The organism is Bradyrhizobium sp. SZCCHNS3016 (genome assembly GCF_032484535.1).
Taxonomy (GTDB): Bacteria; Pseudomonadota; Alphaproteobacteria; order Rhizobiales; family Xanthobacteraceae; genus Bradyrhizobium.
Map to the genome: position 1 here is coordinate 1 of NZ_JAUETE010000029.1, position 46597 is coordinate 46597.

Here is a 46597-nt window from a genome sequence, read left to right on the forward strand (position 1 = left end):
AACTCCCAGCCGCCTATCAGCAGACTCGGTTTAACCGAGGACAACCTCCTGAGGCTCCACAGTTAGCCACCGTCGCCGCCCGGGATCATCACCCGTCGACTTGACGCCAGCATCGGGGCGCCAGGACCACGCGCTTTCACGTCCGCATCGCCATCGTTCGTCGGCGCGATCACTCACGCTGCGATCCGATGCGTCCATCGCGTCGCCGGCCCACGTTTCGTAACGATCGCGAAGCCTCCCTCTTGCGGGCCGTGACGGCGGGGAATGTGCGGCTGATTTGCCCGACGAGACAACGCCCGTCGGGTTGCGGCAAAATGGCACGACGGGCAATGCGGATGCGCCCGCAAAGTAATTAGTCCCGCAGATCCAGGGCTCTCGCGCGATCTGCCCTGGAGGTTCGGGGAGCCGCTCACGAGTTCGTGAACTCATCCTCAAATCCATCCAATCGCAGCGATCGTAACGAGCCTGACCAATCCGGTCGGGTGATGCGCCCCTGCACAACAGGGAGAACAAGGGGTACCGAAATCCTTTTGCGCATCAGCCAACTCATCAGTTCAGTTCACAGGGAAAAACTCGAATGACGCTGGGAATCCGTTCGTTCATGGCCGGCGCGCTGATGCTGGGCGCGCTCTCCATGTCAGCAGCCGCGGCACGTGCCGCCGATATCGTCGACACCGCCGTCGGCGCCGGTCAGTTCAAGACGCTCGTCGCCGCCGCCAAGGCCGCAGGTGTCGTGCCGGTGCTGAAGAGCAAGGGTCCCTTCACCGTATTCGCACCGACCGACGCGGAGTTCGCCGCGCTGCCGCCGGGCACCGTCGAGGATCTGCTCAAGCCGAAGAACAAGGGCAAGCTCGCCGCGATCCTGAAGTATCACGTGATCCCCGGCGCGGTGAAGGCCGGCGACGTCGCCGGCAAGAAGCTGAGCGTGAAGACGGCGCAAGGCCAGCCGGTGGCCGTCAACGGCACCTTCTTCGGCGTGCAGGTCAACGACGCGCATGTGGTGCAGGCCGACGTCATGGCCTCGAACGGCATCATCCACGTCATCGACAAGGTGCTGCTGCCACCGGCCAAGACCGCGATGCATCATTGATCGAATGAGAGCGCGCCATCGGTGATGGCGCGCTCTTTTTTTTGCGAACTCTGCTGTTGTCGTCGATAGTTACTGTCGTACCCCGCGAAGGCGGGGTACCCAGTACGCTGCGGCTTGTCGGTCAATCACACCTCTCTCGGCGTACTGGATCGTCCACCTTCGCGGACGATGACAGCTGAGCGTGTGGAGTCGGCGGGGTGCCGACAAGCGGCCTTGTTTAGTACCCCCTGAGCTGAGCCAGCTGCGCTGCGTGATAGTTCGCATCGCCCAGCATCTCCTCGCAGACCCGGGCGCGCTTCATGAAGAAGCCGATGTCGAACTGGTCGGTCATGCCCATGCCGCCATGCATCTGCACGCCCTCCTGCACCGCGCGGGTCGCGGTCGCGCCCGCGCGGGCCTTGGCGACGGCCACGGCAGCCGTCGCGCCGGCGGAATCGGCGTCGAGCGTCTGCAGCGCTTTGAGCACCGCGGCGCGGGTGATCTCGATCTCGATGTAGAGCTGCGCGGCACGGTGCTGCAGCGCCTGGAATTCGCCGATCGCCTTGCCGAACTGCTTGCGCTCCTTGAGGTACGCGACGGTGCGTCCGAACACCTCCTCGCTGAGACCCACCATCTCGGAGGCGACCACGCCGCGGCCGAGATCGAGCACGCCACTCAGCACGGCCGCGCCACCATCGACCTCGCCGAGCACATGATCCGCGGTGACCTCGACATCATCGAAGCCGATGCGCGCCGCGTTGTGCGCGTCGACCATGATGGTGCGCTCGATGGCAACGCCCTTGGCCTTGGGATCGACCAGGAACAAGGTCAGGCCCTCGCGCTCGCCCGGCGCGCCCGCGCTGCGAGCGACGACAAGCAGGAGATCAGCGACGTGGCCGTCGACCACCATCGCCTTGGCGCCGTTCAGTTCGAAGCCATTGCCTGAGCGCACGGCCTGCAGGGCGGTGTGCAGAGGACGATGCTTGGCGCCTTCGTCGAGCGCGAGCGCAGCCAGCAGCGCACCGCTGGCGATCTTCGGCAGATACTCCGACTTCTGCGCCGCCGAGCCGGCGCGCGTGAGCGCCGAGGCTGACAGCACCGCGGTCGCCAGGAACGGCGACGGCATCAAGGTGCGGCCGATCTCCTCCATCACGACACCGGCCTCGACCGCACCGAGGGCGGAGCCGCCATGCTCCTCCGGCACCAGCAGGCCGGCGAAGCCCATCTCGGCGAAGGTGGCCCACAGCTCGCGCGAGAAGCCAGTCTCGTCGCGCGTGTCGCGCAGTTCGCGCAGGTGAGACACCGGCGCGTGATCTGAGATCAGGCCGCGCGCGCTGTCGCGCAGCATCGATTGTTCTTCGGTGAGGAGGAGAGGCATGGCGGCTGTCCAGTGTCGGTGTTGCTTGGAAGCGGAGCTCTATCAGCTCGCCATGGCCGGGATGTCCCGGCCATCCACGTCTCTCCTCGTGCGGATGGACGTGGATGCCCGGGTCAAGCCCGGGCATGACGGAGTTTGGGGTGACTACGCCCCCGGCAGATCGAGGATACGCTTGGCGACGATGCCGAGCATGACCTCGGAGGTGCCGCCTTCGATCGAGTTGGCCTTGGTGCGCAGCCAGGCGCGGGGCCGCGCGCCTTCCTGGGAGCGCTCGCTCTCCCATTCCAGCGCGTCGATGCCGCCTGATGACATCAGCAACTCGTGGCGGCGCTTGTTGAGCTCGGTGCCGTAGTACTTCATCGCCGACGAGAACGCCGGATGGCCCTGCCCCGCCTTGGCGAGATCGACCATGCGCTCCGCGGCCGCGGCAAGCGCGGCCTCGTCGACGTCGAACGTGGCGATGTCGGCACGCAAGAGCGCGTCGTCGAGCCGCCCCTGCGCATCGCTGCCGACAGAATCCGCCGCGACCTGGCCGAGCGGCCGGCTGCCGCCGCGCTCGCCCATGCCGGAAATCATCGCGCGCTCGTGCTGCAGCAGGTACTTCGCAACGTCCCAACCACGGTTGACGGTGCCCAGCACGTTCGCCTTGGGCACGCGGACATTGTCGAAGAAGGTCTCGCAGAATGGCGAGCGGCCGGAGATCAGGAGAATCGGCTTGGTCGACACGCCCTTCGACGTCATGTCGAACAGGATGAAGCTGATGCCGTCATGCTTCTTGGCCGCGGGATCGGTGCGCACCAGGCAGAAGATCCAGTCGGCGTAGTTGGCATACGACGTCCAGATCTTCTGGCCGTTGATGATGTAGTCGTCGCCGTCGCTTTCGGCCCGCGTCTGCAAGGAGGCGAGATCGGAGCCGGCATTCGGCTCGGAATAGCCCTGGCACCAGCGAATGAGGCCGGCGGTGATTTTGGGCAGGTGCTCGCGCTTCTGTTCGTCGGTGCCGTATTTCAGGAGCGCCGGCCCGAGCATCGAGATGCCGAACGAGGTGATCGGGGCGCGAGCGCCGATCGCCGCCATCTCCTGGCGCACGATCTTGGCCTCCTCGCCGTCGAGACCGCCGCCGCCATATTCCTTCGGCCAGTGCGGTACCGTCCAGCCCTTGTCGCGCATGCGCTCGAACCAGACGCGCTGCGGCTCGGAGGAGAATTTAGCGTTGCGGCCGCCCCAGAAGGTGTCCTCCTCGGAGGTCATCGGGCGGCGCATCTCTGGCGGACAATTGGCCTCCAGCCAGGAGCGCGTTTCGCGGCGGAATGTGTCGAGATCGGCCATGTCTGGTCCTCGCGCGTTTCCATGATTGCTGTCGTTGGGGAGACCTAACCTCAGCCATCCCCGGAATTCAACATCGATGTCGCCGCACGGTGCAGCGGCATCGCCTCCGACCTCGCCTTGCCAAGCGTTCTATGGTCATGATGCCGCCGCGTGAAATACGAGGAAACGAACATGCGCCTGAAACTTCTTTCGCCTGGCGAAATGAGCGCCGACCAGCGCCAGACCTATGACGAGTCGATCGCCAGCAAGCGCGGCTCGCCACCGCCGCCGATGATGGCCTGGCTGAACAGCCCGGAGATGGCGCGGCACGCGACGCGGCTCGGCGCCTTCCTGCGCTACGACACGGTGTTTCCGGCAGCATTGTCGGAGATCGCGATCCTGGTGACGGCGCGACACTGGACCGCGCATTACGAATGGTACGCGCACAAGCGCCTCGCATTGGCGGGCGGCCTCGACATCAAGATCATCGACGCCATCCGCGACCGCCGCACGCCGGCGTTTTCCGATCCCAAGGCGAAGATGATCTACGACGTCGCCAAGTCATTGCATGAGGGCCATGGGCTGACCGATGCGCTCTACAAGGACGCGATCGCGCTGCTCGGCGAGCGCGGCCTGGTCGAGATCATCGGCCTGTGCGGCTACTACACGATGGTCTCGATGACGCTGAACACATTCGAGTTCGACCTGCCGGAGGGCGAGGTGTGGGAGCTGAAGTGAGGCCTGAATGTGCTGAAGAGCGGTGCTGATAAGTGCGCCTCTCCTTGTAGGAGAGCGACTTTTGAGTACACATTTTCGCTCATTGGAGTCGCCATTTTGCCGCGACCGCGGTGAACTCCCCTCCCCCTTTGCGGGGAGGGGTTGGGGGTGGGGGTCCACGCGCGCTGAACGTCGTTGAGCACGCCTTTTGATATGTCCAGGGCCTCAGTGCTTCAGAAGCGTAGGAGGCCTTCCAGCCACCATGATCCTACGCGCGCAGGGACAACAGAGGCGCTCGACACAAAATGATCGCTGATGTCGGCGATGGGGGTCGATCTCTCACGGAGAGAGCACGACTCCTGGACCCCCACCCCCAACCCCTCCCCGCAAGGGGGAGGGGAGCATACTGTGTACGCCGTGCGAGCTCGCACCGCCTCTACCCCCGCTCCGCCGCATCCGCCGCCGCGAGCCGCGCATCGCGGCGCTTCGACGACCACACCAGTGCCAGCACGCACAAGCCCAGCAGCACCGGTGGGAAGACCACGAGGTTCACCGCCGACCAGCCGAAATTCGCGAGCAGTTGGCCCGACGAGAACGAGCCCAGCGCCATCAGGCCGAAGATCAGGAAATCGTTGAACGCCTGCACCTTGTTGCGCTCGGCTTGCGTATGCGTCTCCAGCACCAGCGCGGAGGCGCCGACGAAGCTGAAATTCCACCCCACCCCGAGCGCCACCAGCGTGGCCCAGAAATGCATCGCGGTGAGGCCGGACAGACCGATCACCGCTGCGACCGCTTCCAGCGCGAGGCCGACCGCGACGATGACGGGCGCGCCGAAGCGCGCGATCAGCGATCCCGTGAAGAAGCTCGGGCCGTACATCGCGACGATGTGCCATTGCAGGCCGAAATTGGAATCCGACACCGTCAGCCCGCACATCTGCATCGCCAGCGGCGCCGAAGTCATCACCAGGTTCATCACCGGATAGGCGATGGTGCCGCACAGGGCGGCTGCGATGAAGCGCGGCTGGCGCACGATCGCCGAGAGGGGCCGGCCGCCATGGAGATCGGCAGCTTCAGGCTTCGGCAGATCGACGCCGGCGACGATCCCCATCGCGACCAGCGCGACCGCCGCCTGGACCAGATAGCTGAACGCGAACAGATAGGGTTGCCAGACGTCCATGGTCCATTGCACGAGCTGCGGACCGAGCAGACCGGCGAAGATGCCGCCCGCCATCACCCACGACACCGCCTTGGGCCGGAACGTCGCGCTGGCGCCATCGGCCGCCGCGAAGCGATAGGATTGCGCGACGGCGCCATAGAGGCCGCCGAGGAACGTCGCCAGGCAGAACAGTGCGAACGAGCCGCGCAGAATCGCGAGGCAGCCGAGCACGCCGGTGACGGCGCCGCAACCGGTGCCGATCAGGAAGGCCGCCCGGCGGCCATAGCGGCGCGAAATCGTGCCGGTCGGCAGGGTGCCGGCGGCGAGGCCGACGACATACATCGAGATCGGCACGGTCGCGAGGCCGATGCTGGGCGCGATGGTGACGCCGACGATCGCGCCGGTGGCGAAGATCACGGCCGAGTTGGCGCCGGTCAGCGCCTGGGCGGCCGCGAGCCGCGCCACGTTACGGCGAGCGCGGGCATCATCGGAGGTGTCTTCGCTCACGGTCAGATCGATCATCTCAGGTATCCGGAGGCGTGGGGCGCACGCTCCCGCCTTGCTGGTTCAGCCGCACTATTGCGGGAAGCGCGCGCCCGAGGCAACGGGCGCGAACGGAGACAAGCCATGCGGCAGCGAACGCGCCACGGAGCGTGATTCGACACTCCCGACCTGCCCGGCTAATCAAGCCGGCGGTATTCTCGCGTCAACGGCGCCCGCGGAGCTTGAGCCATGTCAATCGACGATCGTCCGACCATCGCGGCGCCTGATGACGATCCGTATCTGTGGCTCGAGGAGATCGACGGCGAGCGCGCGCTCGCCTTCGTCGCTGCGCAGAACCAGCGCACGCTCGCCGCGTTCGGCGATGCGGCCTTCGAACGCGACCGCGACACGCTGGCCGCCATCCTGGATCGGCCGGACAACATCCCGTTCGTCAGCCGCCGCGGCGGGCTGCTGTACAATCAATGGAAGGACGCGGCGCATCCGCGCGGCTTGTGGCGGCGCACGACGATGGCGGAGTTCCGCAAGGCGCAACCGCAATGGGAGGACCTGCTCGACATCGACCGACTCGCTGCCGACGAAGGCGAGGACTGGGCGCTGAACGGGGTCTCGAGCCTGCCGCCGGCGCATGAGCGCGCCATCCTGAGCCTGTCGCGCGGCGGCAGCGACGCCGTGGTGCTGCGCGAGTTCGACCTCGCGACGAAGCGCTTCGTGACGGGCGGCTTCACGCTCTCGGAGGCCAAGGGCGGCGCCGCCTGGCTCGATGCCGACACCCTGCTGCTGGCGAGCGCGTTCGGCGCGGGCATGGCGACGCCGTCGGGCTACGCGCGGACGGTGCGGCGCTGGCAGCGCGGCCAGCCGGTCGAGCAGGCGGAGGTGATCTTCGCCGCCGAAGGCAGTCAGTCGACATGGGTGCATGTCGGTGTCGATCGCAGCGTCGCGCCGGCGCGGGTGTGGTTTGCCGAGGGCATCGACTTCTTCAACCAATATCTATGGCTCGGTGACGGCGGCGGGGCGCGGACCAGGCTCGACCTGCCGACCGACTGCTGGATGTCAGCGCATGGCGACTGGATGGCCATCAAGCTGCGCCAGCCCTGGACCGTCGGCGAGGTCACCCATCCCGCAGATGTGGTACTCGGTCTCCGGCTGTCGGCATTCCTTGCCGGGCGCCGCGATTTCACCCGCGTGTTCGAGCCCGCGCCGCGACGCGCGCTGCAGGGTCTGTCCTGGGCCGGCGACCGGCTGGTGCTGTCGATCCTCGACGAGCTCAGGGCAAGGTTCGAGGTGTGGACGCCGTCACCGGGGGAGTGGCGCTGCGAGCGGCTTCCCGGCCTGCCGGAGATCGCGACGGTGGACGTCTGGCGTCTCGACACCGACGAGGCCGAAAGCAACGGCGACCTGCTCGCCAACATCCAGGATCCGCTGACGCCGCCGTCGCTGCTACTGATCGAGGGCTTGGCCGCGCCGATCGTGCTGAAGCAGGCGCCTCGCACCTTCAGCGCCGAGGGGCACGTCGTCACGCGACACGAGGCGATCTCGGTGGATGGCGAGCGTATTCCCTACACCCAGACCGGGCCGGCCGAGCTCACAGGCGACGCGCCGGTGCACATGAGCGCCTATGGCGGCTTCGGTCACACGCTCCGTCCGGCCTACAATGCGGCGCTGGGCAAGCTGTGGCTCGAGCGTGGCGGCACGCTCGTGGAGGCCAACATCCGCGGCGGCGGCGAGTTCGGAACCGCCTGGCACGACGCCGGCCGCTATGCCGGCAAGCGGCTCGCGCATGATGATTTCGCCGCCGTTGCGGCCGACCTCGTCCGCCGCGGCGTCACGGTGCCGAAGCGCATCGCGGCGCAAGGCGGCTCCAATGGCGGCATCCTGATCACCAACATGCTGGTGCGCTACCCCAAGCGCTTTGGCGCATTGTTCTGCACGATCCCGCTGATCGACATGCGCCGCTACAGCAAGCTGCTCGCCGGCGCGAGCTGGATCGCCGAATATGGCGATCCCGACAGCGACGAGGATTGGAGCTGGTTGTCGACCTACTCGGCCTATCACACCGCAATGCCCGGCCAGCCCTATCCGCCGATCCTGATCGCGACCACGCGGCGCGACGACCGCGTCCATCCGGGCCACGCGCGCAAGATGACCGCCAAGCTGCAGGCCATGGGCTACGATGCCTGGTTCTACGAACCCGCCGCCGGCGGCCATGGCTACGGCACCGACAACCGCGAGCGCGCCGGCTTCATCACGTTGGGCACGCGGTTTCTGGCGCGACATGTCGGGCTGGAGATGGAGTGAGCGGCTCCCTCCGTCGTCATTGCGAGGAACCGAAGACGACGACGCAATCAGGGCCGCGACGGAAGGCTGGATTGCTTCGCTCCGCCGCGCCGCTCGCAATGACGGAGAACGCGTCACGCACCTCGCGCGAACACCAGGATCATGTTGTTGGCCGGCAACTCCACCGCTTCGCGCAAGGCGAGCCCGTGGCGCGCGGCAAGCGCTTCGAGGTCGGTGATGTCGCGCACCCCCCAGTCCGGATCGTGCTCGCGCAGGGAGGTATCGAACACGGCATTGCTGACCGCGGTGTGCTTGCCGGCGCGCTTGAACGGGCCGTAGAGCACGAGCACGCCGTCCGCCGACAGCGCCTGCCCGGCGCCGGCGAACAATCCCTCCGCCACCGACCACGGCGCGATGTGAATCACATTGGCGCAAAAGATCGCGGTGAGCTGCGAAGGCCCGCCCGCGGCGCGGAACGTCGCAGGCCAGCCGGGATCTGACAGGTCGATGCGCTGGGCATCACGGATGTTCGACAGCCCGGCATGCCTTCGCCACGCCGCGATGCTGGCGAGGTGATTGGCGTTGAGATCGCTCGGCCACCACGTCAGATCCGGCCGCTGGGAGGCGAAATGCACGACATGCTGGCCGGTGCCACTGCCGGCCTCCAGCACGTCGCCGGTCTTGCCCGCGAGCAGCCGTCCCAACACCGCCCAGATCGGCTGGTGGTTGCGGTGGAAGGCGGCCGCGTCCAGCCGTCCGTCCGGTTCCACCGGCCGGCCGTCCCGGCCGAACTCCACGACATACTCCGCCATGCCCATTCTCCCGGCCGCCCCATGAACGGCCTCGTTAACCGCGTTGCGGCGGCCACCATAGCTGCATTGTCAGCCGATGGTCTTTATGCTTTGCAGCGCCTATATTGCCGAGATCACCGAGACGTCGGAACTCCACCTTGATCACACCTGTCCTGCGTACCGCCCTGGCGATGGGGCTCTCGCTCGCCATGTCCATGGCCGCTCACGCCCAGTCCGGTGCCGTCGACGGCCAGAAGCTCGCCTTCGACCGCGGCAAGGGCAACTGCCTGACCTGCCACGAGATCAAGGGCGGCGACCTGCCGGGCTCGATCGGCCCGAAGCTGGAGAACCTCAAGGCAAGATACGACCGCGCCGAGCTGATCGCGATTCTCAACGACGAGACCAGGCGCAATCCGCTGACGGTGATGCCGCCGTTCGGCCGCAACCGCATCCTGACCGAGCAGGAAATCAGCGCCATCGTCGACTTCCTGCAGACCCTCTGATTCCGTTTGGAGACCGCCATGACTGCCTCGTTCGGCCCGTTGGCCCACCGCCGCCTGTTTCTGAAGGGCGCCGGCCTCGTCGCGCTGATCGGCCTCGGCAACGCCGTGCTGCACGCCGCGCCCGCCTTCGCCGCGACCAACGACAACAAATATCCGGAAGACGCCTTCAAGCAGAAGAATGCGCCTGACGCGGTCAAGGCGCTGTATGGCCGCGACCACGAAGCGTCCGACAAGATCAAGCTGGACGCGCCGGAGATCGCCGAGAACGGCGGCGTGGTGCCGATCGCGGTGAGCACGAGCCTGCCGAACGTCACCTCGATCGCCTTCATCGTCAGCGAGAATCCGTTCGCGCTGGCAGCGTCGTACCACATTCCCGACGGCACCGTGCCCGCCGTGGCGAACCGGCTCAAGATGGCCAAGACCTCCAACGTGATCGCGCTCGTCGAATCCGGCGGCAAGCTCTACAGCGCGACCAAGGAGGTCAAGGTCACCGTCGGCGGCTGCGGCGGCTAAGGTCAGGAGATCATCATGGCATCGAGCATCCGCGTCCGCGCCGTCCTGAACGGCGACATCGCCGAGGTCCAGACCCTGATCCAGCACCCGATGGATACGGGCCTGGTCAAGGACGCCAAGGGCGAGTTGATCCCGGCGCACTACATCCAGCAACTCACCTTCGTGCACAAGGACAAGACGGTGTTCCTGGCCGATTGGGGCACCGCGGTGTCGAAGGACCCCTATGTCAAGTTCGCCTTCAAGGGCGCGGCCAAGGGCGACGAGCTCAAGGTGAGCTGGGTCGACAGCAAGGGCGCGACCGACAGCCTGACGGCGACGATCCAATGAGGGCGCTGCGCCTCGCGCTGACTGTCGCGGCCGCGCTCGCTCTCGGCGCCTCCGGCGCTGCGGCCGCGGACAAGCCGAACCCGGCTGCCGACGCCAAGGCGTTCCAGGATTACTTCGTCAAGAAGTTTCCGAAGGTGGCGTTCGACGATTTCGTCAACGGGCCGTATTCAATGAACGCCGACATGCGCAAGCAATGGGAGGAGAAGGAGCAGTTTCCGCCTTACGAGTTCGCGCTCGATGCCGGCAAGGAGATGTTCGCCAAGCCGTTCAAGAACGGCAAGACCTATGCCGACTGCTTCCCGAACGGCGGCATCGGCATCCGCCAGAATTATCCCTATTTCGACGACAAGGAAGGCAAGGTCATCACCCTCGAGCTGGCGCTGAATCGCTGCCGCGAGGCCAATGGCGAGCAGCCCTACTCCTACGTCAAGGACGAGATGGCATCGCTGACCGCCTACATGGCGTACACGTCGCGCGGCAAGCGCTTCGACATCAAGATCCCCGACGATCCGCGTGCGCTCGAGGCGTTCGAGAAGGGCAAGGAATATTTCTACACCCGCCGCGGCCAGTTGAACTTCTCCTGCGCGAGCTGCCATGTGCAGAGCCCGGGCGAGCGGATCCGCGCAGAGATCCTGGCGCCGGCGCTCGGCATCCTCAACGCGATGCCGATCTACCGCTCGGAATGGAGCGGCATGGGCACGATCAGCCGGCGCTTCGTCACCTGCAACAGCCAGACGCGCGCCGTGCCGCTGGAGCCGCAATCGGACGAATACCGCAACCTCGAATACTATCTGTCCTACGTGTCGAACGGCCTGCCGGTTTCAGGACCGGGAGCGCGGCCATGACAAATGTCAAGACAGCAAGCGTCATGAAAAAGATCGTGTTCGCCATGATGGTATCAGCGGTCAGCGCCGGCTCCGCGCGGGCCGCGTCGGAGGCCGACTATCTCGCGGCTGTCGCGGCGGCCGAGAGCGCCAACAAGGAAGCCGGACGTCTGCGCAACCAATGGACCGTGACCCAGGCCGCACTCAATGCCGCGAAGAAGGCAGCCGATTCCGGAAATTTCGATTCTGCGCTGAAATCGGCGCAGGAGGCCGAGGCGCTCGCCAAGGCCTCGATCGTCCAGGCCACCAGCGAGAAGCAGCGCTGGAAGGACATGGAGATCCGGTAGAGCATGATCCGGAAAAGTGGAAACCGGCTTTCCCTCGCACAAACGCCGAAGGCGTTTGTGCGGAGATCATGCTCAAACAAAGGGATAGATCACGACGCGATTCCATGGAATCGCATCGTGATCTAGGACGCGAGCCATGATTCGGCGCCGGGACTTTCTGCAAGCATCGGTTGCCGCCGCGCTCGCCGCGCCGGCGCTGCTGCGCAACGCCCGCGCCGCCGACACCGTCAGCCTCTACGACATCGAGAAGTTCGGCAACGCCCGCATCCTGCACATCACGGACACGCATGCGCAGCTTCGACCGCTGTTGTTCCGCGAGCCCAGCGTCAATCTCGGCATTGGCGAGATGTGGGGACGGCCGCCGCATCTGGTCGAGCGCGCCTTCCTCGACCGCTACGGCATCCGGCCCGACAGCGCGGAGGCTTACGCGTTCACCTCGTTCGAGTTCGAGAAGTACGCCGGGCGCTTCGGCCGGATGGGCGGCTTCGCGCATCTGAAAACCCTGGTCGACAAGCTGCGCGCCGATGCCGGCGACCATCGCTCGGTGCTGCTCGATGGCGGCGATCTCTGGCAGGGCACCGGACTTGCCAATGCGATGCGCGGCGCCGACATGGTGAGCGCCGCCAACCTGCTCGGCATCGACGCCATGACCGGGCACTGGGAGTTCACCTATGGCGAGGAGGCGCTGCGCGCCAACCTCGCCCGCTTCAAGGGCGAGTTCCTGGCGCAGAACGTGTTCCTGACCGAGGAGGCCGCGTTCAACGACGCCAAGGCGTTCGATCACGGCTCCGGCCGCGTGTTCAAGCCGGCCACCATCAAGGAGATCGGCGGCGCGCGCATTGCGGTGATCGGCCAGGCCTTCCCCTACGTGCCAATCGCCCATCCGCGCCGCTTCACGCCGGACTGGACGTTCGGCATCCGCGAGGAAGAGCTGCAGAAGCTGGTCGATGGCCTGCGCGGCGCCGACAAGGTCGATGCCGTGATCCTGCTGTCGCATAACGGCATGGATGTCGACCTCAAGCTCGCGAGCCGCGTCACCGGCATCGACGTCATCCTCGGCGGCCATACCCATGACGCGGTTCCGCAACCGGTCGCGGTCAGCAATGCCAAGGGCGCGACGCTCGTCACCAATGCCGGCTCCAACGGCAAATTCCTCGCCGTGCTCGATCTCGACGTCGGCAAGGGCCGCGTCGCCGACGCGCGCTACCGGCTGCTGCCCGTCTACTCGGAGCTGCTGAAGCCGGACCCGGCGATGCAGGCGCTGATCGATCAGACGCAGCAGCCGCAGGTCGCGGCCTGGAGCGAGAAGCTCGCGACGTCGGACCGGCTGCTGTACCGGCGCGGCAATTTCGAAGGCGCGACCGACGACCTGATCTGCGCGGCGCTGCGCCGCGAGCTCGATGCCGAGATCGCGCTGTCGCCCGGATTCCGCTGGGGTCCGACGCTGCTCGCGAACCAATCCATCCTGCTGGAGGACGTGCTGGCGCAGACCGCGATCACCTATCCCGAGACCTATGTGCAGCGAATGACCGGCGCAGAGATCAAGGCCGTGCTCGAGGACGTCTGCGACAACCTGTTCAACGCCGATCCCTATCTGCAGCAGGGCGGCGACATGGTGCGCACGGGCGGGCTGTCCTACCGTTGCGCGCCCGCCGAGCCGATCGGCCGCCGCATCTCCGATCTCACGCTCGACGATGGCCGTCCGCTGGACGCCCGCAAGAGCTACAAGGTCGCCGGCTGGGCCTCGATGAACGCACAGGACGGCAAGCCGGTTTGGGATGTGGTCGCGAGCCACCTGCGCAACGGTCAGCTGGTGCTGGTCGGAACGAACAAGGTCACGCTCTCGGGCGTCGACGGCAATCCGGGCTTTGCATCGCAATCGTGACCGCGGATTGCGCGATGCAATCCGACCTGCCGAGCGTTCGCCGCATTGGTGACATCGGGCCGGTCGTGCTAATGCCACGATCATCCAGATCGGAAGGAGGCGCTGATGATCTTCCGCCAATTGTTCGACAGCGTCTCCGGCACCTACAGCTACATCCTCGCCAGCCGCAGCGGCGGCGAGGCTGTCATCATCGATCCCGTGCTGGAGAAGGTCGAGCGCTACTGCCAGCTTTTGCGCGAGCTCGACCTGCGCCTGGTGAAGGCAGTCGACACCCACCTGCATGCGGATCACGTCACCGGCCTCGGCGCTTTGCGCGACCGAACCCATTGCGTCACCATCATGGGCGAGCAGACCAAGGCCGACGTGGTGGCGATGCGCGTCAGCGAGGGCGACCGGATCGCCATCGAGGGCATCAGCCTGGACGTGATGTACACGCCCGGGCACACCGACGATTCCTATAGTTTCGTGTTGGGCGACCGCGTCTTCACCGGCGACACGCTGCTGATCCGAGGGACCGGCCGCACCGATTTCCAGAACGGCGATGCGCGGCAGCAGTACGACTCCATCTTCAACAAGCTGCTGCGGCTGCCCGACGACACGCTGGTCTATCCCGCACACGACTACAAGGGCGACACCGTCTCCACGATCGACGAGGAGCGCCGCTACAATCCGCGCCTGCAGGTCAAGTCGGTCGACGACTACGTCGCGCTGATGGCGAATCTGAAGTTGCCGAACCCGAAGATGATGGATGTCGCGGTGCCCGCCAACATGCGCGTCGGGCTGCATCAGGACGAGTTGGCGAAGCGGGGCCTGTCGCTGTCGGCACGCGAGGCGATCGAGTGTCTGGGACGCCCCGACGTGCTGCTGGTCGATTTGCGCGAGGCCGCGGAGCGCGCCAAGCACGGCACGCTGTCCGGCGCACTGCACGCGCCCTATCCTGCGATCGAGGACAATCTCAAGCCGGGCGGTATGCTGCGCGAGGTCGCCGCCGCCACGGGCCGCCGCATTGTGTTCTTCTGCGCCTATGGCGAGCGCTCGGCGATGGCCGTGCAGACGGCACAGGCGGCGGGGCTGGCGAATACGGCGCATATTGAGGGCGGGTTGGACGCGTGGAAGAAGGCCGGCGGACCGGTGGCGCCGTAGGAGATAACGCTCTCCCACCTTTCGGCAGCCCTTGACGGCGCCCTCACGCTCCGCTGTCGTCCCGGGCAAGCCCGCTGACGCGAAGCGTCGGCGGGCGCCGACCCGGGACCCAAACCGCGTGATCTGTCTTGAGGCAGGCTGCACGTTGAACCTGCATCGCAACAAACATCCGCCGGTGGTTATGGATCCCCGCGTGCGCGGGGATGACACCGAGGTTGGCGATGCGGAGTGGCTCCCTCAGCGCGGATGCATGCAAAGCCGACACCCTACCGTGTTTCCTCTACCCCAGCCCGCAAACGCCGGCCGCGGCGCGCAGGTGCCATGCGCGGGCGTTCATGGACAATGAACCGCATTCCGATAGTGTGGCGTTGTGTCGCGCGCGCCCCTGATTTCGGGAGCATCGGCGGTTTGCCGGCAACGCGCCCTCCTTTCCATCGCTGACGCCGGGGGCCAACGGATCGACCATGGCTGACGTTCTCGCCGCACCGCAACATGCTCCGGTCCGGGCCGCCTCGCCGCTGCGCACATTGGCGCTGATCTCGCTGGCGCACTGGGTCAGCCACCTGCACATGCTGGTGCTGCCGATGCTGTTTCCCTACCTGAAGGAGAAGCTCGGCGTCGGCTACATCGAGCTCGGCTTTCCGCTCACCGTGTTCGCGGTCGTCTCGGCCCTGACCCAGGCGCCCGTCGGCTATCTGGTCGACCGCGCCGGTGCCCGCCGCATCCTGCTGATCGGCCTGACGCTCGGTGGCCTGTCGCTGGCGATGCTCGGCGTCTATCTGAGCTATGCCAGCCTTGTCCTCTCGGCGGTGCTGCTGGGCCTCGCGAACGCGGTCTATCATCCTTCCGACTACGCGCTGCTGGCCGCGCACATGGAAGAGAAGCGCATGGGCCGCGCGTTCGGTGTGCATACCTTCGCCGGCTATCTCGGCGGCGCCGTCGCGCCCGCCGTGATGGCGGCGCTGGTCACCACCGTCGGCGGCTCCGGCGCGCTGATCGCGGCCGGCCTGGTCGGACCGCTCGCCGCGCTGCTGCTGCTCGTCGGCAACGTGCCCGAGGTGCCGCCGCATCCGCATCACACCAGCGCCGACGGCAGCAAGGTGAAACAGCCCAGCCTGCTGACGCCGATGCTGATGCTGCTGACCGTGTTCTTCATGCTGCTCAGCCTGTCCAACGCCGGCATCGCCAGCTTCGGCGTTGTCGCGCTCATGAACGGCTACGGCATCTCGTTCTCGACCGCCAACATCGCACTGACCGCGTTCCTTGGCGCCAGCGCCGTCGGCGTGCTCGCCGGCGGCCAGCTCGCCGACCGCATCCGCCATCACAACCTGGTCGCGGCCGTCGCCTATGCGATCAACGCCGTGCTGGTGCTGATGATCACTTTCATCAACCTGCCGACCGTGCTGCTCACGGCGATCATGCTGGTCGCGGGCTTCATGAGCGGCGTGATCGCGCCGTCGCGCGACATGCTGGTGCGCAACGCCGCCCCTCCGGGTGCCGCCGGCCGCGCCTTCGGCATCGTCTCCACCGGCTTCAACTTCGCCGGCGTGGTCAGTCCGCTGCTGTTCGGCTGGATCATGGACATGAACGCGCCGCGCTGGGTTTTCGGCGCCTCCGTCGTGTTCATGCTGCTGACCATCGTGCTCGCGTTCTTCACCGAGCCGAGGAAGGCGAAGGCGTAGCCGCCGTCGAAGGGTGGTGGGCTGTTAGTTTGTCGGCGCTGCCCAACATAGCGCCCTCTTCCCTTGTGGGGAGAGGTCGCAGCAATGGGCACGGCTCGGTCTCCGCGATCTCGGACCTACTCGCGGCGCCCGCGTGTGCTTCGCTGCGCAATGCAGCCGTCTTTTCCCGCGTGTTGACATCATCGCGCGCCCGCCGATGATGTCCCGATAACGACAATATCGGGGAAGACACGCCATGACGCAGCCAGATCTCGTGATCCGCGGCGGAACCGTTGCCGATGGCTCCGGCGGCGAGCTCTATGAGGCTGATGTGGCGATTGCGGATGGCCGCATCGTTGCCGTCGGCAAGGTCAATGCGACCGGCCGAGAGGAGATCGACGCACGCGGCAAACTTGTGACCCCAGGCTTCGTCGACGTTCACACCCATTACGACGGCCAAGTGACCTGGAGCCACGACATCTCGCCGTCGTCGCAGAACGGCGTCACCACCGCGATCATGGGCAATTGCGGTGTCGGCTTCGCGCCGTGCCGGCCAGCCGATCATCAGCGGCTGATCCAGCTGATGGAGGGCGTCGAGGACATTCCCGAGCCGGTGCTCGAAGCCGGCATTCCCTGGGAATGGGAGAGCTTTCCGGACTACATGGAGTGGCTCGGCAAGCGCGCGTTCGATCTCGACATCGGCGCGCAGCTGCCGCATGCGGCGCTGCGTGTCTATGTGATGGGCGAGCGCGGCGCGCGCCGTGATCCTGCCACCGTCGACGACAATCGCGCCATGGCGGCGCTGGCGCGCGATGCGGTCAAGGCCGGCGCGCTCGGCTTCTCGACCTCGCGCACGCTCAATCATCGGACCTCGACCGGCGACTACACACCGACCCTGAAGGCCGGCGAGGACGAGCTGACGACGATCGCGCAGGCCATGCACAGCGCCGGCCGCAGCGTGCTGCAATTCGTGCTCGACATCTCCACGATCCACGAAGACCTGCCGATGATGCTGCGCATCGCCGACGCGACGAAATGTCCGATCTCGTTCTCGGTGACCCAGAACGACCGCGCGCCGCAGCGCTGGCGGCAGACGCTGGCCGAGATCAACGCCGCCGCCGCGCGCGGCCTGTCGGTGACGGCGCAGATCGCGGCGCGCCCGGTCGGGCTGCTGCTTGGGCTGGAGCTGTCGCGCAACCCGCTGCAGACGCATCCGAGCTACCAGGCGATCGCGCATCTGCCGCTGGCGGAGCGCGTCGCGCGGATGCGCGATTCGGAGCTGCGCGCGGCCATCCTGGGCGAGCAGGCCAGCGCGACCGACGACCCGCTGTTCTTCAAGCCGAACTACGACAAGATGTACCTGCTCGGCGATCCGCCGGACTATGAGCAGCCGCCGGAGCGGTCGCTTGGCGCCCAGGCCCGCGCGCGCGGCTGTCGCCCCGAGGAGCTGGCCTATGACGCGATGCTGACGGACAACGGACGGGGCATGCTCTACGTGCCGTTCCTGAACTATTCCGACGGCAATCTCGATGCCACTTATGAGATGCTGCGCGATCCGCGCAGCGTGCCGGGCCTGAGCGATGGCGGCGCGCATTGCGGCATCATCTGCGATGCCAGCTTCCCGACCTATCTGCTGACGCACTGGACCCGCGACCGCAAGCGCGGCGACAGACTGTCGATTCCCTTCGTCGTCGCCGCGCAGTCGCGCAAGACCGCGCTCTCGGTCGGCCTCGACGATCGCGGCCTGCTCGCGCCAGGCTACAAGGCGGATATCAACGTCATCGACTACGACCGGCTGCACCTGCATCCGCCGAAGGTGCACTACGACCTGCCGGTCGGCGGTCGCCGCCTGATGCAGGATGTCGACGGCTATGAGGCGACGATCGTGTCGGGCGTGGTGACGCGCCGCCACGGCGAGGCGACGGGCGCGCGGCCGGGTCGACTGGTCAGGGGTGCGCGAAGCGGGGTGCAATAAGGCTCTCGGCTGTCACGCTCCTGGCCGCCCGCGAAATCCTCGGTGTCGTCATGCCCCGCGCAGGCGCGGGCATCCGTTATACGGCGGCTTGTCGGCCCATGCACAACCGCCTCTGGAATACTGGGTCCCCCGGTCAAGCCGGGGGACGACGGTCGTGATCATGGCAACCTGCGTTGCCCAAGGCCGAGCTCTAAACCAGCGCTCACGCAAATTCCGGCGCGACAGCCTGATGCGCCTGCAGGCGGGTGCGTTCGCTGTTCGGCCAGAGCAGGGCCAGGCCGAGGAGGCCGGAGATCACCATGATCACCGCGTTGATGGTGAAGCCGGACATGTAGCCTTCGAGCAGGCTGCCGGAGGCCTGGATCATCTTGCCCATCACGAGGGGCGCAACGATGCCGGCGAGCGTATAGAGCGCGCCGTAGATCGCCATGGCGGCGCCGCGCTGCGCGACCGGGGTGAACTCGCCGATCATCGGCGGGCAGACGACGTAGATCGAGCCGCACAATCCCGATCCGACCACGAGCAGTGCGATCTTTGCCGAAGCGGCGTCGACATGCGGCATCATCGCCATCAGCCCGCCGCCGATCACGAGCGGCGTCGCGCCGAGCACGCCACGGGCCATGCGCGTGGAGACGCCACGCGCCATCAGCGTCTGCGACACAAAGCCCGTGGTCAGCACCACGCACGCGCCGAAGATCCAGGGCAGGATCGAGATGAAGCCGGCCTGCTGCTGCGAGAAGCCGAGGCCTTTCACCAGGAACGGCGTGAACCAAGTCAGCCCGAGCGACAGCGCCCAATAGGCGCCGAAGGTCGCGGCGACGCAGCCGACGAAGGTCCGCGACGTCAGCAGTGGCAGATAGGGAACGCGCCGCTCGCGCAATCCGGCGAGCTCGACCTCCGCCAGCGGCCCTTCCTTGCCCAGCCACAGCCACGCCACGCTCCACATCAGCCCGACCACGCCGAGTGCGCCGAAGGCATAGTGCCAGCCGTGATTCACGATGATCCAGTTCAGCGCCGGCACCGCGAGAATGACGCCGAAGGCCGAGCCTTGCGACAGGATCGCCGTGGGCATCGCACGTTTCTCGTCGGGGAACCATTTGTAGACCGCGTGCACGGCGACCGACGCCGCGGGACCTTCGCCGGCGCCGAGAATGATGCGGCAGATCAGCAGCGTGGTGAAGCCGACGGTGCCGACCATCGGGAATTGTGCCACCGCCCAGATCAGCGCCAGCACCAGCAGCACCCAGCGCGTCGGAACCCGGTTGACGACGAAGCCGACGACGATGGCCGAGATCGAGAACAGGAAGAAGAAGGACGAGCCCAGCAGGCCGAACTGCTCGGCGTTCAGATTGAGCTCGGTCATGATCGGCACGCCGGCGAGCCCGACCACGATCTTGTCGGCGAAGTTCACCAGCATGAACAGGAACAGCAGGAAGGTGATCTTCCAGGCGCCTTTCGGCGTCGCGCTTGCGCGGGATGTGCCCTTCAGCGTCGTTGGCGCGGCCATGGTCCTTCCCCATTCTGTCATGATCCGCCCCTGTCGTCCGGGCGTTTTGACGATGCTACCCACGAAGCGGCTTTGCAGGCAACCGGCTGGCGAGCTAAGTTATTGCTGCAACGCGGGAATCCGCCCCCCTTGGGCTGCATCGCGATACCCTCGCAACCTGATTGCACGCGGCCGGCATCACATCAGGGGCGTCATGAAGAACGAGCGCGTGATGTTCGCGTTGGCCCTTGTTATGTTGTGACGCAACAACCCCGATCATGCTCGTGCTCAGCGTCCGTCATCTCACCAAGTCCTATCGATCCGGCGGCGAGCCGATCCACGTCCTGCGTGGCGTCGACCTCGACGTCTCCTCCGGCGAGCGCGTCGCGCTGACCGGTGAATCCGGCTCCGGCAAGAGCACGCTGCTGCATCTCATCGCCGGGCTCGATGCCGCCGACGGCGGCGACATCCTGCTCGACGGCGCTTCGGTCGGGGCGCTCGACGATGCCGGACGCGCGGCGGTCCGGCGCGAGCGGCTCGGCCTCGTGTTCCAGCAGTTCAATCTGGTGCCGAGCCTGTCGGTTCAGGACAATCTCAGTTTCCAGGCGCGGCTGGCCGGTCGACATGACCCGGCGTGGCACATCGAGCTTGTCGAGCGGCTCGGGCTGAAGTCGCTGCTCAAGCGCTATCCGGAGCAATTGTCGGGCGGACAACAGCAGCGCGTCGCGATCGGCCGCGCGCTGGCGATCAAGCCGGTCCTGCTGCTCGCGGACGAGCCGACCGGCAATCTCGACGAGGATACCGCCGACGAGGTGATGGCGCTGACGCGCGACCTCGTCGCGCGCACCGGCTGCGGCTTCCTGATGGTAACGCACAGCAGCAGGCTCGCCGCGATGCTCGACCGCCATGTGCATCTGCATGCCGGACGCGTCGCATGAGACGCGCGCTCTGGATTCTGGCGGTGCTGCTCAGCCACTGGCGGCGGCATCCGATGCAGCTCGCGACCCTGCTGATCGGGCTGATCTCGGCGACAGCGCTGTGGAGCGGCGTGCAGGCGCTGAACCAGCAGGCGCGCAGCTCCTATGACCGCGCCGCCGCGATCTTCGGCGGCGCGCGCACGCCGATGCTGGTCGCGACCGACGGCAAGGTGCTGCCGCAGAGCGTGTTCGCGGAATTGCGCCGCGCCGGCTGGCCGGTGTCGCCGGTGCTCGAAGGCCGCGTGCAGATCGACGGCCGCTCGATCAGACTGCTCGGCATCGAGCCGTTCAGCATTCCCAGGGAGGTCGGCGAAGCGCCGATGGTCGGCCGCAGCGAGCTCGAGGCGTTTCTGACACCGCCGCATCGCACGCTGATCTCGCCGGAGACACTGGCCGATCTCGGACTCAAAGACGGCGTGATGCCGCGGCTCAGCAACGACGCCATGCTGCCGCCTTTGATGGCGCAGCAGCAGCTCGCACCCGGCGTGCTCGTGGTCGATATCAGCGACGCGCAGCGGCTGCTCGGCAAGCCCGGCCAGATTTCGCGGCTGCTGGTCGGCAAGACGCAAGGCCAGCGACAGCCATTGCAGTCGTTGGCGGACGGCCGGCTGCAGCTCGTGCAGCCGGAGGCCGAGACCGACCTGGAGCGGCTGACCGACAGCTTCCACCTCAACCTCACCGCCTTCGGCCTGCTGTCCTTCGTCGTCGGCCTCTTCATCGTCAACTCCGCGATCGGGCTTGCCTTCGAGCAGCGGCTGCCGGTGCTGCGGACCTTGCGCGCCTGCGGCGTGTCGGCGCGCCAGCTCAATGGCGTGCTGATCGGCGAGCTCATCGCCTTCGCATTGGCGGCCGGCCTGGTCGGGCTGGTGTGCGGCTATTTCATCGCTGCGGCGCTGTTGCCGAACGTGGCAGCGTCGCTGCGCGGGCTGTATGGCGCGCAGGTGCCGGGCGAGCTCAGCCTGCAGCCGGAATGGTGGTTTGCGGGTCTCATCATCAGCATCGCCGGCGCGCTCGCTGCCGCGACGACCAGCCTGATCAAATCGATGCGGCTGCCGATCCTCTCCACCGCGCAGCCCTATGCGTGGCAGGAGGCGCAGCGGCGCTGGCTGCGATTGCAGAGCGCGGTCGCGCTCGCCTTCTTCGTTGCCGCCGGCCTGCTGCTGTGGCTCGGGCAGTCGCTGCTGGCTGGCTTCGGCGTGCTCGCGGCGATGATGCTCGGCGCGGCGCTGCTGCTGCCCGCGATCCTGGAGCTGGTGCTGCGGCTCGGCGAGCGCGGCGCGCGCGCGGCGCTGGCGCAGTGGTTCTGGGCCGACAGCCGCCAGCAGATCTCGGGCCTGTCGCTGGCGCTGATGGCGCTGCTGCTCGCGCTCGCCGTCAATGTCGGCGTCGCCACGATGGTCGAGACCTTCAGCCGCACCTTCCTGGTCTGGCTCGACGGCCGGCTCGCCGCCGACGTCTACATCAGCGCCGCGGATGAAGCCCAGGCGCGCGACATCCAGACCTGGCTGCGCGCGCGGCCCGATGTCCAGGCCGTGCTGCCGGGCGGACGCGCCGAAACGCAGTTGGCGGGCGCGCCGATCGACATTCTCGGCCTGCCCGATCACGACACCTATCGCGACCACTGGCCGCTGCTGCAGGCCGTCGACAACGCGTGGAAGCAGTTGGTGCGTGGCGACGCCGGCTTCGTCAGCGAGCAGCTGGCGCGGCGGCTCAATCTATCCGTTGGCGACAGCCTGGACCTTCCCGCGCCCGGCGGCGATTGGCGCATCACCGTCGCCGGCATCTATGCCGACTACGGCAATCCCAAGGGGCAGGTCACGGTCAACGTCGCCGCGCTGACACGCCGCTTCCCGGCGACGCCCATGACGCGCATGGCCGTGCGCGCGGCGGCTGCCGACGTGCCGGGGCTGATCACGGGGCTCACCAACAAGTTCGGCCTCGATGGTCGCAACGTCGTCGACCAGGCCACCGTGAAGCAGGAATCGAAACAGATCTTCAACCGCACCTTTGCGGTGACCGGCGCGCTCAACACCTTCACGCTCGGCGTCGCCGCGATCGCGCTGCTGACCAGCCTGCTGACCTTGGCGAACTCGCGGCTGCCGCAGCTCGCACCCTTATGGGCAATCGGGCTGACGCGGCGGCGGCTCGCCGAGGTCGAGCTGTTGAAGACGCTGTCGCTTGCCGGCCTCACCGCGCTGCTGGCGCTGCCGCTCGGGCTTGTGGTGGCGTGGTGCCTGATTGCGATCGTCAACGTCAAGGCATTCGGCTGGCGGCTGCCGTTCGACGTGTTTCCGCTGCAGCTCATTCGGCTCTTGCTCGTCACGCTCATCGCGGCGCTGATCGCCTCGCTGCTGCCGGTGCTGCGGCTGGCGCGGATGCAGCCGGCCGATCTCGTCAGGACCTTCACCATTGAGCGCTAGAGCGACCATTTCGCGACGCATGCTGATCGGCGGGCTCGGCCTGCTGGCGCTGCCCCGCCTCGCGCGCGCGCAGGGCTTTGCGGGACTGAGCGATAGCGCCGACGGCTTTGCGCCGGTGACGCCCGGACGAGAGTTCAGCTTCCCTGCGGATCACGGGCCGCACGACGATTTCCGAATCGAATGGTGGTACGTCACCGCCAACCTCGTCGATTCCAGCGGCAAGGCCTATGGCCTGCAATGGACCCTGTTCCGCTCGGCGGCCCGGCCGGGACCGCAGGGCGAAGGTTTCGACAATCAGCAGCTCTGGATGGCGCATGCCGCGGTGACGCGTACCGACAGTCACCGCTCGTCCGAGAAATTCGCGCGCGGCGGCGTCGGCCAGTCCGGCGTCGAGGCCAAGCCGTTCCAGGCGTGGATCGACGACTGGCAATTGCGCGGCACCGCGACGACCGACGATCGAGTGCTGGCGCCCCTGGACATGAGCGCCGTCGGGCCGGACTTCTCCTACGCACTGCATCTGGAGGCGGACCGGCCGGTGGTGCTGCAGGGCATCGGCGGCTACAGCCGCAAATCGGAGCGCGGCCAGGCGTCGTACTACTACAGCCAGCCGTTCTACCGCGCCCGAGGCCGCATCAGCTTCGACGATCAACCAGTCGAGGTCTCAGGGCTGGCCTGGCTCGACCGCGAATGGAGCAGCCAGCCGCTGGCTTCCGACCAGAGCGGCTGGGACTGGTTCGCGCTGCATTTCTCCGGCGGCGAGAAGCTGATGCTGTACCGGATGCGGCAGGGCAATGGCGACTACACGTCGGGAACCTGGATCACGGCTGACGGCGCCTCGCATGCGCTCGGCCCCGGGGGCATCGTCATGACGCCGACAGAGACGGTTGCGATCGGCGAGCGCAGGCTGCCGGTCGGCTGGCGTGTCGAGATATCAGCGCTCGGCATCGCCATCGACACCGCAGCGCTCAATCCAAACGCCTGGATGGGCACGCGCGTGCCCTATTGGGAAGGGCCGATCAGCTTCAAGGGCAGCCACACCGGGGTGGGCTATCTCGAACTGACCGGATATTAACAAGCCGTCATCAGGGGGAACCGCGCATGTATCACTTCACCGCACTCGTCACCGCGCTCGCGCTCATGCTCTACTTCTACATGGCCGTCCGCGTCGCGCAGGCGCGCGCCAGGTTCGGCGTGAAGGCGCCCGCGACCACCGGCAATGCCGATTTCGAGCGCACCTTCCGCGTGCAGATGAATACGCTGGAATGGCTGCCGATCTTCCTGCCGGCACTGTGGCTGTTCGCGATCTATGTCAGCGATGTCATCGCCGCACTGATCGGCCTAGTCTGGATCGCCGGGCGCGGGATGTACATGGTGTCCTACGCCAGGGCCGCCGAGAAGCGCGGCCCCGGTTTTGGCGTGCAGGCCCTGGCAGGCTCGGTCCTGCTGGTCGGTTCGCTCATCGCCATCCTCTGGCGCATGCTGCACGGCTGACCGCCCAGTCCGCCGCTGTCGTCCCTGCGAACGCAGGGACCCATAGCCACCGACGGATGTTTGTTGCGCGACGGGTCGACGTGCAGCCCTGCCTCGTTGAGAGATCACGCGGTATGGGCCCCGGCTTTCGCCGGGGCGGCACCAATGTTCTGGCGCGCGATCACTTCGTCAGCGGGCAGCCGCTCTCCTTGGCGGTGAAGAACGCCTTGTCGCCGGGCACCGTGGCGAGCTGCTTGTAGTAGTCCCACGGCTTCTTCGACTCCGACGGCTTCTTGACCTCGAACAGGTACATGTCGTGGACCATGCGGCCGTTGGCGAGCACCTTGCCTTGCGCGAAGGCGTCGTCGACCGGCAGCTCCTTCAGCTTGGCCGCGACCGCATCGGAGTCCTTGGTTCCGGCGGCCTTGACGGCCTTCAGATAGGACAATGTCGCGGAATAGGTGCCGGCGTGGATCATGCTCGGCATCCGGCCGGTCCGCTTCATGAAGCGCTCGCTGAAGGCGCGAGACTTGTCGTCGCGATCCCAGTAGAAGCCTTCGGTGAGGATCAGGCCCTGCGCCGCCTCCAGCCCGAGGCCGTGCACCTCCGACAAGGTCATCAGCAGGCCGGCGAGCTTCTGGCCGCCCTTGACGATGCCGAACTCGGCCGCCTGCTTGATCGAGTTGGTGGTGTCGAGGCCCGCATTGGCGAGCCCGATGATCTTCGCCTTCGAGCTCTGCGCCTGCAGCAGGAAGGACGAGAAGTCCGACGAGTTGAGCGGGATGCGCACCGAGCCCAGCACCTTGCCACCCTTCGACGTCACGATGTCGCTGGTGTCCTTCTCCAGCGCATAGCCGAAGGCGTAGTCCGCGGTCATGAAGAACCAGGTATCGCCGCCGGACTCGACCAGCGCACCGCCGGTGCCGACCGCGAGCGCGCGGGTATCATAGGCCCAGTGGAAGCCGTAGGGCGTGCAGGCATCGCCTGATATGCGCGAGGTCGCGGCACCGACGACGATGTCGATCTTCTTCTTTTCCTTCGACAGATCCTGGATGGCGAGCGCGACCGACGAGGTCGTCAGCTCCGTGATCATGTCGACCCCCTCGGTATCGTACCAGCGCCGCGCGATCGACGAAGCGAGGTCCGGCTTGTTCTGGTGGTCGGCGGTGACCAGCTCGACCTTCTGCCCCAGCACCTCGCCGCCGAAATCCTCGATCGCCATCCTGGCGGCCTCGACGGAGTACTTGCCGCCATAGTCCGCGTAGACGCCGGACTGGTCGTTGAGGATGCCGATCTTGACCTGTGCCGACGCCGGCGCCGCCACGAGCAGCGCACCGACGGCAGCAACAGCCAGCAAGCCCGATTTCATATGATCTCTCCCGGAGTTTCTTGGCTTTGAGACGTCATCCGTTGGAATGCCTGACCATGTTATGCCAGAACCTCGGCCGCGCCCATCCCTTCCCTCCTCAGCCAATGGGCTGAGAGGCCGGTTGAGAGCCCGGAACCTGCCCGCTAGATTGGGCCGGCAAACGACAACCGTCCCGTAAGGATGGTACGCGCGGAAGGAAACGGCCCGAGGGCGCGACGAGAACATCGTCGGCGTGACGTTTGCCCTGTGGCCCTCCACCACCGTACCTCCGGCCGGCGTCGGAAGGGAGGACACATGTACACCGGCAAGCACGCCCGGCTGCGCCCATTGCAGCCCGCCTTCATCATGGCCTCGACCGGCGAGGCCGTGACCTATCGCGAGCTGGAGGCGCGCAGCAACCGGCTGGCGCATCTGTTCCGCCAGCGCGGCCTGAAGCGGCTCGACCACTATTCGATCTTCATGGAGAACAACAGCCGCTATCTGGAAGCGTGCGGCGCAGGCGAGCGCTCCGGGCTCTACTTCACCTGCGTGAACTCCTACCTCACGCCCGGCGAGCTGGCCTACATCCTCAACAACAGCCGGTCGCGGCTTCTGATCACCTCCCTCGCCAAGCTCGACGTCGCGCGCGAGGCGCTGAAGGAGGCGTCCGACATCGAGCTCTGCATCGTCGCCGATGGCGCAGGCGAGAGCGAGCGGATCGTCGGCCTCGCGGAGGCCACCGCCGGCCTGCCGGCGACGCCGATTGCCGACGAATGCGTCGGCACCGCGATGCTGTATTCCTCGGGCACCACGGGCCGGCCGAAGGGCATCCTGCGGCCGCTGCCCGAGCAGCCGCCGGTGCAGCAGCTGCCGATCTTCGATTTCCTGGAGAAGCTGTGGCGCTATCGCGAAGGCATGATCTATCTGTCGCCGGCGCCGCTCTATCACTCCGCACCGCAGGCCGCGGTCAACCTCACCATCCGCGTCGGCGGCACCGCCATCATCATGGAGACGTTCGACCCCGAGCGCTACCTGCAACTGGTCGAGCAATGGGGCATCACGCATACGCAATTGGTACCGACGATGTTCTCGCGCATGCTGAAACTGCCGGAACAGATCCGCACGCGCTATGACCTCTCCTCGCTCGAAGTCGCGATCCATGCCGCCGCGCCGTGCCCGGCACAGGTCAAGGAGGACATGATCAAATGGTGGGGGCCGATCATCCACGAATATTACGGCGCCACCGAAGGCCTCGGCTTCACCGCCTGCGACAGCGCGGAATGGCTCGCGCATCGCGGCACCGTCGGCAAGGTGCTGTTCGGCGACCTGCACATCCTCGATGAGAACATGCAGCCGTGCCCGACCGGAACGGCCGGCACGGTGTGGTTCAAGACCGGATCGCCATTCGAGTATTTCAACGACCCCGAGCGCACCAAGGAGGCACGCTCGGCCGACGGCACGATGAGCACGGTCGGCGACGTCGGCTATGTCGATGCCGACGGCTATCTCTATCTCACCGATCGCGCCACCTTCATGATCATCTCCGGCGGCGTGAACATCTATCCGCAGGAATGCGAGAACCTGCTGATCACGCATCCGAAGGTCGCCGATGCCGCCGTGTTCGGCGTGCCCAATTCCGATCTCGGCGAGGAGGTGAAGGCGGTGGTCCAGCCGATGTCGGGCATCATGCCTGGGCCTGAGCTGGAAGAGGAGCTGATCGCGTTCTGCCGGCAATCGCTGTCGCGACAGAAGGTGCCGCGCTCGATCGATTTCGAGAAGGAGCTGCCGCGGCTGCCGACCGGCAAGCTCTACAAGCGTCTGCTGCGCGACCGCTATTGGGGCAACAAGACTTCTAGGATCGTGTAGGGCGGCACGACCTCGGATTGATCCTGGTCAAGCGCGCGCGATGCCGCGCAGCTATTCTTCGCCGATTGCGATCGCAGCACGAGACGACGACATGCGCGCTCATCAAATCATGACCAGATCCGTGATCGCGGTGACGCCCGGAACCCCGGTGGCCGAGGCGGCGCGGATCATGCTGCGCAACCACATCGGCGGGCTGCCGGTGGTCGACGCGTCCGGCACGCTCGTCGGCATGGTCACGGACGGTGATTTCCTGCGCCGCGCCGAGCTCGGCACCGAACGCAGGCAAGGCCGCTGGCTCGACCTCCTGGTCGGCCGCGGCCGCATCGGCGCCGACTTCGTCCATTCCCACGGCCGTACGGTCGGCGACATCATGAGCCAGCCTCCAGTCACGGTCAGCGCCGATGCCAGCCTGGCGGAGATCGCCGAGATCATGGAGAAGCGCAACATCAAGCGTCTCCCTGTGATGAGTGGCGACCGGCTGGCCGGCGTGGTGACACACACGGATTTCCTGCAAACCGTGGCCGACCTCGCCACTGCCGTTCCAGGCCCCACCCCCGACGATGACGGGATCCGCAGCGCCATTCTCGATTCGCTCGACCAGGCCGCCTGCAAGCATTGCCGCTTCAACGTCGTCGTCCGCAACGGCATCGCGCATCTCACGGGCGCGGTGCGCAACGAGAAGGAGCGGGCCACGGCGATCGTGGCGGCCAAGAGCGTCCAGGGCGTCAGGAACGTGCGCGACCACATGTGGGTCTATCCGCCGCCGGAGGACGAGTTCGGCGGCGGTGACATCGTCTCGCTGCAGGACCAGCCGTCGACCGACGACGACCAGCCGCTGTGAGGAGAGCCGGGCGTGCGACGTGCCTCCGTACCATCACTGCTGCTGCTGGTCCTGCTCTCCGCCTCGGCGGCCGCCGAGGATCTCGACCACGGCCGCCAGCTCGCCGAGCGCTGGTGCGCCGCCTGCCATGCGGTGGCCACCGAGCCGACCAAGTTCCGCCGCGCCCGGCCGTTTGTCGCCATCGCGGCCAGGGACGGAGTGACGAAGGACATGCTGGTCAAGTTCCTCCTGCTTCCCCACGCGACGATGGCCAACAATCCGCTCAGTGCGAACGATGCGACCGACCTGGCAGGCTATATCCTCAGCCTTAGGAAGTAGTTGCGGATAAATTCGCCTTTGGATTGCGCCGCCGCCCCGTGGTCGGCGGCGTCCGGACGCAAGCGTGGGCCCTGGCGCCCGATGATACGGCACCTTCGCCGGCCAATTTAGCAAGATCTCCGGAACGAAACGCTCAAGCCTGCGTTCTGTGTGTTCGCCGTCGTGAGCTGGAGCACGTCGCATGGCCCCAAACGGGTCTGCTGACGGCAGATCGCCCTGTCCTCGTTGCCGGGAAGACCAACAACAAGCAGCGATCGAGATAGCCCTTGCATTTGCACACAAACAAGTTGGTAATCTGGTGCACGGCGTCTTCTCTGCCGACCTGTTAGCAAGGAGCCTGCGACGTGCACGGAATGCCCGGCGCCTCCCCCGCCCCACGCGCGACCGACGACGACACGGCCTATCTGGCGGCGATCGTGGAGTCCTCGGCCGACGCCATTGTCAGCACCACCGCCGACGGCGTCATCCGCAGTTGGAACTCGGCCAGCGAGCGGATGCTGGGGTTCACCGCGGCTGAAATGATCGGCAGATCCGTCTCCGAGATCGTTCCCCCCGAGCTGGCGGAAGAAGCGAGCGCCTTGCGCGCCAGGATCAACGCGGGCGAAGCGATCGAGAGCTTCGAGACCGTCCGGCTGACCAAGCAGGGACGCCCGATCGAGGTCTCCATCACGTTTTCACCGATCCGCAGCAGAACCGGCGGGATCGTCGGCATCTCCGGCATCATCCGCGACGTCACGCTGTCGAAGAAGGCCGAGCGTGCGGCGGCGATGCTCGCGGCCATCGTCGCCTCGTCCTCGGACGGCGTCGTCAGCAAGACGCTGGACGGCACGATCACCAGCTGGAACAAGAGCGCCGAACGGATCTTCGGCTTCTCGGAAGGCGAGATGATCAACCGCTCGATCCGCACGATCATCCCGCAGGAGCGCCAGGCCGAGGAGGACCGGATCCTCGCCACCGTCCTATCCGGCGCGATCATCGACAATTTCGAGACTATCCGCCTGCGCAAGGATGGTGCGCTCATCGACGTGTCGGTCACGGTCTCGCCGGTCCGGGATTCGAGCGGCCGGATCATCGGCGCCTCCAAGATCGTGCGTGACATCACCGACAAGCGCCAGACAAGGGAGCAGTTGCGCACCTTGCTGGCCGAGGTGAACCACCGCAGCAAGAACCTGCTGTCGCTGGTGCAGGCGATCGCCCGGCAGATGACCCGTCACGGCCGGCAGCTCGACCTCAACCGCTTTCTGGAGCGCCTGCAGGCGATCGCGAGCAATCAGGATCTCCTGATTCAGAACGATTGGCGTTTCATTCCACTCGGCGGCCTGGTGCGCTCGCAGCTCGGGGCGTTCAGCGACTTGATCGGCGACCGCATCGCGATCGACGGACCGCCGATCGAGCTGACGCCAGAGGCCGCGCAGTCGATCGGCATGGCGGTCCACGAGCTCGCCACCAACGCCGCCAAATATGGTGCGCTGTCGAACCACGACGGACGGATCGCGGTCCGCTGGACGCGCATCGACGACAGCTTCGACATGACCTGGGTCGAAAGCGGCGGACCTGAGGTCGCGCCGCCCGAGCACACCGGCTTCGGCAGCCGGGTGATTTCCGACCTGGTGCGCGCTGGCCTGGATGGATCGGTCGAGGTCCAGTTCCTGCCGACCGGACTGCGCTGGCACCTGAGGTGCCCCCTGCAACGCCTCAGCCGCGACCGTCATCATGCGCGCCAGTGAGAAGACTCACCTCCTGATCGTCGAGGACGATCCCCTGATCGGCTTCGACCTCGCGGTCGAGCTCGAAGCCGCCGGATTCACGGTGGTCGGCGTGGCGCCGACCGTGCACAAAGCCCTCCATCTGCTCGAGCGGAATCACTGCGATCTTGCCGTGCTCGACGTCAATCTCGGGCGGGAAACATCGGCGCCGATCGCGCGCGCTTTGGCCGCGGCCGGCGTGCCCTTCGTCGCCGTCACCGGCTATTCCGTCGATCAATGCCCGGAAGAATTCGCCACGGCACCGCTGCTGTCGAAGCCGTTCCAGACGTCACGGCTGGTCGCGGCGCTGAGGCGGCAATTGCATCCGTGAGGCGCGCGTCGGCCGCGCAACAGAGCCACGATCGGCGTTGTTGCCGTTTGAAGGATTAGGGGTCGGCACCGCGCCCTTGAAACAGCGCAGTTGATCTCACGTCTTTGGTGGCAGAATTGCCCCCTCGCCTCGACAGCGATGCACTCCCCTCCCCCTTGCGAGGAGGGGTCGGGGGTGGGGGTCCACGAGTCGCGCTCCACGTGATCAGCGCTCCCACCGTGGACGATGTCGACGATGATCTGCGCAACCGGCGAACCGCCTCCTTTGAGTGTTGCAGAATGCAGCGGCGGGACGCTGCATGTCGCGAAGCGATGCCTCCGTGAGAATATCGAAGTCGCATACAACAGAGTTCAGCGCGCGCGGACCCCCGCCCCGTAAGCGGGAGGGAGGTGCAGCATGCTCGAGCTAACTCACGCCCACTTGCGCGACGATCAGCCCGCGATCTCCACCACGATCCGCCCCGTCGTCACCTGGTCGCCCTCGGCGACCTCGATCGCGGTCACCGTTCCGGCGATGCCAGCAGTATGAACGTGCTCCATCTTCATCGCCTCGAGCGTCACCACCGGCTGTCCCACAGCCACGCTGTCGCCCGGCTTCACCAGCACCGCGACCACGCGACCGTTCAGGGCCGCACGGACCTTGCCATCACCTCCGGTGGCGGCCGAGGATTGCGGCCTCGCCAACGTCAGATCGCGCACTGCCAGCGTCTGACCGCGATGCTGGACGAACAGCCGATCATCGTCACGGACGAAGCGCGCGCTCTCGACGATCTCGGCGTGATGAACGCGGATCGTGTCATCAGTGAGCGATACGATCTCGAAGCGATGCTCTGCATCACCACGCGTCACGCGATAGCTTCCGTCACGCTCGCGCAGTAGCTCGCACTCGGCCACCTCGCCGGCAATCTCGAACCGGAGCGGCGTCGCGAAGGCGGCCGCGAGCGAGCGGCCGCGGCGGACGGGATGTGCGAGCGGATGGCTGACGGAGAGCAGCAGCGCGACCAGCGCGAGGTCTGCCGCATCGACGGCTGGCGCACGCAACTCGTCACGATGCGCTGCGATGAATGCGGTGGTTGCCTTGCCCGCGGCGAAGGCCGGATGCCGCAGGCATGAAATCAGGAAGGCCCGGTTGGTCGGGACGCCCAAAGCAACGGCCTGCTCCAATCCGGCGATCAGCCTTGCGCGCGCCTCCTCACGAGTCGCAGCATGGCTGATCAGCTTGGCGATCATCGAATCGTAGTGGGGCGGGATCTCCGCGCCGGACTCCAGCGCATGCTCGACCCGGACCATCCCCGGCATCTGCCACAGCGCCATCCGCCCCGATTGCGGCATGAAGTCGTGCGCGGCATCCTCGGAGCACAGCCGCACCTCGATCGCATGACCCGAGAAGCTGATCTGGTCCTGGCGCAACGGCAGAGGCTCGCCGGCGGCGACGCGCAATTGCCATTCGACGAGATCGAGACCGGTCGGCGCCTCCGTCACGGGATGCTCGACCTGCAGCCGCGTGTTCATCTCCATGAAGTAGAACTGGCCGTCGGCATCGAGCAGGAACTCCAGCGTGCCGGCGCCCTCATAGCCGAGCGCCTTCACCGCCTGCACCGCCACGGCGCCCATGCGCGCGCGCAGCTCCGGCCCGACCGCCGGAGACGGCGCCTCCTCGATCAGCTTCTGATGCCGCCGCTGTACCGAGCAGTCGCGCTCACCGAGATGGACGGCATTGCCGTGGCTATCGCCGAATACCTGGATCTCGATGTGGCGCGGATTGGCGATCGCCTTCTCGAGGATGACGGTGCCGTCGCCGAACGCCGTCGCCGCTTCCGAGCGGGCGCTGCGCAGCAAGTCGGGAAAGGCGTCCGCATCCGTCACGAGCCGCATGCCGCGGCCGCCGCCACCGGCGACGGCCTTGATCATTACCGGGAAACCAATGCGGCGCGCCTCGCGCAGCATCGCGTCGTCGCCCTGGTCCTCGCCCTGATAGCCGGGAACGCAGGGCACGCCGGCGCAACTCATGATCACCTTGGCGCCGGCCTTGTTGCCCATCGCCTTGATCGCCTCGGGCGATGGCCCGATGAACACCAGACCGGCCTCCTTGCACGCTTGCGCAAAATCCTCGTTCTCGGCGAGAAAGCCATAACCGGGATGCACGGCATCCGCGCCAGTCGCCTTTGCGGCGGCGATGATCGCTGCGATGTTGAGATAGGACTGTGCGGGCGGCGGCGCGCCGATGCGGACGGCCTGATCGGCGAGCCGCACATGCGGCGCATCGGAATCGGCGTCCGAATAGACCGCGACCACGCCGTGGCCGAGCCGGCGCGCGGTGCGCATGATCCGCAAGCTGATCTCACCGCGGTTGGCGATCAGCACCTTGTGGAAAGGCCTGCGCGTCATTGCACCCATCTCTTCGCTCATGGCCGCGCCACCGAGAACTGCATGCGCTGCGGCTCGCGCGCCTCCGCCTCGCGGCAGATCGCCAGCACTTCCGTGAGCACCGCTCGGGTGTCACGCGGATCGATCACGCCGTCGTCGAGCACGCGCGCCGAGGTCGCGAACACGTCCATCTGGCTGTCGAACACGCCGATGATCTGCGCCTTCATGGCGTCGAGCTTCTCGCGCTCCACCGGCTTGCCGCGGCGCGCCGCCGCCGCTTCGGTCACGATCGCCATCGTCTCCGCCGCCTGCTCGCCACCCATCACGGCGGTCTTGGCGTTGGGCCAGGAGAAGCAGAAGCGCGGGTGGAATCCACGGCCGCACATGCCGTAGTTGCCCGCCCCGAACGAGGCCCCGCAATAGATCGTGATCTGCGGCACGCTGGCCGAGGTCACCGCCTGGATCATCTTGGAGCCGTGCTTGATCATGCCGGCCTCCTCATAGGCGCGGCCGACCATGTAGCCGGTGGTGTTGTTGAGATAGAGAATCGGCGTTCGGGTCTGGCAGCAGGACTGGATGAAGTGCGTCGCTTTGTTGGCGCCGGCCGGATCCAGCGGGCCGTTGTTGGTGACGATGCCGATCGCCTGGCCCTCGATGCGGGCATGGCCGCACACCGTCGCAGGCCCGTAGTTTGGTGCCATTTCGACGAAGTCGCTGTCGTCGACGATCCGCGCGATGACCTGGCGCATGTCGACGGGGCGCTTGTGGTCGAGCGGCATGATGCCGAGCAGCTCCTCCTGGTCGTAGCGCGGCGGCTTCGCCGGTGACGACTCGTGCGATGGCCGATCCCAGTTCAGCTTGCCCATGATCTCGCGCGCGATACGCAGGGCATCGCGGTCGTCCTCGGCGAGATAGTCGCCGAGCCCGGAGATCGCGGTGTGCATCTCGGCGCCGCCGAGCTCCTCCTCGGTGGCGATCTCGCCGGTCGCGGCCTTCAGCAGCGGCGGGCCGGCGAGGAAGGCGCGGGTGCGGCCGCGGACCATCACGATGTAGTCGGACAATCCGGTCTGATAGGCGCCACCCGCGGTCGACGACCCATGCGTCACTGTGACGACGGGAAGACCCGCCGCCGACAGCCGCGCCAGGTTGCGAAAGATGTTGCCGCCCCGCACGAAGTCCTCGACGCGGTAGCGCAGCAGGTTGGCGCCGGCACTCTCGACCAGTTGCACGTAGGGCAGCTTGTTCTCCAGCGCCAGCTCCTGCACGCGCAGGGTCTTGTCGAGGCCGTAAGGCTGCAGCGCTCCGGCATCGATGCCCGCGTCATTCGCCGAGACCATGCAGCGCACGCCGGACACGAAGCCGATGCCGGCGACGACGCCGCCGCCCGGCACGCTCTTGGCCGGGTCCGGCGTATCGAACATGTAGCCGGCAAGCGTCGACAGCTCCAGGAACGGCGCGCCGGGATCGAGCACCAAGGCGACGCGCTCGCGCGGCAACAACTGGCCGCGCTGATGGAAGCGCTCCTTTGCCGCCGCAGAGGCATTGCGCGTGCGCGCCTCGAGATCGCGCATCCGCGCGATCAGGCCGAGCATGCCGTCACGATTGGCCTGGAAGGCGGCGCCGGAGGGAGAGATGGTGTTGTCGATGGTGGCCATCAGTTCATGCTTTCGTCATTCCGGGACGCGAATGCGCAGCAAGATGGACGGGCCATCTTGCTGCGCGGGAGCGAACCCGGAATCTCGAGGATCAACCCTCACGCGCTGTTCGCCACGAAATGATCGCCATAGGCCTGGCGCAGCTCGACCTTGCGCAGCTTGCCGGTGGCGGTCATCGGCATCTCCTCGAGCACCCGCACCAGCTTCGGCACCTGGAAGCCGCCAAGCGACTTGCGGCAGTGCTCGAGCAGCTCGGTCTCACTGGCCTGCGCGCCGGGCTTGAGCTTGACGAAGGCCGAGACCGCCTCACCCCATTGCGGATGCGGCAGGCCGACGACGGCGGCATTCTGCACCGCCGGATGCGCCAGCAGGGTCTCCTCGATCTTGACCGAGGCGACGTTCTCGCCGCCCGACTTGATCATGTCCTTCTTGCGATCGAGGAACAGCACCTCGCCCTTGTCGATGACCGCGAGATCGCCGGTGTGATGCCAGCCGAACTTTCGCGCATCCTCGGTCGATTTGGGATCCTTGTAGTAGCCCAGCATCACGTTGGGCCCGCGATGCACGAGCTCGCCGATCTCGCCCGGCGGCAGCAGGTTGCCGGCATCGTCCATGATCGCGGTCTCGTTGACGAACAGCGACTCGCCCCAGTAATTGCCGAAACGATTGAGCTGCACCTCGGGACGCGACATCGTCGTCGCCGGATACATCTCGGTCTGGCCGCTGGTCAGCACGAAGTTCGGGCACAGCTCCCTGATGGCGCGCTCCAGCAGCGGCCGGCCCATCGGCGCCATTGTGTAGAGGCAAGTCCGCAAGTGGGAGAGGTCGAACTCCTTGCGGCGCGGATGATCAAGGATTGCCTGGTACATCAGCGGCAGGCCGACGAACACGGTGAGGCGGTCGCGCACGATCGCCTCCATGCAGGCGACCGGGTCGAAGCCGCGCATCAGCGCCATGCGGCCGCCGACCGAGAGATAGCTGAGCAGCAGCACATGGCCGGCGCAGTGGAACAGCGGAAATTGCCCGGTGATGCCGTCGTCGCGCGAGAGCTGCATCTCGATGCAGTTGCTCATCACGGCCATCACCACGGCGAGGTGACAATGCATCGCGCCCTTCGGCCGCGACGTCGTGCCCGAGGTGTAGATAATCATCGCAAGATCGCGATCGTTGATCTCGATCTCGGGCTCGACATCCGAATGCCCCTGGATGAGCTCGTTGAAGCCGGCAAGCCCCGCGGCCTTCGCCGTCCCGGTGAGATCGACGGCGATCAGCTCGACGCCGCGCTGTTCCAGCGCCGCCCGCCGCTCCGGCTGCGCAAACAAATTGTCATCGATGAGCGCGAAGCGGACCTCGGCATGGCCGAGGATGTAATCCATGTCGGCGGGCCCGAGCATCGTATTGATCGGCACCCAGACGAGACCCGCGCGATGGATGCCGAACAGCGCTTTGACGAACTCAATCGAGTTGTTGCAGACGGTCGAGATCTTTTCGCCCGGCTTCAGCCCCTTGGCGGCGAGATAGTTCGCAAACCGGTTGGCATCGCGCTCCAGCTCGGTGAACGTCACCTGACGGGCGCCATCGGTGATCGCCACCCGCTCGGGAAAGCGGCGCGCCGCGCGCTTCAGGAGATCGCCGATCGCGACCCGGCCGATGCGGCCGGGACCGGACACGCCGCCGGTGGCATCGAGATTGGTCATTGGTCTGTTCCCTCCCCATCCACGTCATTGCGAGGAGCCGAAGGCGACGAAGCAATCCAGGGCGTCGTACAGAACTCTGGATTGCGTCGCTGCGCTCGCAATGACGGCGTATGCCGCGTCAATTCACCGTGCCAAATATCTGCCGGGCCTCGGCGGGACTTGCGATCTCGCGGCCCGCGCGCCGCGCGCACGCCGCGATCGCCTCGATCAATTGGCCGTTCGAGGTCACCTTGGTGCCGTCGCCGAGATAGAACGTGTCCTCCAGCCCGGTGCGGAGATGGCCGCCGAGTTCGGCGCAGCGCTGGTGCAGCGGCCAGATCTCGGCGCGGCCGATTGCCGTGACCTGCCAGTGCGCTTCCAGCAGCTTCAGCTTGAGCAGGATCGGCAGCAGCTCGGGATCAGCCGGCATGCCGGAGGCAACGCCCATCACGAAATTGTACTCCAGCGGACCGCCATACATGCCGGTCTGGCGATACATCGCGACACAGCGCACGATGCCGACGTCGAAGCATTCGAATTCCGGGATCGTGTGCGCGTCCTTCATCGCGGCGAGATAGTCCTGGATCTTCTCGACCGAGTTGTCGAACATCATCGGCGGCCAGGCCCAGTTGTTGTCGGCCTTGACCTTGAGATAGTTCAGCGAGCCGGCATTGCAGGCCGCGATCTCCGGCCGGGTCTGCCGGATGCAGTCGAGCGCACCTTGATAGTTCGGTCCCGACACGCCCGAGGTGTGGTTGATGATCACGCCGGGACAGGCCTCGCGGATCGCCTGCTGGATCTCGCGGGAGACGCTGACGTCCCAGGACGGCAGATGCCCCTTGCCCGGCGCCTGCTGGCGCAGATGGATGTGCATGATCGCAGCACCAGCGTCATAGGCGCGCCGCGCCTCGCGCGCCATCTCCTCGGGCGTGACCGGCACATGATGCTGCCTGGGATCGGTGAGCACGCCGTTCAGCGCGCAGGTGATGACGGCTTTGTCGCTCATGGCACTCGTTCGATGGCTTCGCGCAAGCGGCGCTGTGCTGATCCGGCCCGTATATGACGGTGTCTCCGCCTGATCTGCTTGCGTTGACTCGCTGGTTGGAGGCCGCGCAACCCGCTATTGCTCTGCATCAAGCGCCCGGACGGGATCGGCGCTAACTGGTTCCCATGTTTCTGGTCACGGGGCGTGCAATGCCGATCGACACACAACCGGCGCCGACATTTCCGAACGGCCTGAGCGCGGCCGAGGCGGCACGGCGTCTGACGGCGGAGGGATTCAACGAGCTACCGCAGACCGGCAAACGCTCGATCCTGCGCCTCGTCGCCGATGTGCTGAGGGAGCCGATGCTGCTTCTGCTGCTCGCCGGCGCGGGCATCTATCTCGCGCTGGGCGACGCGGCGGAAGCGATGCTGCTCGGCGTGTTCGCCTCGGCCTCCGTCTTCATCACCATCGTGCAGGAGGCACGGACCGAGCGCGTGCTGGAATCGCTGCGCGACCTCTCCAGCCCGCGCGCCCTGGTGATCCGCGACGGCGAGCGCATCCGCATCGCCGGCCGCGAGGTGGTGCGCGGCGATCTCATCGTGCTCGCCGAGGGCGATCGCGTCGCGGCCGATGCGGTGCTGCGGGAGTGCGACGATCTGCTGACAGATGAATCGCTGCTGACAGGCGAATCCGTGCCGGTGCGCAAGCGCCCCGCCCCGGCCGAGCCGATCGACACGCCCGCCGCGGCGGCCGGCGGCGACGACCAGCCATTCGTGTTCTCCAGCAGTCTCGTCGTCCGCGGCGGCGGCATTGCCGAGGTGACGGCGACGGGGTCACACACGGCGATCGGCAGGATCGGCCAGTCGGTGACCGCCCTGGAGACCGAGACGCCGCGGCTGCGGCAGCAGACGCGACGGCTGGTGCTGGCGTTCGCCATCGCCGGCGGCATCGTGGTCGCGGTCACTGTCGTGCTCTATGCGGTGTATCGCGGCGGCTGGCTGGAGGGAATCCTCGCCGGCATCGCGCTGGGCATGTCGATGCTCCCCGAGGAATTCCCGGTGGTGCTGACGGTGTTCCTGGCGATGGGCGCCTGGCGCATCTCGCAGGCGCGCGTGCTGACGCGGCGCGCTTCGGCGATCGAATCGCTGGGCGCCGCCACCGTGCTGTGCACCGACAAGACCGGCACCCTGACGCAGAACCGCATGATGGTGGCCCGGCTGGTGCTGCCGGACGGCAGCGCGCTGCAGCCTGCGACGGCGACGCCGGATGCCGTCGCGCCGCCCTTCCGCGATCTCGTCGCCACCGCCGTGCTCGCCTGCGACCCGCAGTCGCATGATCCGATGGAGAAGGCGCTGCACGCGCTCGGCGCCGACGCCACCGCAGGCGCCACGTTGCAGCGACGCTACGGCTTGCGCCCCGACCTGCTGGCGATGACCAACGTCTGGTCGCGCGACGGCGCCGGCGCCGTGGCGGCCAAGGGTGCGCCGGAAGCGATCGCATCGCTCTGCGGCGTCGACGGCGGCGAGCTGGCGGCGCTGCAGGCGCGCGTCGAGACGCTTGCCGCCGAGGGCCTGCGCGTGCTCGGCGTCGCCCACGCGAGCTGGAGCGGCGAGGCGCTCCCCGACATACAGCAGGACTTCGCGTTCTCATTCCGCGGTCTCGTCGGCTTCGCCGACCCGCTGCGTCCGGAGGTGAAGGATGCCGTCGCCGAGTGCCGCTCCGCCGGCGTCCGCGTCATCATGATCACCGGCGACTATCCCGCGACGGCCACCGCCATTGCGCGGCAGGCCGGGATCGATCCCGAGCGCGTCATCGCGGGCCCCGAGCTTGCCGATCTCGACGACGACGCCCTGGCGCTTGCGGCGCGCGTGCCGACGGCGTTCGCGCGCATCATGCCGGAGCAGAAGCTGCGCATCGTCACCGCGCTCAAGGCGGACGGCGAGATCGTCGCGATGACCGGCGACGGCGTCAACGATGCGCCGTCGCTCAAGGCGGCGCATATCGGCATCGCGATGGGCGGCCGCGGCACCGACGTCGCGCGCGAGGCCTCGGCGATCGTGCTGCTCGACGATGATTTCGGCTCGATCGTCAAGGCGATCCGGCTCGGCCGGCGCATCTACGACAATCTGCGCAAGGCGATGAGCTTCATCCTTGCCGTGCACTTTCCGATCGCCGGACTGGCGCTGCTGCCGCTCGTCACCGGCCTGCCGCTGCTGCTCGGGCCCGTGCACATCGCCTTTCTCGAGATGATCATCGATCCCGTCTGTTCGCTGGTGTTCGAGGCCGAGACCGAGGAGAGCGACATCATGCGGCGGCGGCCGCGCGATCCGCAGGAGCCGCTGCTGCCGCGCGCGCTGGTGATGTGGGGGGCGCTGCAGGGCCTCCTGGCGCTGCTCGCCACCGGCGGCGTGCTGCTGCTGGCACACCGCAACGGCATGCCGGACGACGAGCTCCGCGCGCTGGTGTTCTTCACCCTGGTGTCGGTGATCGTCAGCCTGATCTTCGTCAACCGCTCGTTCTCGAGCTCGCTGCGCGAGGCGCTGCTGCGGCCGAACCGCATGCTGCTGCTGGTGATCGGCTTCGTCGTCGCCGTGCTCGCAACAAGTCTGACGCTGCCCGCCGCCGCGGCGCTGTTCCGGTTCGGACCGCTGCATGCCGACGATCTCGCGCTGACCGCAGCAGCCGCGCTGACCACGCTGATCATGCTCGAACTGTCGAAGTTCCCACTGCGCGCCGCGCTCGCGCGGCACGCAGCCAGGAAAGATCAGGTCAAGGCCGCCTCGCCGGCGCGGTAAATCGCGAGATCGCGCGAGCCGGAGAAGATCGCGCGCGGCTTCAGCCCGTAGAACCGGCGGATCGAATGGCTGAAATGCGTGGAATCCGGATAGCCGATGTCCTGCGCGAGATGGGCGAGGTTGAGGTCCTGGTTGGCGTAGTTGAGCAGATGCCGCGCGCGCTTCCAGGCCCGGAACGAACGGAAGGAGATGTCGGTCTCCTCCTTGAACAGATGCAGGAAGCGCGACGTCGACAGGCCGACGGCGGCGGCGCAGCTCTCGGCCGTGGACGGCTCGCCGGAGAAGCGGCTGATCAGACCGATCGCCTTGACCACGCGCGGATCGAGCGTCCGCTGCGGCAGCACCTCGCCGAAGCACAGCCGGTCGAACACTGCGCTGGTGACGTCGCCGCTGAGCGGCCGCTGCACCAGCTCCTCATAGGCGGCGCGGATGCGGCAGGCGAAGGCCTCGGCCTCGCGGGCGACGCGGTTGGCGAAGCGGTCGAGGGTGCCAATCGGCACGCTCTCCGGCTCGATCGTCACGACGATGACGGTGCGATAGTCGCTCTCGATGGTGTGCGGCCTGTTGGGCGGCACGACCAGCAGCTCGCCGCAACGCTCCTCGCCGCCATCGGGAATCAGCCGCAGGCTGCCGGTGAGCGCGACGTAGATATGGAACGCGCCCGAGCAGCGCTGGCGGGGACGGCCGAGCAGCCCGGCGTAGAAGACGCGCTCGGGCGTGATCAGCATGAGATGGCCGGAGTCCCGGCGGGTCACATCCATGGCATTCCTCCTGAGGCGCGGCTCTGTCGGCCGCTTCTTTGGAGGAGAACCATAGCGCAATTCGCGCCGCTGTCATCGGCGACGACTGCCGATTTTTGTCGCGGTTAACTCACCGATTCGAAATGATCGTCATTCCGGGGCGCGCGCGAGCGCGAACCCGGAATGACGTGCCCAAAGCTACGGCCTGACCCGCGGCTTGATGCCCTGCTCGATCCCGGCGCGCTGCTCGGCCGCACGCGCGCGGCCGTAGCCTTCACGCTGCTGCAGACGCGCCCAGTAAGCAGCCACATTCGGCCCAAAATCCGTGCCGAGCCCGAGCGTGTCCGCAAGCCGCAGCGCATAGCCGATCACGATGTCGGCCGCGGTGAAACGACCCGCGCACAAGAACTCGGCATTCGCGGTCGCTGCCTCCACGGCGCGCAGCCGTCCCAGGAACCACTTGGCATAATCGGTGGCGACCTGCGGCGAGCGCCGCTCCTCCGGCTCGAGCTGAGTGTATCGCAATACCAGCGTCTGCGGGAACGTCAGCGTCGCGTCGGAGAAATACATCCAGTTCAGGAATGCGCCGTAGTCCTTCTCGTCGGGTCCGACCATCAGCGGCGTGGGACCGTGCTTGACGCCGAGGTAATGGCAGATGCCCGAGGACTCCGTCATCTTCGTCTCGCCGTCGATCATGAACGGGATCGTACCGAGCGGATTGATCGCCAGATACTCCTTCGCCAGCACCCGCGGCGGGAACGGCAGCATCTTCAACTCGTAGTTAAGTCGAAGCTCTTCCAGCATCCACAACGGGCGAAACGAGCGGGCGCCGTCGCAATGATACAGCGTGATCATCAGGCGTTCCCCGCTTTGCCGCTGCCTGGCAAGGTCCCCATCATCTTGCACAGGATGGTCAGCATCACCTCGTCGGCGCCGCCGCCGATCGAGCTCAGGCGCGAATCGCGATAGGCGCGGCTGACCGGGGTCTCGTTCATGAAGCCCATGCCGCCCCAATATTGCAGGCAGGCGTCAGTGAGCTCGCGGCCGAGCCGGCCGGTCTTGAGCTTCACCATGGTCGCGAGCCGCGTCACGTCCTCGCCGGCGATCAGCGCTTCCGCGGCCTGATAGGTCAGCGCGCGCAGCAGCTCGACCTCGGTCTGCATTTCCGCGAGCTTGAAGTGGACGACCTGATTGTCGAGGATCGAGCGGCCGAACGCCTTGCGGTTGCGCGTGTACTCGATGGTCGCATTGATGATCGCTTCATGCGCCTTCAGGCAGGCCGCCCCGGCCCACAGCCGCTCCTCCTGGAACTGCATCATCTGATAAGTAAAACCCTGCCCCTCCTCGCCGATGCGGTTGCGCTTGGGCACCCGGACATTGTCGAAGAAGATCTGCGCGGTATCCGACGAGCGCATGCCCATCTTGTCGAGCTTGCGCGCGACCTGCACGCCCTTGCTCTTCATCGGCACGCAGATCAGCGACTTGTTGCGATGGACAGGTCCGTCGCTGGTGTTGGCGAGCAGGCAGATGAAGTCGGCCTGGGTGCCGTTGGTGATCCACATCTTGCCGCCATTGATGACGTAGTCGTCGCCATCGCCGCGCGCCTGGGTCTTGATCGAGGCGACGTCGGAGCCCGCGCCGGGCTCAGAGACGCCGATGCAGGCGACGTAGTCGCCTGAGATCGCGGGCGCCAGAAACTCCTTGCGCACCTCGTCGGAGCCGAACCGCGCCAGCGCCGGCGTCGCCATGTCGGTCTGCACGCCGATCGCCATCGGGATGGCGCCACAATTGATGGCGCCGAGCTCTTCCGCCATCATCAGCGCGTAGGAATAATCCAGCCCCTGGCCGCCGAACTCGACCGGCTTGTTGAGGCCGAGAAAGCCGAGGTCACCGAGCTTCTTGAACAGCTCATGCGCCGGAAAGATGCCGGCCTCCTCCCATTCGTCGACATGGGGATTGATCTCGGCAGCGATGAATTTCTGCAGGATGCGGCGCGGTTCGTCGTGGTCGGCGGTGAAGAGCATTCTTGTCCCTCTCGTTATTCCTGGGCGAGGCCAGTGTCCTCGATCGGCACCGGGGCCTCATGGTTCGAGACGCGCCGCGTGCGGCGCTCCTCACCATGAGGGTGTTGGATTTGGCCGCGCATGCAGTCCTCGTCCTGAGGAGCCCGCCGCAGGCGGGCGTCTCGAAGGACGGCCGCATCGGGATCCTCTGCAAAGCATCGACAATGGCGCGAGGCTTTTCACAATCCCATCTGCCGGCTGGCCAGATCCTTCATGATCTCCTCGGTGCCGCCGCCGATGGCGTTGACCTTCACCTCGCGATAGATCCGCTCGACCCGGATGCCGCGCATGAAGCCGGCGCCGCCGAAGATCTGCACCGCTTCGGAAGCGCAGTAGGCCATCGTCTGCGTCGCCTGGTTCTTCATCATGCAGATCTCGGCGACCGGATTGTCGCCCTGTTCGAGCCGCCACGCCAGCATTTCCAGCATCGCCTGCGATGCCGCCACGCGCTGCGCCATGTCGACCAGCTTGTGGCGGATGACCTGGTGCTGCGCGAGCGGCTTGCCGAAGGTCTGGCGCTCCTTGGCGTAGGCAATCGCATCGTCGAGGCAGACACGGGCGTAGGCCGTGCAGCTCGCCGCCATGCCCATCCGCTCGCTGTTGAAATTGTGCATGATCAGCTTGAAGCCCTGCCCCTCCTCGCCGATCAGGTTCTCGACGGGCACGCGGCAGCCGTCGAAATGCAGGGTCGCGGTGTCCGACGCCCACCAGCCCATCTTGTCGAGCTTGGTGCGCGTCAGCCCCGGCGTGTCGCCCGGCACGAGCAGCAGACTGACGCCCGCCGGCCCCGGTCCGCCGGTCCGCACCGCGACCGTGATGTAGTCGGCCCGCATCCCGGAGGTGATGAATGTCTTCTCGCCGCTGACGACATAGTGATCGCCGTCGCGGACGGCCCTGGTCCTGAGATTGGCAACGTCAGAGCCACCGCTCGGCTCGGTGATCGCCAGCGCCGAGATCTTGCGCCCAGCCAGAATCTCCGGCAGCACGCGCGCCCTCACCTGCGGCCGCGCAGCGCGCGCGATCGGCGGCGCGCCGATCGTATGGCTCATCAGGCTGGCGCTGATGCCGCCGGCACCCGCACGCGCCAGTTCCTGCGACGACACGATCTTCATGAACTGGTCGGCCGGCACGCCGCCGAACTCCTCCGGGAAGCCGAGCCCAAGCAGGCCGATCTCCGCCGCCTTCAGATACAGCGCGCGCGGAAATTCGCCGGCCTCGTCCCACGTGCTCGCGAACGGCGCGATCTCCTTGTCGACGAACCGCCTGATGACGTCGTGGAAGGCCTCGTGCTCGGCCGTGTAGAACGGGCTCTTGGTCATGGCGGCGCCGGGAGGATCCTGCTTCGTGCGCGGGAGAAGATGCGCCGGAAACGCCCGTATCAACTTGCGTGGAGTGGCTGGCCGGCAAAATCACCTGCGGCGCGCCCGATCGGCCTCCGCCAGGTTCCCAAGGCCAGCGCCTGGACGCAAGACAGTGCATTGCACACATCTGCCCACTCGATTGCGGTGAGCGGCCTCCCATGGCCACCATCGCCGCAGGCCAAGAGCAAAAACGACAATCACGAAAATTCAATCGAGGAAGCCCAGGGATGTTGCCGATGACGACCAGGACTCTGCTCTCATTCGCGGCCGCAGCCGCCCTTTCCGTACTGGCGAGCCAGAGCGCGCTTGCGCAGAAGAAATACGACACCGGCGCCACCGACACCGAAATCAGGATCGGCAACGTCGAGGCCTATAGCGGCCCAGCCTCGGCCTACGGCATCATCGGCAAGACCGAGGAAGCCTACTTCAAGATGATCAACGATCAGGGCGGCATCAACGGCCGCCGGATCAACTTCATTTCCTATGACGACGGCTACAGCCCGCCGAAGACGGTCGAGCAGGTGCGCAAGCTGATCGAGAGCGACGAGGTGTTCCTGGTGTTCAACGCGCTGGGCACGCCGACCCAGACCGCCGTGCAGAAATATCACAACGCCAAGAAGGTGCCGCAGCTGTTCCTGGCCACCGGCGCAAGCAAATGGAACGACCCGAAGGAATTCCCCTGGACCATGGGCTTTCAGCCGAGCTACCGCGTCGAGGCGCGGATCTTCGCCAAGTACATCCTCAAGGAGAAGCCGAACGCGAAGATCGCGATCTTTTATGCCAATGACGATTTCGGCAAGGACTACGTCCTCGGCATCAAGGAGGTGCTCGGCGACAAGGCCAAGACCATGATCGTCGCCGAGGAGAGCTACGAGACCACCGAGCCGTCGATCGACTCCCACATCGTCAAGCTCAAGGGCACCGGCGCCGACGTGTTCGTCAACATCTCAACGCCGAAATTCGCCGCGCAGGCGATCAAGAAGATCGCCGAGCTGGAATGGAAGCCGATGCATCTGATGACCGACGTCTCGATCTCGATCGGCGCGGTGATGAAGCCGGCCGGCCTCGAGGCGTCCGAGGGCGTGCTGTCCGCCGGCTATCTCAAGGATCCGTCGGACCCGCAGTGGAAGGACGACGAGGGCATGAAGAAGTTCATGGTCTTCATCGACAAGTACATGCCGGGCGCCAACATCTCCGACGCCAACCTCGCCTATGGCTATGCCGCGGCCCAGACCATGGTGCAGACCCTGAAGCAGTGCGGCGACACTCTCACCCGCGACAACGTCATGAAGCAGGCCGCCAGCCTGAAGGATTTTGCGCCGGATACCCTGATCCCGGGCATCAAGGTCAATACCGGCCCCAACGACTTCGCCCCGATCGAGCAGCTCAAGATGATGCAGTTCAAGGGCGGCAAATGGGACCTGTTCGGCGACATCATCAGCGCGGATGTCGGGGGATAGGCGGACAAGATCGTCCCGTGTGCTTCAGCCAACTCGTTCCGCTGGTCTGAGCACACGGGCTTGGCATTGGCCTCGCTCTCGCAACGACGGCAGTCTGCTCCCCTCCCCCTTGCGGGGAGGGGAGCTGACCGACATCGCGGCAAGAGCCTGCTCTTCACGAGGAAAACCGATGCTCGGCCCGTCCCCGGATTCTGATAAAAATAATTTACTTGCGCTTTTTCGGAATTCATGATTGTATCCCCGCATCCCGCCTCACCGCAGAGCAACTGTGCTGTGTAGGCCGGCGAACGGCCGGCCTCAAGGCTGGCGCGAGACGCGC

General features: G+C 66.6%; 37 protein-coding genes. 23 read left to right on the forward strand and 14 right to left on the reverse strand.

What is annotated here, in order from left to right; translation table 11 throughout:
* The first annotated feature begins 634 nt into the window (after nucleotides 1-634).
* The gene (locus QW881_RS31785; protein ID WP_316159236.1) at nucleotides 635-1090 is read left to right on the forward strand and encodes a fasciclin domain-containing protein; all 456 of its coding nucleotides are present in this window, start codon (nucleotides 635-637) and stop codon (nucleotides 1088-1090) included.
* 217 nt (nucleotides 1091-1307) lie between these two features.
* Here the strand turns inward: QW881_RS31785 and QW881_RS31790 are convergent, their stop codons facing one another.
* Together QW881_RS31790 and QW881_RS31795 are read right to left on the reverse strand one after the other, a co-directional pair.
* Complete coding sequence (locus QW881_RS31790) at nucleotides 1308-2447, reverse strand: acyl-CoA dehydrogenase family protein (RefSeq protein WP_315759437.1); 1140 nt, start codon at nucleotides 2445-2447, stop codon at nucleotides 1308-1310.
* 144 nt (nucleotides 2448-2591) lie between these two features.
* Nucleotides 2592-3776 carry an acyl-CoA dehydrogenase family protein gene (locus QW881_RS31795; RefSeq protein ID WP_315759436.1) on the reverse strand — a complete coding sequence of 395 codons (1185 nt, stop codon included), beginning with the start codon at nucleotides 3774-3776 and terminating at the stop codon, nucleotides 2592-2594.
* Nucleotides 3777-3947: 171 nt separating this feature from the next.
* Here QW881_RS31795 and QW881_RS31800 point away from each other — a divergent pair, with 171 nt between their 5' ends.
* Entirely contained in the window at nucleotides 3948-4493 is a 546-nt protein-coding gene (locus QW881_RS31800) for a carboxymuconolactone decarboxylase family protein (RefSeq protein WP_315759435.1), read from the forward strand.
* A 415-nt stretch (nucleotides 4494-4908) separates the two neighbouring features.
* Here QW881_RS31800 and QW881_RS31805 read toward each other — a convergent pair whose 3' ends face one another.
* A complete protein-coding gene (locus QW881_RS31805) occupies nucleotides 4909-6150 on the reverse strand; it encodes an MFS transporter (protein WP_315759434.1) in 1242 nt (413 codons plus the stop codon).
* 210 nt (nucleotides 6151-6360) lie between these two features.
* On the opposite strand from QW881_RS31805, the gene QW881_RS31810 reads away from it, so the two are divergent.
* Complete coding sequence (locus tag QW881_RS31810; protein ID WP_315759433.1) at nucleotides 6361-8427, forward strand: prolyl oligopeptidase family serine peptidase; 2067 nt, start codon at nucleotides 6361-6363, stop codon at nucleotides 8425-8427.
* A gap of 113 nt (nucleotides 8428-8540) precedes the next feature.
* On the opposite strand, the gene QW881_RS31815 is transcribed toward QW881_RS31810, so the two are convergent.
* Nucleotides 8541-9218, reverse strand: coding sequence for a DUF938 domain-containing protein (locus QW881_RS31815; protein ID WP_315759432.1), 678 nt, complete (start codon nucleotides 9216-9218; stop codon nucleotides 8541-8543).
* Nucleotides 9219-9406: 188 nt separating this feature from the next.
* On the opposite strand from QW881_RS31815, the gene soxX reads away from it, so the two are divergent.
* The 9 genes from soxX (at nucleotide 9407) to QW881_RS31860 (ending at nucleotide 18375) form a co-directional block, all read left to right on the forward strand.
* Complete coding sequence (soxX, locus tag QW881_RS31820) at nucleotides 9407-9700, forward strand: sulfur oxidation c-type cytochrome SoxX (protein ID WP_315717170.1); 294 nt, start codon at nucleotides 9407-9409, stop codon at nucleotides 9698-9700.
* Between the two features lie 18 nt (nucleotides 9701-9718).
* Entirely contained in the window at nucleotides 9719-10213 is a 495-nt protein-coding gene (gene soxY, locus QW881_RS31825; RefSeq protein ID WP_315759431.1) for a thiosulfate oxidation carrier protein SoxY, read from the forward strand.
* 15 nt (nucleotides 10214-10228) lie between these two features.
* Nucleotides 10229-10540, forward strand: coding sequence for a thiosulfate oxidation carrier complex protein SoxZ (gene soxZ / locus QW881_RS31830; RefSeq protein WP_315740567.1), 312 nt, complete (start codon nucleotides 10229-10231; stop codon nucleotides 10538-10540).
* A complete protein-coding gene (soxA, locus tag QW881_RS31835) occupies nucleotides 10537-11385 on the forward strand; it encodes a sulfur oxidation c-type cytochrome SoxA (protein ID WP_315759429.1) in 849 nt (282 codons plus the stop codon). Before soxZ ends, soxA begins: the two co-directional genes overlap by 4 nt.
* 23 nt (nucleotides 11386-11408) lie before the next feature.
* Nucleotides 11409-11711 carry a hypothetical protein gene (locus tag QW881_RS31840; RefSeq protein WP_409999049.1) on the forward strand — a complete coding sequence of 101 codons (303 nt, stop codon included), beginning with the start codon at nucleotides 11409-11411 and terminating at the stop codon, nucleotides 11709-11711.
* A 136-nt stretch (nucleotides 11712-11847) separates the two neighbouring features.
* Complete coding sequence (soxB, locus tag QW881_RS31845; RefSeq protein ID WP_315759427.1) at nucleotides 11848-13596, forward strand: thiosulfohydrolase SoxB; 1749 nt, start codon at nucleotides 11848-11850, stop codon at nucleotides 13594-13596.
* Between the two features lie 105 nt (nucleotides 13597-13701).
* Nucleotides 13702-14739 (forward strand): MBL fold metallo-hydrolase, encoded by a 1038-nt coding sequence (locus QW881_RS31850; protein ID WP_315759426.1) that lies wholly within the window; start codon nucleotides 13702-13704, stop codon nucleotides 14737-14739.
* Between the two features lie 464 nt (nucleotides 14740-15203).
* Nucleotides 15204-16421 (forward strand): MFS transporter, encoded by a 1218-nt coding sequence (locus QW881_RS31855; protein WP_315759425.1) that lies wholly within the window; start codon nucleotides 15204-15206, stop codon nucleotides 16419-16421.
* 235 nt (nucleotides 16422-16656) lie between these two features.
* A complete protein-coding gene (locus QW881_RS31860; protein ID WP_315759424.1) occupies nucleotides 16657-18375 on the forward strand; it encodes an N-acyl-D-amino-acid deacylase family protein in 1719 nt (572 codons plus the stop codon).
* A 202-nt stretch (nucleotides 18376-18577) separates the two neighbouring features.
* On the opposite strand, the gene QW881_RS31865 is transcribed toward QW881_RS31860, so the two are convergent.
* Nucleotides 18578-19882 carry an MFS transporter gene (locus QW881_RS31865; RefSeq protein WP_315759423.1) on the reverse strand — a complete coding sequence of 435 codons (1305 nt, stop codon included), beginning with the start codon at nucleotides 19880-19882 and terminating at the stop codon, nucleotides 18578-18580.
* Between the two features lie 257 nt (nucleotides 19883-20139).
* Between QW881_RS31865 and QW881_RS31870 the strand changes: the two genes are divergently transcribed.
* The 4 genes from QW881_RS31870 to QW881_RS31885 are packed head-to-tail and all read left to right on the forward strand — an operon-like array spanning nucleotide 20140 to nucleotide 24749.
* Nucleotides 20140-20799 carry an ABC transporter ATP-binding protein gene (locus tag QW881_RS31870; RefSeq protein WP_315759421.1) on the forward strand — a complete coding sequence of 220 codons (660 nt, stop codon included), beginning with the start codon at nucleotides 20140-20142 and terminating at the stop codon, nucleotides 20797-20799.
* Entirely contained in the window at nucleotides 20796-23258 is a 2463-nt protein-coding gene (locus tag QW881_RS31875) for an ABC transporter permease (protein ID WP_315759420.1), read from the forward strand. The genes QW881_RS31870 and QW881_RS31875 overlap by 4 nt, the downstream gene beginning before the upstream one ends.
* Nucleotides 23248-24330 carry a lipocalin-like domain-containing protein gene (locus QW881_RS31880; RefSeq protein WP_315759419.1) on the forward strand — a complete coding sequence of 361 codons (1083 nt, stop codon included), beginning with the start codon at nucleotides 23248-23250 and terminating at the stop codon, nucleotides 24328-24330. The genes QW881_RS31875 and QW881_RS31880 overlap by 11 nt, the downstream gene beginning before the upstream one ends.
* Before the next feature lie 26 nt (nucleotides 24331-24356).
* Nucleotides 24357-24749, forward strand: coding sequence for an MAPEG family protein (locus QW881_RS31885; protein ID WP_315759418.1), 393 nt, complete (start codon nucleotides 24357-24359; stop codon nucleotides 24747-24749).
* A 160-nt stretch (nucleotides 24750-24909) separates the two neighbouring features.
* Here QW881_RS31885 and QW881_RS31890 read toward each other — a convergent pair whose 3' ends face one another.
* Nucleotides 24910-26097 carry an ABC transporter substrate-binding protein gene (locus QW881_RS31890; RefSeq protein ID WP_315759417.1) on the reverse strand — a complete coding sequence of 396 codons (1188 nt, stop codon included), beginning with the start codon at nucleotides 26095-26097 and terminating at the stop codon, nucleotides 24910-24912.
* Nucleotides 26098-26391: 294 nt separating this feature from the next.
* Between QW881_RS31890 and QW881_RS31895 the strand changes: the two genes are divergently transcribed.
* The 5 genes from QW881_RS31895 (at nucleotide 26392) to QW881_RS31915 (ending at nucleotide 31177) form a co-directional block, all read left to right on the forward strand.
* Nucleotides 26392-27942, forward strand: a complete 1551-nt coding sequence (locus QW881_RS31895) for an AMP-binding protein (RefSeq protein WP_315759416.1) — start codon at nucleotides 26392-26394, stop codon at nucleotides 27940-27942.
* Between the two features lie 91 nt (nucleotides 27943-28033).
* Nucleotides 28034-28783 carry a CBS domain-containing protein gene (locus QW881_RS31900; protein WP_315759415.1) on the forward strand — a complete coding sequence of 250 codons (750 nt, stop codon included), beginning with the start codon at nucleotides 28034-28036 and terminating at the stop codon, nucleotides 28781-28783.
* Between the two features lie 12 nt (nucleotides 28784-28795).
* The gene (locus QW881_RS31905) at nucleotides 28796-29101 is read left to right on the forward strand and encodes a cytochrome c (protein ID WP_315740580.1); all 306 of its coding nucleotides are present in this window, start codon (nucleotides 28796-28798) and stop codon (nucleotides 29099-29101) included.
* Nucleotides 29102-29445: 344 nt separating this feature from the next.
* Entirely contained in the window at nucleotides 29446-30828 is a 1383-nt protein-coding gene (locus tag QW881_RS31910) for a PAS domain S-box protein (RefSeq protein WP_315759413.1), read from the forward strand.
* The gene (locus tag QW881_RS31915; protein WP_315740582.1) at nucleotides 30815-31177 is read left to right on the forward strand and encodes a response regulator; all 363 of its coding nucleotides are present in this window, start codon (nucleotides 30815-30817) and stop codon (nucleotides 31175-31177) included. Before QW881_RS31910 ends, QW881_RS31915 begins: the two co-directional genes overlap by 14 nt.
* Before the next feature lie 431 nt (nucleotides 31178-31608).
* Here the strand turns inward: QW881_RS31915 and QW881_RS31920 are convergent, their stop codons facing one another.
* The 4 genes from QW881_RS31920 to QW881_RS31935 all read right to left on the reverse strand — a co-directional run bounded on the left by QW881_RS31920 (nucleotide 31609) and on the right by QW881_RS31935 (nucleotide 37880).
* Nucleotides 31609-33564: an acetyl-CoA carboxylase biotin carboxylase subunit gene (locus QW881_RS31920; RefSeq protein WP_315759412.1), complete on the reverse strand. Its 1956-nt coding sequence runs from the start codon at nucleotides 33562-33564 to the stop codon at nucleotides 31609-31611.
* A gap of 17 nt (nucleotides 33565-33581) precedes the next feature.
* Complete coding sequence (locus tag QW881_RS31925) at nucleotides 33582-35198, reverse strand: acyl-CoA carboxylase subunit beta (protein ID WP_315759410.1); 1617 nt, start codon at nucleotides 35196-35198, stop codon at nucleotides 33582-33584.
* Nucleotides 35199-35296: 98 nt separating this feature from the next.
* A complete protein-coding gene (locus tag QW881_RS31930) occupies nucleotides 35297-36895 on the reverse strand; it encodes an AMP-binding protein (RefSeq protein ID WP_315759409.1) in 1599 nt (532 codons plus the stop codon).
* 118 nt (nucleotides 36896-37013) lie between these two features.
* Nucleotides 37014-37880: a 3-keto-5-aminohexanoate cleavage protein gene (locus tag QW881_RS31935; RefSeq protein WP_315759407.1), complete on the reverse strand. Its 867-nt coding sequence runs from the start codon at nucleotides 37878-37880 to the stop codon at nucleotides 37014-37016.
* Between the two features lie 188 nt (nucleotides 37881-38068).
* Between QW881_RS31935 and QW881_RS31940 the strand changes: the two genes are divergently transcribed.
* Nucleotides 38069-40654 (forward strand): cation-translocating P-type ATPase, encoded by a 2586-nt coding sequence (locus QW881_RS31940; RefSeq protein WP_315759406.1) that lies wholly within the window; start codon nucleotides 38069-38071, stop codon nucleotides 40652-40654.
* On the opposite strand, the gene QW881_RS31945 is transcribed toward QW881_RS31940, so the two are convergent.
* The 4 genes from QW881_RS31945 to QW881_RS31960 all read right to left on the reverse strand — a co-directional run bounded on the left by QW881_RS31945 (nucleotide 40624) and on the right by QW881_RS31960 (nucleotide 44776).
* Nucleotides 40624-41415, reverse strand: coding sequence for a helix-turn-helix domain-containing protein (locus QW881_RS31945; protein WP_315759405.1), 792 nt, complete (start codon nucleotides 41413-41415; stop codon nucleotides 40624-40626). The two genes, QW881_RS31940 and QW881_RS31945, sit on opposite strands and share 31 nt — an antisense overlap.
* 177 nt (nucleotides 41416-41592) lie before the next feature.
* Nucleotides 41593-42249 carry a glutathione S-transferase family protein gene (locus QW881_RS31950; protein WP_315759403.1) on the reverse strand — a complete coding sequence of 219 codons (657 nt, stop codon included), beginning with the start codon at nucleotides 42247-42249 and terminating at the stop codon, nucleotides 41593-41595.
* Nucleotides 42249-43418 carry an acyl-CoA dehydrogenase family protein gene (locus tag QW881_RS31955; RefSeq protein WP_315740590.1) on the reverse strand — a complete coding sequence of 390 codons (1170 nt, stop codon included), beginning with the start codon at nucleotides 43416-43418 and terminating at the stop codon, nucleotides 42249-42251. Before QW881_RS31955 ends, QW881_RS31950 begins: the two co-directional genes overlap by 1 nt.
* A 218-nt stretch (nucleotides 43419-43636) precedes the next feature.
* The gene (locus QW881_RS31960; RefSeq protein WP_315759402.1) at nucleotides 43637-44776 is read right to left on the reverse strand and encodes an acyl-CoA dehydrogenase family protein; all 1140 of its coding nucleotides are present in this window, start codon (nucleotides 44774-44776) and stop codon (nucleotides 43637-43639) included.
* A gap of 269 nt (nucleotides 44777-45045) precedes the next feature.
* Here QW881_RS31960 and QW881_RS31965 point away from each other — a divergent pair, with 269 nt between their 5' ends.
* A complete protein-coding gene (locus QW881_RS31965) occupies nucleotides 45046-46278 on the forward strand; it encodes an ABC transporter substrate-binding protein (RefSeq protein WP_315759400.1) in 1233 nt (410 codons plus the stop codon).
* Nucleotides 46279-46597: the final 319 nt, after the last annotated feature.

Excerpts from the sequence above, each read along its gene's own strand:
- QW881_RS31890 (WP_315759417.1), bottom strand. The coding sequence starts at position 26,097 with ATGAAATCGGGCTTGCTGGCTGTTGCTGCCGTCGGTGCGCTGCTCGTG.
- QW881_RS31875 (WP_315759420.1), top strand. The coding sequence starts at position 20,796 with ATGAGACGCGCGCTCTGGATTCTGGCGGTGCTGCTCAGCCACTGGCGG.
- QW881_RS31860 (WP_315759424.1), top strand. The coding sequence starts at position 16,657 with ATGACGCAGCCAGATCTCGTGATCCGCGGCGGAACCGTTGCCGATGGC.
- QW881_RS31950 (WP_315759403.1), bottom strand. The coding sequence starts at position 42,249 with ATGATCACGCTGTATCATTGCGACGGCGCCCGCTCGTTTCGCCCGTTG.
- QW881_RS31810 (WP_315759433.1), top strand. The coding sequence starts at position 6,361 with ATGTCAATCGACGATCGTCCGACCATCGCGGCGCCTGATGACGATCCG.
- QW881_RS31920 (WP_315759412.1), bottom strand. The coding sequence starts at position 33,564 with ATGACGCGCAGGCCTTTCCACAAGGTGCTGATCGCCAACCGCGGTGAG.
- QW881_RS31925 (WP_315759410.1), bottom strand. The coding sequence starts at position 35,198 with ATGGCCACCATCGACAACACCATCTCTCCCTCCGGCGCCGCCTTCCAG.
- QW881_RS31895 (WP_315759416.1), top strand. The coding sequence starts at position 26,392 with ATGTACACCGGCAAGCACGCCCGGCTGCGCCCATTGCAGCCCGCCTTC.
- QW881_RS31915 (WP_315740582.1), top strand. The coding sequence starts at position 30,815 with ATGCGCGCCAGTGAGAAGACTCACCTCCTGATCGTCGAGGACGATCCC.
- QW881_RS31900 (WP_315759415.1), top strand. The coding sequence starts at position 28,034 with ATGCGCGCTCATCAAATCATGACCAGATCCGTGATCGCGGTGACGCCC.
- QW881_RS31965 (WP_315759400.1), top strand. The coding sequence starts at position 45,046 with ATGTTGCCGATGACGACCAGGACTCTGCTCTCATTCGCGGCCGCAGCC.
- QW881_RS31800 (WP_315759435.1), top strand. The coding sequence starts at position 3,948 with ATGCGCCTGAAACTTCTTTCGCCTGGCGAAATGAGCGCCGACCAGCGC.
- soxA (WP_315759429.1), top strand. The coding sequence starts at position 10,537 with ATGAGGGCGCTGCGCCTCGCGCTGACTGTCGCGGCCGCGCTCGCTCTC.
- QW881_RS31885 (WP_315759418.1), top strand. The coding sequence starts at position 24,357 with ATGTATCACTTCACCGCACTCGTCACCGCGCTCGCGCTCATGCTCTAC.
- QW881_RS31955 (WP_315740590.1), bottom strand. The coding sequence starts at position 43,418 with ATGCTCTTCACCGCCGACCACGACGAACCGCGCCGCATCCTGCAGAAA.
- QW881_RS31855 (WP_315759425.1), top strand. The coding sequence starts at position 15,204 with ATGGCTGACGTTCTCGCCGCACCGCAACATGCTCCGGTCCGGGCCGCC.
- QW881_RS31815 (WP_315759432.1), bottom strand. The coding sequence starts at position 9,218 with ATGGCGGAGTATGTCGTGGAGTTCGGCCGGGACGGCCGGCCGGTGGAA.
- QW881_RS31850 (WP_315759426.1), top strand. The coding sequence starts at position 13,702 with ATGATCTTCCGCCAATTGTTCGACAGCGTCTCCGGCACCTACAGCTAC.
- QW881_RS31865 (WP_315759423.1), bottom strand. The coding sequence starts at position 19,882 with ATGGCCGCGCCAACGACGCTGAAGGGCACATCCCGCGCAAGCGCGACG.
- QW881_RS31795 (WP_315759436.1), bottom strand. The coding sequence starts at position 3,776 with ATGGCCGATCTCGACACATTCCGCCGCGAAACGCGCTCCTGGCTGGAG.
- QW881_RS31940 (WP_315759406.1), top strand. The coding sequence starts at position 38,069 with ATGCCGATCGACACACAACCGGCGCCGACATTTCCGAACGGCCTGAGC.
- QW881_RS31785 (WP_316159236.1), top strand. The coding sequence starts at position 635 with ATGTCAGCAGCCGCGGCACGTGCCGCCGATATCGTCGACACCGCCGTC.
- QW881_RS31805 (WP_315759434.1), bottom strand. The coding sequence starts at position 6,150 with ATGATCGATCTGACCGTGAGCGAAGACACCTCCGATGATGCCCGCGCT.
- soxX (WP_315717170.1), top strand. The coding sequence starts at position 9,407 with ATGTCCATGGCCGCTCACGCCCAGTCCGGTGCCGTCGACGGCCAGAAG.
- QW881_RS31930 (WP_315759409.1), bottom strand. The coding sequence starts at position 36,895 with ATGACCAATCTCGATGCCACCGGCGGCGTGTCCGGTCCCGGCCGCATC.
- soxB (WP_315759427.1), top strand. The coding sequence starts at position 11,848 with ATGATTCGGCGCCGGGACTTTCTGCAAGCATCGGTTGCCGCCGCGCTC.
- soxY (WP_315759431.1), top strand. The coding sequence starts at position 9,719 with ATGACTGCCTCGTTCGGCCCGTTGGCCCACCGCCGCCTGTTTCTGAAG.
- QW881_RS31790 (WP_315759437.1), bottom strand. The coding sequence starts at position 2,447 with ATGCCTCTCCTCCTCACCGAAGAACAATCGATGCTGCGCGACAGCGCG.
- soxZ (WP_315740567.1), top strand. The coding sequence starts at position 10,229 with ATGGCATCGAGCATCCGCGTCCGCGCCGTCCTGAACGGCGACATCGCC.
- QW881_RS31935 (WP_315759407.1), bottom strand. The coding sequence starts at position 37,880 with ATGAGCGACAAAGCCGTCATCACCTGCGCGCTGAACGGCGTGCTCACC.
- QW881_RS31840 (WP_409999049.1), top strand. The coding sequence starts at position 11,409 with ATGAAAAAGATCGTGTTCGCCATGATGGTATCAGCGGTCAGCGCCGGC.
- QW881_RS31945 (WP_315759405.1), bottom strand. The coding sequence starts at position 41,415 with ATGGATGTGACCCGCCGGGACTCCGGCCATCTCATGCTGATCACGCCC.
- QW881_RS31870 (WP_315759421.1), top strand. The coding sequence starts at position 20,140 with ATGCTCGTGCTCAGCGTCCGTCATCTCACCAAGTCCTATCGATCCGGC.
- QW881_RS31960 (WP_315759402.1), bottom strand. The coding sequence starts at position 44,776 with ATGACCAAGAGCCCGTTCTACACGGCCGAGCACGAGGCCTTCCACGAC.